This is a genomic window from Rhizobium sp. NZLR1b, assembly GCF_019685155.1.
In the GTDB taxonomy this organism is placed as follows: Bacteria; Pseudomonadota; Alphaproteobacteria; order Rhizobiales; family Rhizobiaceae; genus Rhizobium.
This window is the reverse complement of sequence record NZ_JABDWC010000002.1, coordinates 113,847-170,463: the sequence shown is the minus strand read 5'-3', so window position 1 is coordinate 170,463 and position 56,617 is coordinate 113,847. Positions and strand designations below refer to the sequence as shown.

Sequence of the window (56,617 nt, the reverse complement as noted above, 5' to 3'; positions counted from 1 at the left end):
GGCAATTCCGAGCTGACCGCCGGCGAGCTGCGCTCGCGTGGCTACTATCTCGGCTCCAACGTTTCCTACAACGTCAAGAAGCTGGTCGACCTCGGCTTCATCAACCACCAGCGCTCGCGCATCGACCGTCGCTCGGTCCGCATCAGCCTGACCGAAACCGGCCAGGACATCGCCGAAACGGTCGGCAAGCTCTACGAACGCCACATCACCTCGATCGACAAGGTCGGCGGCATCGGCACCGACGAATTCACCCAGATGAACAAGCTGCTCCAGCGTCTGGACCGCTTCTGGAACGACAGCATCATGTATCGCCTCTAAGACCCTTGACCTCCTTCAGGGTTGCAGAAAACCGGACGTGTCCCTGCGCGTCCGGTTTTGCCGTTTGCTGTCGAGTGGCATCTTTGCAACGCAAAGGCGGGCAAGCATTATCGCGGTATTCAAGCCGTCTTTTAGCCGTTATTAACCGGCACGGTTTAGCGCGTCATGGTTCGTTGTGTCGTATTTCCGGTAGCCGGGTCATCCGTCTTTCGGCCCGATAACACGAATTGGCCATATTGGTGTGGCAGCGGAAGGCTTAACAACCGGCGCTTTCAATGGACCGATCAGGACGCTCAGGCTGTCGCATCGCAATCTTGTGATGGGGCAAGCGGAAAGTTTTGATGTGCCGGGACAACAAATGCACGGAGATCTGCGTTAAAGCGCAGTGATATCTCAAAGAGCCGCGGCTTCTCTTTATCGCCGCATTCAGTGGTTGGGACTATGTCGAAGAAAAACGGAATTGAAGCTCTCTCGCGCCGCGCTTTCCTTGCGTCCGCGGCAACAGTTGGCGCCAGCGCGATTGCCGCACCGGCCTTCGCGCAATCGGCGCTCGATACGCTGATCAATGCACCGCGCCGCGGCAACTGGGACGACCAGTTTGACGCCAAGGCGGCTTCGCGTACGGCAAGCGCCGTCGTTTCCAATACCCCGATCCTTGGGCCCCAATCGGTCGCCAGCGCCCAGCAGGCGATCACGCAGTATCAGCAGATCGCGGCTGCCGGCGGCTGGCCTGAAGTCAATCCCGGCGACCAGCGCCTGCTGCTCGGCGTCAGCCATCCCGCAGTCCAGGCGCTACGCCAGCGTCTGGCGATAACCGGCGACTTGCCGCGCGAGGCCGGAATGTCGAGCGCCTTCGATTCCTACGTCGACGGCGCCGTCAAGCGCTTTCAGGCACGCCACGGCCTGCCGTCCGACGGTGTCCTCGGCGAATTCACGCTGAAGGCGCTGAACATCCCGGCCGACGTTCGCCTGCAGCAGCTGAACACCAATATCATCCGCCTGCAGACGTTTCCCGAGGACCTCGGCCGCCGCCACGTGATGGTCAACATTCCGGCTGCCTATGTCGAGGCCGTTGAAGACGGCAGTGTCGCAACGCGCCACACCGCGGTTGTCGGCCGCTTGAGCCGCCCGACTCATCTCGTCAACTCGAAGATCTACGAGGTCATCCTCAATCCTTATTGGACCGCGCCGCGCTCGATTGTCGAGAAGGACATCATGCCGCTGATGCGCAAGGATCCGACCTATCTCGAAAAGAACGCCATCCGCCTGATCGACGGCAAGGGCAATGAAGTCGCCCCCGAGACCGTCGACTGGAACGGCGAGGCGCCGAACCTGATGTTCCGTCAGGACCCCGGCAAGATCAACGCCATGGCGTCGACCAAGATCAACTTCTATAACAAGAACGGCGAGTACATGCATGACACGCCGCAGCAGGGCCTGTTCAACAAGCTGATGCGCTTCGAATCGTCGGGCTGTGTCCGCGTCCAGAACGTGCGCGACCTGACGAACTGGCTGCTGCGAGAGACCCCCGGCTGGAACCGTCAGCAGATGGAGCAGGTGATCGCAACCGGCGTCAACACGCCGATCAAACTCGGCACCGAAGTTCCTGTCTATTTCGTCTACATCTCGGCCTGGGGCATGCCGGACGGCGTCGTCCAGTTCCGCGACGACATCTACCAGATGGACGGCAATGCCGAGCTGGCGCTCGATACGACGGCCGGCATGGAACAGCCGGTCCAGTAGGCGGCGGCCTCTGCATCGCATCTTCAAACCGCGCCTTCCCGGCGCGGTTTTTTATGCCGGGGCGGGCGCTCGGTAACGTGACCGCTCGTCTTCGGCGCGGCGCGGCCGCAAAAGAGCGGAAGCGCGCGGTTTGCTCAGCAAATGTCGTTCTTCGTATTGCCCTTGCCACAGCGGAAGGCTAATACCTCAGCGCATTCCAGTTGAGGAGCCCGCCCATGACCAATGCTTCCACCGAGTCCTTCTTCAACCGCTCGCTTGCGGACGTCGATCCCGAGATTTTCGGTGCGATCGGAAAGGAACTCGGTCGCCAACGGCACGAGATCGAACTGATCGCTTCCGAGAACATCGTCTCCCGCGCCGTGCTGGAAGCTCAGGGCTCCATCATGACCAACAAATATGCCGAGGGTTATCCCGGCAAGCGTTATTACGGCGGCTGCCAGTTCGTCGATATCGCCGAGGAGCTGGCGATCGAACGCGCCAAGACGCTGTTCGGCGTCAATTTCGCCAACGTCCAGCCGAATTCCGGCTCGCAGATGAACCAGGCCGTGTTCCTGGCGCTGCTGCAGCCCGGCGATACGTTTATGGGCCTCGACCTGAATTCGGGCGGCCACCTCACGCATGGTTCGCCGGTCAACATGTCCGGCAAGTGGTTTAACGTCGTCTCCTATGGCGTGCGTGAAGGCGACAACCTGCTCGACATGGATGAAGTCGAGCGCAAGGCCAAGGAAACCAAGCCGAAGCTGATCATTGCCGGTGGCACTGCCTATTCCCGTATCTGGGACTGGAAGCGGTTCCGCGAAATCGCCGACTCGGTCGGCGCTTACCTGATGGTCGACATGGCCCATATTGCCGGCCTCGTTGCTGGCGGCCAGCATCCGTCGCCATTCCCGCATTGCCATGTTGCGACGACGACGACCCACAAGTCGCTGCGCGGCCCGCGCGGCGGTGTCATCCTCACCAATGACGAGGATCTGGCGAAGAAATTCAATTCGGCCGTTTTCCCCGGTCTGCAGGGTGGACCGCTGATGCACATCATTGCCGCCAAGGCCGTCGCCTTCGGCGAGGCGCTGCAGCCTGAGTTCAAGGATTACGCCGCCCAGGTCGTCAAGAACGCCAAGGCTCTTGCCGAATCGCTGATGGCGGGCGGCCTCGACGTCGTCTCCGGCGGCACAGACAACCATCTGATGCTGGTCGACCTGCGCAAGAAGAACGCCACCGGCAAACGCGCTGAGGCAGCTCTCGGCCGCGCTTACGTCACGTGCAACAAGAACGGCATTCCCTTCGATCCGGAAAAGCCCTTCGTCACCTCGGGCGTACGTCTCGGCGCGCCGGCCGGTACGACGCGCGGCTTCAAGGAAGCCGAATTCCGCGAAATCGGCAATCTGATCGTCGAGGTTCTCGACGGCCTGAAAGTCGCCAATTCCGATGAAGGCAATGCCGCCGTCGAAGCCGCCGTGCGTGGTAAGGTGGTCAACCTCACAGACCGCTTTCCAATGTACGACTACATGGGATAAGGAGTAGCGATGCGCTGCCCCTATTGCGGTTCGGAAGATACTCAGGTCAAGGATTCGCGCCCGGCGGAGGACAACACGTCCATCCGCCGGCGGCGTATCTGTCCGGATTGCGGCGGCCGTTTCACCACCTTCGAGCGTGTGCAGCTGCGCGAGCTGATGGTCATCAAGAAGACCGGCCGCAAGGTGCCCTTCGACCGCGACAAGCTGGTGCGCTCCTTCGAAGTTGCGCTGCGCAAACGCCCGGTCGAGCGTGACCGCATCGAGCGCGCCGTTTCCGGCATCGTTCGCCGGCTGGAAAGCTCCGGCGAGACCGAAATCTCCTCCGAGCAGATCGGCTTGCAGGTGCTCGAAGCGATGAAGAGCCTCGATGATGTCGGCTTCGTGCGCTACGCCTCGGTCTATCGGGATTTCTCGCTCGCCGAGGATTTCGAAAAGGTGATTTCCGAAATCAACGCCAAGATCGCCCGCGACCCGCTGGATAGGTGAGCCATGAGCGTCACGCCGCATGACGAGAATTTCATGGCGGCGGCGATTCGCCTGTCGCGCCGGCATCTCGGCCGCACCGCCACCAATCCCTCCGTCGGCTGCCTGATCGTCAGGGACGGCGTCATCGTCGGTCGTGCGGTCACCGCTGTGGGCGGCCGCCCGCATGCCGAGACGCAGGCGCTCGCCGAGGCCGGCGCGCTTGCCCGCGGCGCCACCGCCTATGTGACGCTCGAGCCCTGTTCGCATCACGGCAAGACGCCGCCCTGCGCCGAGGCGCTGATTGCCTATGGCGTTGCCCGCGTCGTGATCAGCGTCACCGATCCCGATCCGCGCGTCTCCGGCCGCGGCATCGCCATACTGGGCAATGCCGGCATCGAGGTGGATTCCGGCGTGCTGGAGGCGGAAGGCCGGCGTTCGCTCGCCGGTTATCTCACCCGCCAGACGAAGAATCGGCCCTATGTGACTCTCAAGCTTGCCGTTTCTGCCGACGGCATGATCGGCCGTCAAGGGGCGGGCCAAGTGGCGATCACCGGCCCAGAAGCCCGCGCTGAGGTGCAGGCGCTGCGCGCCGAAACCGACGCGATCCTCGTCGGCATCGGCACCGCGCTATCAGACGATCCGCTGCTGACGGTGCGGACGCCAGGTCTTGAAGCGCAGTCACCCATCCGCATTGTGCTCGATCCGTCGCTGGCATTGCCGCTGACGAGCAAGCTGGTCACGACGGCGCGGCAAGTGCCGGTGATCTTGGTCGCGAGTGAGGATGTTTCGCCATTGACGGCGGATGCCGAGGGGTTACCCCCCTCTGTCCTGCCGGACATCTCCCCCACAAGGGGAGAGATCGGCAAGGAGCGAGACCCGAATTCCCCGGCTTCTGTTAGCAACGGATCGTCTTCGCCGGATGTGGAGCTGGGAGCGAGCGCCCAGCCAATCTCCCCCCTTGTGGGGGAGATGCCCGGCAGGGCGGAGGGGGGTAACGCACCCGCCGCCGCTACGGACTTGGACTCCCGACGCACCGCACTCGAAGCCGCCGGTGTCGAGATCGTCTACTGCAATCCCTATCGCCCGGAAGTCCTGTTGCCGGCCTTGGCAACACGCGGGATTTCCTCGCTCCTGGTCGAGGGCGGCGCCAAGACCGCGCGGCTTTTCCTCGAGGCGGGCCTCGTCGATCGCATCCAGCTTTACCGGGCGCCTTTCGTCATCGGCGAAGGCGGTATTGAATCGCCGCTTGATGCAACCGACATACCATCGGGTTTTGCCCATACGGGCACGCTGATGTTCGGCGAAGATCACCTGGACGAATACGAAAGAGGGCTTTGATGTTTACCGGAATAGTCACCGATGTCGGCACGGTCGAATCCGTTTCCCCGCTGAAGGAAGGTATCCGGCTGCGGGTCGCGACCGCCTATGACCCGACGACAATCGATATGGGCGCCTCGATCTCGCATGCCGGCATTTGCCTGACCGTCACCGCACTTCCTGACGAAGGCAGCAACGGCCGCTGGTTCGAGGTTGAGGCCTGGGAAGAGGCGTTGCGGCTGACGACGATCGGCACCTGGCGGGAAGGCAGCCGCATCAATCTCGAACGGTCGCTGAAGATCGGCGATGAACTCGGCGGCCACATCGTTTCCGGCCATATCGACGGCAAGGCGGAAATCCTCTCTGTGACATCGGAGGGCGACGCCACACGCTACCGTCTGCGAGCGCCGGAGCATCTGGCCAAATTCGTCGCCCCCAAGGGGTCGATCGCCCTCGACGGCACCTCGCTGACGGTCAATGCGGTCGACGGCACGGATTTCGACGTGCTGCTCATCCGCCACACGCTCGAGGTCACCACCTGGGGCGAGCGTAAGGCCGGCGATTTCGTCAATTTCGAAGTCGACACCATGGCGCGTTACGCCGCCCGGCTGGCTGAATTCCCGAGCGCCTGAATCGAAAACCTGTACCGGTTTCCAGGGCGCGCGCCGGTCAAATAGCTCACCAATCCGGGGACAGCTTCGTCAGATACTGGCCGTAGGCGCTCTTGCCGAGCTTCTCCGCGAGCTTGGCGAGGTCGCCCTGCGAGATGTAACCCATGCGCCAGGCGACTTCCTCGGGGCAGGCGATCTTGAAGCCCTGGCGTTTCTCCAGCGTGCTGACGAAACCTGCGGCATCGTGCAGGCTGTCCGGCGTGCCGGTGTCGAGCCAGGCATAGCCCCGGCCCATCAGCTCCACGAAAAGCTGGCCGCGCTCAAGATAGGTGCGGTTGACATCGGTAATTTCCAATTCGCCGCGCGGTGACGGCTTCAGGTTGGCGGCGATATCGACCACCTGCTGGTCGTAGAAATAGAGGCCGGTCACCGCCCAGTTCGATTTTGGCTCTTTCGGTTTTTCCTCGATCGACAGCGCATTCATCTTTTCGTCAAAGCCGACAACGCCATAGCGTTCCGGATCGGTGACGTGATAGGCGAACACCGTCGCTCCTTCCCGCCGGCTCGTGCCGGACTTCATGATTTCCGGCAGTCCGTGCCCGTAGAAGATGTTATCGCCGAGAACGAGTGCCGAGCTGTCGCCGTGCAAGAAGTCGGCGCCGATGATGAAGGCCTGGGCGAGGCCGTCCGGACTCGGCTGTACGGCATAGGTCAGCGAAATTCCCCATTGCGAGCCGTCGCCGAGAAGGCGCTTGAAGGCTTCGACGTCGTGAGGCGTGGTGATGATCAGCAGCTCCCTGATGCCCGCGAGCATGAGCGTCGTCAGCGGATAGTAGATCATCGGCTTGTCGTAGACCGGCATCAACTGTTTCGAGACCGCCTGCGTGATCGGATGCAGACGCGTGCCTGTGCCGCCGGCGAGAATAATGCCCTTCATGCCCATCTCCTTAAAGACCTTTATTCAAAAGGTCTTGCATGACAATCGTCATAGACTGCTTCCACTCCGGGAGCCGGATTCCATATGTCCTGGCGAGCTTGTCGCCGTTGAGACGTGAATTGGCGGGACGCTTCGCCGGTGTCGGATAGTCCGCCGTTGGGATGCGCTCGACGCCGATGTTTCTGCCGCCGGATTTAGAAAGCTCCGTGAATATCTCTTCGGCGAAATCAGCCCAGCTTGCTTCGCCGCTGCCGGTCAGGTGAAAGGTGCCGCGGAGCGATGGCGCAGGGTCCGCTACGATACGGGTTGCTATCGCAAGAATCGCGTCGGCGATGTCGAGTGCCGAGGTCGGGCATCCCGTCTGATCGGCGACAACACGGAGATGATCGCGCGTCTCGGAAAGTCGCAGCATCGTTTTCAGGAAATTGGTGCCAAAGGGCGAATAGACCCAGGCGGTGCGCAAGATGACGTGGTTCGGGTTCGCCGCCGCGACGGCCGTCTCGCCCGCAAGCTTCGAACGTCCGTAGACGGAGATCGGCGCCGTCGTATCCTCTTCAGAATACGCGGAGGCCTTGTCGCCGCTGAAGACATAGTCGGTCGAAATGTGGATGATCGGGACCCTGATCCGCGCGGCAGCCTCGGCAACCGCCCCGGCGCCCGCCGCGTTGACGGAAAAAGCAAGCTCAGCTTCGCTCTCGGCCTTGTCGACCGCCGTATAGGCGGCGGCCGAGACGATCACATCCGGGCGCAGAGCCGGAAAGGCGGCTGCGATGCTTTCGGGATTCGCGAGGTCCATTTCCGGGCGCCCGACCGCGCTGATTTCGACGCCCGTTTCGGCGCCACGTCTGAGCAGCGACTGAACGACCTGGCCCCGTTTGCCGGTGACGGCGATGCGCATCGCTATCCTTCCTTGAAAACGCCGAGGCGTTCGCCGGAGTAGACGTTTTCGCGCAGCGGCCTCCACCACCATTCGTTTTCCAGGTACCAGTGCACGGTCTTCTCGATGCCGGTTTCGAAGGTCTCTTGCGCTTTCCAGCCGAGTTCGCCTTCGAGTTTCGAGGCATCGATCGCATAGCGTGCGTCGTGTCCGGGGCGATCCGTGACGTTGGTGATCAGACGTGCATGCGGTGCCTTGTCACTGTAGACGCCGTCGAGAATAGCGCAGATGCGATGAACGACATCGATGTTCCTGCGCTCATTGCGGCCGCCCACATTGTATTTTTCGCCGGGGCGCCCTCTGGATGCAATGGTGAAGAGCGCGCGGGCGTGGTCTTCGACATAGAGCCAGTCGCGGACATTTGCGCCGTTGCCGTAAACCGGAAGAGGCTTGCCCTCCAGCGCGTTCAGGATCGTCAGCGGAATGAGCTTTTCCGGGAAATGGAACGGGCCGTAGTTGTTGGAGCAATTGGAGACGACGACGGGCAGGCCGTAGGTGCGGTGCCAGGCGATCGCCAGATGGTCGCTCGCGGCCTTGGAGGCGGAATAGGGCGAGGACGGATCGTAAGGCGTCGTCTCCTCGAACAGGCCCTCATCGCCGAGCGAGCCGTAGACCTCGTCCGTCGAGACGTGCAGAAAGCGGAAGGCACTCTTGCGGCGGGCGTCAAGCCCATCCCAATAGTGCCGTGCGACATCCAGCAGGCTGAATGTGCCGACGATGTTGGTCTGAATGAAATCGGCCGCGCCAGAGATCGAGCGGTCGACATGGCTCTCTGCCGCGAGATGCGTGACGGTATCAGGGCGGAAGGACTCGAATGCTTCCTGCATCCCGGCGCGGTCGCAGATGTCGGCGCGCAGGAATTGATAGTTCGGCGCCGATTCGACGGATGTCAGCGATGCCAGATTGCCGGCATAGGTCAGCGTGTCGACATTCATTACCTCGGCGCCGATCTCGCTGACGAGATGGCGCACCAATGCCGATCCGATGAAGCCCGCTCCGCCCGTGACCAGTATGCGCATCGTCGATCAATCCTGGGGTTGCTGTGCTGAATAGGAAAAATGGCCTGGCAGATCGGCGAGCCGCGGCAGCGTCTTGTCCTTGTCGGACGACACCATGTCTCTCTCATCGAAGGGCCAGCGAATGCCGATCACCGGATCGTTCCACGCGATGCCCCGATCATGCTGCGGGCTGTAGGGTGCGGTTACCTTGTAGCTGATGACGCTGTTCGGCTCGATCGTTGCGAATCCGTGTGCGAAACCGGCCGGTATCCAGAGCTGCTTGCCGGTCTCCGGCGAGAGCTCCTGAGAGAGCCATTTGCCGAAGCTCGGTGATCCCTCGCGAATATCGACGACGACATCCATGATCCGGCCGGCAAGGCAGCGCACCAGCTTGCCCTGTGCGAAGGGCGGGATCTGGAAATGCAGCCCCCGGACGGTGCCGGCCTGCGCCGAAAGCGATTCATTGTCCTGGATGAACGTGACGTCGGCCACATTTTCCCGGAACCAGGCATCCTTGAATACCTCGGAGAAGTAGCCGCGGTGATCGCCGAAGCGTGGCGGCGTAATTGCGACGATGCCCTCGATGGCCGCGGCCTCAATGCGCATGACGTACCTTTTCTGCGGCCTTCATCAGGCGCCAGCCTTCATGACGCTCATCAGCATGTCCGCCTGCGAGCGGCTCCGCATGGCCGCAAGGCCTGTCGCGGCAATGGCATCGCGCTCGTCGGCATCTGCGATCAGCTTGTAGCAGCGCTTGATCATGTCGTCATAGGGCTCAATTGCCAAGCCGCCGATGAAGGGTTGGAGGTCTGGATCGTTGATGTCGCCTTCCGTCAGCACGCAAACGCGATTGGCGAGCAGATAGGAAATGCGGACGATCTCGAAGACGCCGCTCGCATAATGATGGATGTTTATGACGATCTTGGCGCGGGCAATCGCCGCATCGCGTTCCGCACCATAGATGTTGAAGAGATGCGCGACCTTGAGCCCGCCGTCCTTCAGCGTCGTCAGGATATGGTGGCGGCGTTCGTTTATCGAGCCGTAGAAGAGCACTTCGATATCTTTGACGGGGGCGTGCTGTATCTGGCTGAGGCAGCGGCTATAACCGATTTCGAGGACACCGGCGTGATCAATGCCCTTGGCGGCGAGATTTTCCCGGTTGCGCGGGCTGTAGTCGAGAACCGGAAGCGATTTCAGGATCGAGGTGTAGCGCGAATTGATCCAGATGCTTTCTTCGGACACCTGCTCTAGATTGATGACGACGCTGTCCTTCGGCAGATGGCTGACGATTTCGGGGGCGAGAAGATTGCCGCCGTAGATGATCGGCGCACGGCCGGCCAATGCGTCCATGTCGCGGACGATCGGTGCCGAGCCGCCGAGTTCTTCGAAGGCGCCTTGCAAGCCGAGTGCGACTTCATCGAAGGCGTGGCTGTGATTGTAGTTTTCGGGCGTCACGATCCAGATGCAATGACGGTCCTTGTGTGCCTGCCACCCGCCGGCAAAGGGCTGCAATGCGTTGTGGAGCGGCTGCTCGATTTTCGGCGCGGCTGGGATAGCGGGCCTGTCCGTCCGTACCTGCAGCTGCTGCACCGGAGAGGCGCCTGAAGCCTGCGGAGCATGGGCGCGCATCAATTCGCGGTCGCCGATGAATTGGCCGCGCGGCATCCAGCCGGGCGGATCATCAGCCCCCCAAATCAGATGCGGCTGCTTGATGAGCGGCTGGCGGCCTTGCTGCCACGTGGTCAGGAGAGCCTCGTCACGGCTCCGTAGAAAGGCTTCCTTGGCGGCGAAGAGGCCATGCAGCAACCGGCCGAGGCGGACACCGAACTTCCATTCGAAATCGGCAACGGTCGGTACGAAGGCGGCGATCTTCAATCCGGAGGCGATGGCCTGCTGGACATAAAGCCCGAGCAGACGCTCGATCACGAAGGGGCGCATCGTCGCGTTGGCATCGCGTGAATAGTGAGCCGTGCCGGCATAGGCGGTGCCCGCGGCCGTGCCAGCGCACGCCTGGTTTTCCAGCGACTCGAGAATGCGTTCGCAAAAGGCGATATACCCGGACCAGAATTTCCGATTGCCGCAGAAATAGTTGCAGAACATGAAGGCAGTCTTGTCCTGCGGCGGCGCGATCGGATAGCCGAGCTCCTGGATATGCAGAAAGATCGGCTCCATGCCGGGGTGACCGCCAAGCAGCGAATGTTCCCAGACATTGCTGTAGATCGCCGCGTGGCCGATCAGCGGATTGTAAAGATAGGCATCCGCACCCTCTGCCCTGGCCTTTTCCGCCTCGGTGACAAAGGACGGGAAGCTCGTCACCGACTTCATCTCGAATTTGCTGGAGAGCAGCCCCCAGAACACGTCGTCGCCGAGGCCGATCGCCTCGTGATGCTGATGCAGGGTGAGGAAGAGCTCATATTCGCGGGTCGTAGCGTGCGTATTGAACGAGATGTCGAGCGGCATGGCAGCGGCATCGAGCTGACTGCGCTGCGAAGGATCGAGATAAGGCTGATAGATAATCACGGATCCCGTGCCGGCAGCCTTCTCCGTGAGAAGCGCCAGATCAGGAAGACCGGCCGGTAGAGCGGAAATGGGCTGATTGATCGTCAAGGTTTTGTCCTTCGCGAATGGTTACCGTCTGCATAGGCAATCCGCAGAACGGCAATTCGAGCCTGTTTGGTGCCTACTATTTGAGTTGAAGCTTGCGCCACACTGTTCGCAGAACTTTCGCTGATCAGCCTGGAGGGGTGTGGGAACTCGACGATCCGCAGTCAATTTCTCTAGCCAGATTTATTGGCTCAGCCGCTCCTGCTGCCAGTGCCGCAAAGAGTTGCGATGTTACGTTTGGAATTGGGCCGCTCGGTTTATACGCCGCTTTTATAGACCCCATCATTCGATACGGTAGCGATATCCCCGAACAAGGACCCAGGTAGGCTATTGCCATAGAGTTCGGCTATCCGTTTGATGAGAAGATAGCTTCCCAGACGCTCCTGGCAAAATGAGATCGCACGTTTCTGCACGGGATCTTCGGCTTGAAACGGTTGATATCGTTTCGCAAATTCAAAAGACGGCGCGACAAGGCGCACAAAAGTTTCCAGCCACCAGTCCGTCGGATACGTGCCGAGTTCAATGCCTCCTGGAACGAAAGTGCTGGCATTAAAAAAATGCAAAGCTTCGGCTTGCGTTAAACTGTTTGCTTCGATTGAGAGCGCCGTATATCTCATAAAGTCAACAATACTGTGAAAGCGTGCATAGTGTTGAGATATGTTATGGAGATTTAACGGCCGAGGTAGAAAGAAACTTTCTGAAAAAAGCGCCGGATTCTCCGGTCTTGTGATGTCTGCCTCTTCTGACGTCGTTGTATTCATCCCGGGATATTCGGGATTCGGTGTTCCTATTTTTAGTCGCGTTAGAAATTTACGATACTGCCAGATAGTAATGTTACGAGGTTTTACTGATTCTTCCGAAACGACTTTTGCAATGACTATCGTTCCAAGCGATCCCGACAATTTCGCGTGAAGCTCCTCCGGCTCACTGAAAAAATCATAACCGGCAATGACGTCCATACCCTTGTTTTCCAGAGGAAGTTTAGAATTGAGCCATATGATTTTCGAGCCCGCGGGAGGAGGGTAGCTCGGCAAATCCTTATGGCAAACAATGTAAATGGTCATATTTGTAATTAGCCTCTTATGGATGGGGCGTAAGGGGGCGAAGGTATCTGCCTCTGTGGCGACCCTAAAGCGCGTTCCTTGCGCGTAGCCGGTGCGAAGGACCCATTCGGGGATGAAGTCGGGTGCCGCAAGCTGAGGTCGTCGACATCCTTTTGCTTGAGCTTGCTGTTGCCGTTGGCGATATCGGCAAGTGTCAGCAAGCCCACAATGGCGCGCGCTGCGCTGCCCGTTTGGCGGAATTCCCTAACGCGAAAACTGAATGATCTCGCCGTTATACTGCGTGCGCGTAGTCTCGCGAAAACCGAGTTTGGCTGCGACCCTCAACGAGGCCTGGTTTTCCGGGCTGACGATGCAGCTCATCGGTTTTCCCGGGAAATAACTCTCCGCCCAGCCGATCAGGGCGGTCAGCGCCTCGGTGGCATAACCGCGGCCGTGCGCCGAGGGCATCAGAGCCCAGCCGACCTCCATCGTTCCCTCGATCGACGGCGTCATCTCCCGGCGGGATTCCATGAAACCGGCCTCGCCGATGAACCGGCCGCTCGCCTTTTCGATGATTGCAAGGAAGCCGAAGCCCATATGGTGCCACATGCCGGCAAGGCGCAGCATGCGGCTCCAGCTCTGCTCTCGCGTCGACGGTACACCGCTGATGAAGCGGACGACGTCTTCGTCCGCCCATAGCACTGCATGCATCTCGAAATCGGCGAGGCGGTGAGGGCGGAGCGTCAGCCGTTCCGTTTCGAGGGTCGGAATGTCGGTCATATCGGGTCCTTCACGCGCCGGGTTCGCCATCCCAATAGTCGAGATCGCCCTCCGGCCGTCCGATATGGCGGAAGCGCCCGGGGTTGCTATCGTCGCTGTTGGTCTTGGCCCTGTTGGTTTTGGCCAGAAACTTTCCGGAATCGGGATATTCGACGATTTCGGTCTTCGCCACCGTCGAAATGCCGAGATAAACGAGCGGTACAGTGCCGGTATTGATGATCTGGTGCGCCGTCTCCGGCCCACCGGCCGGCGCGCCGAGCACGTCTCCCCCCTTGATCGCATGGCGCTCGTCGCCGAAGCGGTATTCGCCGGCGCCTGCTATCACATAGAAAAGCTCGTCTTCGACGTGGTGATTGTGGAAGGGGCAGCCCGATTTGCCCGGCGGCACTTCGTTGTAGCTGACACCGAGACCGGCCAAGCCGAGAAGCGTGCCGAACGAAGTATCGGCGCTTTCATAGAACTCGCCCTGTTTCCAGTGGTCGAGTTTGAGATCGGCGGTATTGATCACCGCGTTCGGTTCCGTCGCCATGATGTCCTCCTGTTGCAGGGAGAGAAGCCATCATCGCGGCTAATAATTCAATGCTTATTTGGGCCTATCTGGGAAATCCCCGGCATGGGCGGAGAGGAGACCGCCGCCCATGCTTTGAGCGCCGCGCACCGATGGGACACGATGCTCTGAAGCGTCAGCGGACGTAGAAGGTCAAGCTTCCGTCGGCTGCCTGTTCGGCATTGACGATGTTACGGACATCGACGCCTTCATTGTTAAGCCGATGGGCAAGCGACCCGTTGGCGTCGATCGAGGCCTGGATGCCGTGAACGGCCTGGCCGGAACGTTCCGGCGCCGAGCGCGGACCGGTCGTTTCGTCGTCGAGGTTACGCCAGTTATGGACCTGCTCGACGTTGAAATCGTTGCCGTGGAAGCTCCTGAGTGTCTGCTCGATACCCTGGGCAGTGTTCATCCCAAGGCTTTCGGCCCGGCTGACGCCGGCAAATCCGAGGGAGGAGAGGGCGGCGGCGATAGTGATGGTGACAACGCGGTTCATGATAGTATCCTTTTCATCTGCTTTGACGGTCGACTGTCGTTGCAGGGGATCGTCTGCGTCACGACATGGAATTGGCGTTGTCCCTTTCGCGATTCAATGGGTTAAGTCACTGAAAATCCATTAAGAATTGTTCATTAATACGGCCTTTGAATTGCCGTCTTCCAGGCATCCGGAAAAGCTGATTTCAAAGGCTTGCCCGCTGACGCAGCCGTGGCGCGGCTATCCCTTTGCTGATATTTCAATTTTGGCGTTGCGGCATCGGGCGAAAGTGCTTGCCATTCCTGCGAAGGCATGTTTTGACCGCGGCCTGCCGAGTGGAAAACGCCCCGCAAAACGAAGGTGAACCATGCCGAGAGAGACCGCTCCCCATATTTTGATCGTTGAGGCCCGCTTCTACGACGACATGGCCGACGCCTTGCTCGAAGGCGCCACCTTCGCATTGGAACAGGCCGGCGCCACCTTTGAGGTCGTCACGGTTCCCGGCGCACTGGAAATTCCAGCGGCGATTGCCATGTCGCTCGATGGAGACGACAATGGTGGAACGCATTATGATGGCTATGTCGCGCTTGGCATGGTCATCCGCGGCGAGACCTATCACTTCGATATCGTATCGAATGAATCCTCGCGGGCTTTGATGGATCTTGCGGTCAGCGAGTCCCTTGCCATCGGCAACGGCATTCTGACCGTCGAAAACGACGAACAGGCATGGGCGCGTGCGCGCCGCTCGGATAAAGACAAGGGCGGATTTGCCGCTCGCGCAGCTCTGACCATGATCGAGCTGAAGCAGAAATTGGGTGCATAACGAATGAACGACGACAAGACGGAACGGCCGGTCAAGACTGCAAACCAGCGGGGCGCTGCCCGACTTGCTGCCGTTCAGGCGCTTTATCAAATGGATGTCGGCGGCACTGGTGTCCTGGAGATCGTCGCCGAATACGAGGCGCACCGTCTTGGCCAGGAACTCGACGGCGCGACCTATCTGAAGGCCGACGCCGCTTGGTTCCGTTCGATCGTCTCCGGCGTCGTGCGCGATCAGACCCATCTTGATCCGCTGATTGCTGCGGCCCTGCAGGATGATTGGGCTTTGTCGCGTCTCGACAGCACCGTGCGCGCCATCCTGCGCGCCGGCGTCTTCGAGATCACCGACCGCAAGGACGTCCCGGTGGCGGTCATCGTCACCGAATATGTCGAGATCGCCCAGGCCTTCTTCGATGACGACGAGCCGAAGCTCGTCAACGCCGTGCTCGACCGCATCGCGAAGCAGGTCCGCGGCGAGGCGAAGAAATAACTCCTTAGCCGCCAAACAATCTCCCGCCTCTTTCTTTGAACTGCAACGGTTTTTCGCCTGTTGCGGTCTTGACGCCACGTAATCGACCAAGCAATCTCCGCACCGCTTAGCTGTGGCATTTCTGTGGAGAGGAAAGGCGATTCGGCGGCGTTTTTGCCGGAGAAGGAGTGATCTCCGGCCTATGGGAGGAAAGAGCGAAATGACCATTCTTTTATGCGTAATTGCATGCGGTCTGCTCTCGGTGGTCTATGCCGCCTGGGCAACTCGGTCGGTGCTTGCCGCCGATCAGGGCAACAGCCGCATGCAGGAGATCGCGGGCTATATCCGCGAGGGCGCTCAAGCCTATTTGACGCGCCAGTACAGAACCATTGCCCTTGTTGGCGTTGTCGTTTTCATCGCAGCCTGGCTGCTTCTTTCCGCCACGGCCGCCATCGGCTTCCTGATCGGCGCTGTGCTTTCCGGGGCTGCCGGCTTCATCGGCATGCACGTCTCCGTCCGCGCCAATGTGCGCACCGCCCAGGCTGCTTCCGCGAGCCTTTCCGCCGGCCTCGACATCGCCTTCAAGTCTGGTGCGATCACCGGCATGCTGGTGGCTGGCCTGGCACTGCTCGGCGTCTCCATCTACTATACCATTTTGACCTTCGGCCTCGGCCATGAGAGCGGCTCGCGCGAAGTCGTCGATGCGCTGGTGGCGCTGGGCTTCGGTGCTTCGCTGATCTCGATCTTCGCCCGTCTCGGTGGTGGCATCTTCACCAAAGGCGCCGATGTCGGCGGCGACCTTGTCGGCAAGGTGGAAGCCGGCATTCCCGAAGACGATCCGCGCAACCCGGCAACGATTGCCGACAATGTCGGCGACAACGTCGGCGACTGCGCCGGGATGGCCGCCGACCTTTTCGAGACCTATGCGGTTTCCGTCGTCGCCACCATGGTCCTCGCTTCGATCTTCTTTGCCGGAGCGCCGATCCTCCAGTCTGCGATGATCTATCCGCTGGCGATCTGCGGTGCCTGCATCATCACCTCGATCATCGGCACCTTCTTCGTCAAGCTCGGCTCGAACGGCTCGATCATGGGCGCTCTTTACAAGGGCCTCATCGTCACCGGCCTGCTGTCGATCGTCGGTCTCGGCGCCGCCACCTCGCTGACGGTCGGCTGGGGCTCGCTCGGCACGGTCGGCGGCGTCGACATTTCAGGCGCGCACCTCTTCTTCTGCGGCATCGTCGGCCTCGTCGTCACCGCGCTGATCGTGGTGATCACCGAATATTATACCGGCACCGGCAAGCGTCCGGTCGTCTCGATCGCCCAGGCCTCGGTCACCGGTCACGGCACCAATGTCATCCAGGGCCTGGCCGTCTCGCTGGAATCGACGGCACTGCCGGCGATCGTCATCGTCGGCGGCATTCTCGCCACCTACCAGCTCGGCGGCCTTTTCGGCACCGGCATTGCGGTCACGGCGATGCTGGGTATTGCCGGGATGATCGTCGCCCTCGACGCATTCGGACCGGTGACGGACAATGCCGGCGGTATCGCCGAAATGTCGCATCTGCCGCCGGAAGTGCGTAAATCCACGGATGCGCTCGATGCTGTCGGCAATACGACCAAAGCCGTCACCAAGGGTTATGCCATCGGTTCCGCCGGCCTCGGCGCACTGGTTCTTTTCGCAGCCTACTCCTACGACCTCAAATATTTTGCGGCGAATGGCGACAAGTTCCCTTATTTCGCCGGCATAGGCGAAATTTCCTTCGATCTTTCCAACCCCTATGTCGTGGCGGGATTGATCTTCGGCGGTCTCATTCCCTACCTCTTCGGCGGCATCGCAATGACCGCCGTCGGCCGTGCGGCCGGTGCGATCGTCGAGGAAGTTCGCCGTCAGTTCAAGGAAAAACCGGGCATCATGGAGGGCACGGAAAAGCCGGATTACGGCAGGGCCGTCGACCTTCTGACCAAGGCCGCCATCCGCGAGATGATCGTGCCGTCGCTGTTGCCGGTGCTGGCGCCGATCGTCGTCTATTTCGGCGTTCTTCTCATCTCCGGCTCCAAAGCCTCGGCCTTTGCTGCGCTGGGCGCATCGCTGCTTGGCGTCATTATCAACGGCCTCTTCGTCGCCATTTCGATGACATCGGGTGGCGGCGCCTGGGACAATGCCAAGAAGAGCTTCGAGGATGGTTTCGTCGACAAGGACGGCGTGCGTCACATGAAGGGCTCGGATGCGCACAAGGCCTCGGTCACTGGCGATACCGTCGGCGATCCCTACAAGGACACCGCCGGCCCCGCCGTCAACCCGGCGATCAAGATCACCAACATCGTTGCGCTGCTGCTGCTCGCCGTTCTCGCCGGTTGAGCCATCGTGTGCAGGCACCGCGGTTCGCCGCGGCGCCTGACACGGAGAAGAACGCTGTAACGCCTTGAATTATGAAGTAAAAAACCCGCCGGAGCTGCTCCGGCGGGTTTTCGTATGAGGTGTATTCGATCAGCGCAGGCTGCTTGGGTTCTGCGGCGTACCGCCGGCGCCACCGCCGAACAGGCTGCGGGCAGCGCTCGCGGCACTGCCGCCGGAGAGCATCTGCTGCAGGAAGGTGAGTTCCTTGCCGCCGGTCGGCGTGACGCGCCCGACCGTGTCGAACACCTTGCCGTCCTGCAGGGTATAGTTGGCGCGGCGACTGACGACGCCGTCCTTGTCGAAATAGACCGCCAGAACGCTCTGATCGACGACTTTCAGTTTCTGGAAGGCGACCGCACGCGTGCGTCGCTGCGAAATGTAATAGAAGACTTCACCGTCGAAGGTCGCCGTCGTCGACGGGGTGCCGAGCGAAAGCAGCACCTGCTCGCGGCTCGAGCCCTCCGGAACGAGGTTCAGCGACTGCTGGTCGGCGACATATCCGCCATTGAGCACGGTGCTGGTCTGGCAACCGGAAAGAGCGGTGGTGGAGGCGATTATGAAGGCAATGGCCGCACTGCTGAAGAATTTCACGTCAGACTTGAAATACCGTTTCTTCAACGACATCTACTCCCTTGAGTATCGATAGCAGCCATTTTGGGCCTTGCACGCTTTACCTCCTGCAAAACCATTGTGGCCATTCCGGGTCAAATGTCCCGAATTCGCTTCGCTGACGCATCGAAGGCGTCGTCCCGAAACTGGCCATGATCGGCATTGCAATTCGCGCCTGCTTCGGTAAACCAGCTTTCGAAATCATGCAACAAGGCCAGAGGCCAGCCGGCGTGAAGAATGAGGCATTTCCGGAAAAAACAATGATCTTCGGGCTCTTCCGTAAGAAAAACAACAATCAAGCAATCGTCTACAGGCAATATGCGGCGCTGACGGCGGCCGCGCGCATGCCTGAGATTTATCAGCGGCTCAATGTGCCGGACACGGTCATGGGCCGTTTCGAGATGCTGTCGATCGTCATGATTCTATTTTTTCGCCGCACGCGTGCTTCCGGCACCAGCGGCCAGGAGATCGCCCAGGAGATCGTCGACGCTTTCTTCCAGGATATCGACTATTCGATCCGTGAACTCGGCATCGGCGACAACAGCGTGCCGAAGCGGATGAAGAAGCTCGCCGGCATGTTTTATGGCCGCCTCGAAGCCTATTCGAAGGCGATGGACACGGGCGATGCCGAAGCGCTCTCTGGGGCACTCACGCGCAATATCTACCCGGAAAGCTCGGCACCGGCCGATATGTCCGGCCTCGCCGGGTGGATGATCGCCGCGGAAGCGCATTTGTCCGCCATTGCCGAAGAGGAGATCGCCACCGGTTCGGCAGCGCTCCCACCGGTCGCCACCCCACCGGTCACTTGGCCACCGGTCGATTGAAGGAGGAAACGATGAAGAACAATCGGGACGATGTTCCCTTCTCCTATCACGTCAAGGTCGGCCATATCTCGGCCAACCCCGTCGAGGTCCACGTCGAGGCAGACGCCAAGGAACTGAAGGGGCTTGCCGAGACCTGGAACATTGTCTCGGTCGACAATCTCAGCGCCGACCTGCAGATCGCCCGCTGGAAACGCGACGGCGTGCGCATCAAGGGCCGCGTAAAGGCGAAGCTCGTCCAGTCCTGCGTCATTACGCTGGAACCGGTCGAATCCGCCATCGACGAGAGCTTCGAGCAGATCTTCGTGCCGGACGGCTCCAAGCTTGCCCGCCAGGCCGGTAATGACGCCGGCGAGATGTTGCTCGATCCGGACGGCCCTGATCTGCCCGAGACCTTTGTCGGCGATACGATCGATGCCGGCGAGTTGGTTGTCGAATTTGCCGCTCTGGCGATCGATCCCTATCCGCGCAAGAAGGACATCGAATTCGACGGCCATATCGAGGATGGCGGCGAAGACGACAAAAAGCCCTCGGCTTTCGCTGCCCTCAAGGATTGGAAAAAGGACTGAAGCGTCTCTGGCATTTGACATAATTCAGTTGTAAGCGACGCCAAAACCGGTATTTTGGCCGAAATTTCGCCATCGGCGAAAAGAAGGATCAGGGACGCGTGATCAGAATATCTCTCGACCTCATGGGTGGCGACTTTGGTCCCCAGGTTGTCATTCCCGGCGCCGCCAAGGCGTTGGATCGGCATCCGGATATTTCCTTCGTTTTCTACGGTCTCAAGGAACAGTGCGATCCGGTTCTCGCCAAGTTTCCGAAGCTTAGGGAAAAATCGCTCTTTCACGATTGCGAGCTTGCCGTCAGCATGGAGGAGAAGCCGAGCCAGGCGCTTCGCCGCGGCCGCTACATCTCCACCATGTGGCGCTCGATCGAGGCGGTGAAGACGGGGGAGGCCGATGTTGCGGTCTCGGCCGGCAATACCGGGGCGCTGATGGCGATGGCGAAGTTCTGTCTGCGCACGATGGCCAATATCGAGCGCCCTGCGATCGCCGCGATCTGGCCGACGCTTAAAGGGGAGAGCATCGTGCTCGACGTCGGTGCGACGATCGGCGCCGATGCCCAGCAACTGATGGATTTTGCTCTGATGGGCGGCGCCATGGCGCGGGCGCTGTTCGAGGTCGAACGTCCTACGGTCGGCCTTCTGAACGTCGGCGTCGAGGAAATGAAAGGCCAGGAAGAGGTCAAGGAAGCCGGTCGGCTGTTGCGCGAGGCAAACATCGATTCGCTTGAATATTCCGGCTTTGTCGAGGGCAACGACCTTGGCAAGGGCACGGTCGACGTCGTCGTCACCGAAGGGTTTTCCGGCAATATCGCTCTGAAGACCGCTGAAGGCACCGCCAAGCAGATCGGTGAATATCTGCGTGCCGCCATGTCGCGCACGCTGCTCGCCCGCATTGGCTACCTCTTCGCCAAAAGCGCCTTCGACATGCTCCGCGAGAAGCTCGATCCGAGCAAGGTCAATGGCGGCGTGTTTCTCGGCCTGAACGGCATCGTCATCAAGAGCCATGGCGGGGCGAATGCCGAAGGCATCGCCGCGGCCATCGAAGTCGGCTACGACATGGCCAAGAACGGCCTCAATCAGAAAATAGAAAACGATCTTAAGAAATATCATGCCAAGCGGCTGCCCCCCATGGGCCCGGAAGCTGCATGAGCAATGGGGTTCAATCGACTATGATCCGTTCAGTGGTTCGCGGGTTCGGAGCCGCACTTCCGAAGCGCGTGATGACCAATGGTGACATGGAGGCGATCGTCGACACGTCAGACGAATGGATCGTCCAGCGCACCGGCATCCGCCAGCGTTATCTCGCTGGCGATGACGAGACGACGGCGTCGCTCGGCGAGGCCGCGGCGCGCGCAGCCCTTGCCAATGGCGGCCTGACGCCTGATGATATCGATCTCATCATCTGTGCCACCTCGACGCCGGATAACACCTTTCCGGCAACCTCGGTCAATATCCAGAACCGCCTCGGCATGAGCCACGGCTTCGCTTTCGACGTCCAGGCCGTCTGCACTGGTTTCGTCTATGCGGTGACGACGGCGGACGCCTATATCCGTGGCGGGCTTGCAAAGCGCGTTCTCGTCATCGGCGCCGAGACTTTTTCGCGCATTCTCGACTGGAACGACCGCACCACCTGCGTGCTTTTCGGCGACGGCGCCGGCGCGATCGTGCTCGAAGCGACCGAGGGCGAGGGGACTGTTGCCGATCGCGGCGTGCTGACCGCGCATCTGCGCTCGGACGGCTCGCACAAGGAAAAACTCTATGTCGATGGCGGACCGTCGACGACGGGCACCGTCGGCAAGCTGCGCATGGAAGGCCGCGAGGTCTTCAAATACGCCGTCGGCATGATCACCGATGTCATTCAGGCGGCTTTCGATTCGACCGGCACGACAGCCGATGACCTCGATTGGCTGGTGCCGCACCAAGCCAATCGGCGCATCATCGACGGTTCGGCCAAGAAGCTGAATATCGATGCGGCGAAGGTCGTCATCACAGTCGATCTGCACGGCAATACCTCGGCGGCCTCGATCCCGCTTGCACTTGCGACCGCTGCTGGCGATGGCCGCATCAAGAAGGGCGACCTGGTGATGCTCGAAGCGATGGGCGGCGGCTTCACCTGGGGCGCCGTTCTGCTGCGCTGGTAGGCACGAATCCTAAAAAACTGGCGGCGAACAAGAGCTTGACCGTAAGGCGCAAGACAAATACTCTTCATGCGATTTCACAAAATATTTGTAGTGGGCGGGGAAACCATGACCGGAAAAACAGTGACGCGAGCAGACCTGGCGGAATCCGTTTTCCGAAAGGTCGGGCTTTCCCGGACCGAATCTGCGGAACTTGTGGAAACCGTCATCGACGAAGTTTGCAACGCCATCGTGCGTGGTGAAACCGTCAAGCTTTCCTCCTTCGCCACCTTCCAGGTGCGCGACAAGAACGAGCGGATCGGCCGCAACCCGAAGACTGGCGAAGAGGTTCCGATTTCCCCGCGTCGGGTCATGACCTTCAAGGCGTCGAACGTGCTGAAGACGCGCATCCTCAAGGCGCATGTGTCTCGCAAGGTCAAGCTGAAGCCGCAGAATCCGGCCTCTTGATCATCTGCTTCCCGTTTCTAAACAGCATTTTTTCTCTCCGCACTGTCCTGCGTTGTGCGCAACGTCGACACATGACTTGAATTGTCGGCGCCAAACCGTTGAAATATGATGAGTCGCCGTAGGATCGAGCCGCGAGGTCGCGTAGCAGCATGACGTTGGACAAGAGCCCCGATGCCTTTCGCACCATCAGCGAAGTCGCAGACGATCTTGATCTGCCGCAGCATGTGCTGCGCTTCTGGGAGACGCGTTTTCCCCAGATAAAGCCGATGAAGCGCGGCGGTGGCCGTCGTTACTACCGGCCCGAGGATGTGGATCTCCTCAAGGGCATCCGGCATTTGCTCTATGATCATGGCTATACGATCAAGGGCGTGCAGAAGCTTTTGAAGACCAACGGCAACAAGTTCGTCATATCCGTCGGCCACGGCGATCTTGCCAGCGTCGAGGCGCTTGCGTCGGGCGTCCAGGAGGCTATTGCCGGTGAACCGCGCGTCGGCATGGCCGATGAAGACCAGATTGTCGGCCGTGCCAAGGCGCCGATTACCCGCCGCTTCTTCAACTTTGTGGCCGGCGACGACGAGCAGGAAGTCTCGATTGGCAAGTCGAGCGTCGGCAAGGAAGACCGGGCATTGCTGCAGGAAGCGCTCTACGACCTGCTGGAATGCAAACGCCTGCTCGATCAGGTGCGCTGACCAGAAAACAACTCTTTGCATTTATGCATCGTTAACCCGGAACCGCAGCCCACGTCCGGGCGACATGCATTAGGCTTCGGTAAGCCGCTTCATCGCCTGTTCGAGTTCGCTGAGCTGGAAGGGTTTTTGCAGTACGGGCAATGTGCTTGGGCTGCTGCCAGCAGGGGCGGCGCCATATCCCGTCGCGTAGATATAGGGTTTGCCGCGTTCGTCGAGCAGTTTTGCAACCGGCAGCGAACTCTGCCCTGCAAGCGAGACATCCAGAATTGCAGCGTCGAACTCCGTCTCCCTGGCTGTTGTCAGCGCCCGTTCCAGATCGGGCGCACTGGCGCAAACCCGGTAGCCGAGATCGGCGAGCATGTCCTCAAGTAACATTGCAATCAGCGCGTCGTCTTCGACGATGAATATGTCTTTCATGTTCCCATCCACCCATTCCCCTTGCTGGGCATGGAAATATGTGGACCCCTTGCACCGCTCGTCAAGGTGTCGTGGCCGGCAGTGCGAGAATCAACATATTGCCGGGTGAAATTCGATGTGTAAAAGCTGGGATGCCGTTTGCGCAACGGCTCCTGCATAATTCCTTAAATCCGAATCGATTCAAAGATAAAATCATGCGGAAAATGAAAGAGTTACAGCCTCCTTTGCGCATCTGAAAGACGCGCGGCGCTGTAAGAAGGGATCTGGAATGGATTTGCTGAGTGCCACGGATTGGCTGCGTCATAGGCCGGGTTATACATATCCGCTGGCCGTTGCCTTCGTTGGCCTGACTTTTCTTCTGAGGCTTGCCGCCAGCGACTATCTCTCCGGCTTCCCCTTCTTGAGCTTCCTCCCGGCGATATTGCTGGCGAGTTTTATAGGCGGCGCAGGGCCGGGCCTTGTCGCGGCCATACTTGCCGCTTTCATCGTTCAGCAGTTTTTCGTCGAGCCGCACAATATCTTCTGGCCGGTCAGCGCCGGCCAATGGGTTGGTCTCTCAACCTATCTCGTCAATGCCGCGATCATCATCGGCCTAATGGAGACGATCATTATCGCGCATGGCCGGCAGAGCCGCCTCCGCAGTGAGCTCAACAGTTTCAACACGCGCCTCGAACACACGGTGGTCCAGCGCACCGCCGAGCTCCGGCACGAGATGGAAGAAAACGCAGCCGCTCAGGCGCAGGTGCGCCAGCTGCAGAAGATGGAGACGATCGGTCAGCTGACAGGCGGGGTCGCCCACGATTTCAACAACATGCTGGCGATCATCATCGGCAACCTCGATCTTGCCCAGCGGCGCCTCACCGGAAGCGAGGACCCCCGCATGCTGCATTCGATCCAGAATGCCAAAGACGGCGCCCAGAGGGCCGCGGTACTGACCGCCCGTCTTCTCGCTTTCTCGCGCCAGCAGCCGCTCGCCCCTGAGGTGATCGACCTCAACAAACTGGTCGGCGGCATGTCGGAGCTGCTGCGCCGTACACTCGGCGAGAAGATCCGGATCGAGACCGTGCTTGCCGGCGGCCTCTGGCCGAGTTTTGCCGATCTGAGTCAGCTTGAGAACGCTATTCTGAACCTTGCCGTCAACGCCCGCGACGCCATGCCTGGCGGCGGACATCTGACGATCGAGACCGCCAATACCGAACTCGATGAGCGATATTCCCGGATGCATTCGGAGGTCGAGGCCGGCCAATATGTGATGATCAGCATGACCGACACCGGCACTGGCATGTCGCCTGATGTAATCGAGCGGGCGTTCGATCCGTTCTACACCACCAAGGGACCCGGCAAGGGCACCGGTCTCGGCCTCAGCCAAGTTTACGGCTACATCAAGCAGAGTGGCGGCCACATCAAGATCTATTCAGAGATCGACAGGGGCACGACGGTGAAGATCTATCTTCCGCGTCGTGTCGGGGCGACCGAAGCTCGGTTGACTGCGGCCGGCGCCCAGCCTATCCCCCAGGGCAGCGTCAACGATACGATCCTGGTGGTGGAGGATGATGAGAACGTCCGCACCATGACCGCCGAAAGCCTGCATGAACTCGGTTACACCGTGTTGCAGGCGGCAAGCGGGATGGAAGCGCTTCTCGTTCTGGAAGAAAATCGGGAAGTCGACCTGGTCTTTACCGATATCGTCATGCCGCAAATGACCGGACGCCAGCTGGCCGATATCGTCCAGAAAAAATGGCCGGCGATCCGGATACTCTACACAACGGGCTATACCCGCAATGCCATCGTTCATAACGGGGTGCTCGATCACGGCGTCTCCTTGCTCGCCAAGCCCTTCAGCCTGGAGCAACTCGCCCACAAGATCCGCGAACTCCTGAATGCGCCGGCAAGGACGGAAGGCGAGCGGACGTGAAGCCGCCAGAGTATGATGCCGAAAGTTAGGCCCACCGGGCCTAAAATCATCCTGTTCTAGGCAACCGCACCACTATTGCCGATCGCTTTATTCCAGCACCTGGATCACACGGTGCGTCTTCGGCTCGACGATGACACGCCGCTCATTGACGACCGTATAGCCGTAGCCGTCCATATCCGGCACGGTGTGCACTTCCACGGTATCGGGCAGCGTCGCACCGACGGCGATATCGCCTTCATAGACGACGGATGGCGTGTTTTGCTCCATCACATAGGTGCGCACCTCGCCCGGCAACACGACGGAGCCGGTCGCTGCGGGATCGGTGACGATGACGGTGCTCTGCGCGAAGGCGGCGGAGCCGATGGTCAGCATGGCGGCCGCAGCCAGCATGATCTTGCGCATGGAATGTTCTCCTTGTTCAACCTGAGACATCAACGCAACGCCGCCCATGCGGCATAGTTCCCGTGTTGCCTTCGCGAGTGGGGAAGCAGGCGCAATCTCGGCAATTCAGTTGTTGCTAAATAAATTTATGCACCATACGGTTGAGCTGTTCGAATCACGTTCAATGCGAGTTCGTTCAGCGGCACCTGCGGCGGGTTCTTTACTCTTCGTTAACCATGTTGGCGATTTATACCCTGTGAACGGCCGGTTGGTCGTTGATTCGAAGGTCCGTCGCGTTTCGGCTTGCGAATGGATATCTGGAAAGACGATTGCGGCGGCTCGAGACATGCGTTTGCGGAAGACGATATCGCTGGTGGCTGTGGCGGGCATGATGGCCGGCTGCACGTCGACGGGCGGTGTGCGCCAGCCCTCCGGACCGGAGACCGTGGCGCCTGAAAAGGCGCTGGTCCTGCCACCGCCGGGCGGCCCGTCGATCGTCAGCGTCGTCGAGCGTAAGCGTGGCAATGGCGTCGAGCAGACGATCTCGCTGTTTACCTCATCCTCCGTGCCAGGCCAGAACTTCCTGAATGTCCAGTTTTTTGGCGCGTCCGGGGCCAATCCCGGCACCGGCAATGCCGGCTACAGCATGATCAACGAGAGCGGCATTAGCCGCGAGGTGGCGCGTTCGGCCCCCGGTGTGCCGATGGCGACGTCGGCGACCTTCCTGCAGAACGCCTATGGACCCTTCGGTTATGCCTCCGGCCGCAGCCGTGGCGGCGACAGCTGCATCTTTGCCTGGCAGCAGATCCGCTCGAGTGCGGCCGCCAATACTCAGGCGCGCAATTTCGGCATGATCCAGCTGCGCCTGCGTCTCTGCGATGCGAACGCCAGCGAACGTCAGCTGCTCGGCATCGTCTATGGCTATACCATATCGGGCACTTTCGACGGGGTGATCTGGAACCCTTACGGCAATCCGCCGCCGGCCGATGTTGCGCTCGGACGCACCGGCGCGCCGATTTATCCTGACGAGGGCGGCTATCGCGCCAGCCCGATACCGATCGGCTATGAGCCGGCGCCTGCCATTGTCAGCCGGCCGCGGGCAGTTCCGGCCCGCAGCGCTTTGCCACCGGCGCAAGGCGCCGCACCGATGCCGGCGCCCATCGGCCCGCGCGTGCCGCTGCCGGGTGAGGCGCCTCAGGCGAGGATAACGCCGGATGCGGCAGCCGCGCCGGACGAACAAGCTGGACAAACTGCAAGGGCGATCGGCGTCACCGTGCCGTCGCCAGACTGTATAGGCGACGCGGCCATGACGGCCGCCTGCCGGAGATAATCAGCATGCCCGGCGCGCCCGACGGTGCGCCGGTTGAGCAATTTCGAAGGAACGTCGATGCGCAAAGCCCGCAGTGTCATCATCTGGGCCGTGGTTTCGCTCTGCATGATCGTGCTGATCACGCTGCCGGTCAACTTGCAGACCCAGCTGATCACCAGCATCACCGTCGTGACCGTCATGGCGCTGATCAAGATTTTGAAGGGTGAGGGGACGTGGCGCCTGGTGGCGCTCGCCTTCGGCACGTCGATCGTGCTGCGCTATGTCTACTGGCGCACCACCAATACGCTGCCGCCTCTGAACCAGCCCGAGAACTTCATTCCCGGCCTGCTGCTCTATCTTGCCGAAATGTACAGCGTTGCCATGCTGGCGCTCAGCCTGTTCATCGTCGCGACGCCGCTGCCGTCACGCCCCTCGCGTGCCGCCAATCCCGGGCGTTTGCCGCATGTCGATGTCTTTGTGCCATCCTACAACGAGGATGCTGGGCTTCTCGGAAACACGCTGGCTGCCGCCAAGGCCATGGATTATCCGGCCGAGAAGCTGCATGTCTGGCTGCTCGACGATGGCGGCACCCTGCAGAAGCGCAATTCCGGCAAGCTGCTCGAAGCCCAGGCCGCCGCCGCCCGCCATATCGAGCTGAAGAAGCTCTGCGAGGACCTCGACGTCAGCTATCTCACGCGCGACCGAAACGAGCACGCCAAGGCCGGCAATCTCAACAACGGCATGAAACACTCGACCGGCGAACTCATCGCCGTCTTCGATGCCGACCACGCGCCCGCCCGCGATTTCCTGCTCGAGACCGTCGGCTATTTCGAGGACGACCCGAAGCTCTTCCTTGTCCAGACCCCGCACTTCTTCATCAATCCCGATCCGCTGGAACGCAACCTGCGCACCTTCGACAAGATGCCGAGCGAGAACGAAATGTTCTACGGCATCATCCAGCGCGGCCTCGATAAATGGAACGCCGCCTTCTTCTGCGGCTCGGCCGCGGTCCTGAGCCGCAGGGCGCTCGACTCCCAGAACGGCTTTTCCGGCATCAGCATCACTGAAGATTGCGAGACGGCACTGGCGCTCCACGGCGCTGGCTGGAACAGCATCTATGTCGACAAGCCGCTGATCGCCGGCCTGCAGCCGGCCACTTTCGCGAGCTTCATCGGCCAGCGCAGCCGCTGGGCGCAGGGCATGATGCAGATCCTGCGCTTCCGCTTTCCGCTGCTGAAGCGAGGCCTGTCGATCCCGCAGCGCCTCTGCTACATGTCCTCCACGCTTTTTTGGCTCTTCCCGTTCCCGCGGACGATCTTCCTGTTTGCGCCGCTCTTCTATCTGTTCTTCGATCTGGAAATCTTCACCGCCTCCGGCGGCGAGTTCCTTGCCTATACGCTGGCCTATATGCTCGTGAATCTGATGATGCAGAACTACCTTTACGGGTCGTTCCGCTGGCCATGGATTTCGGAACTCTACGAATATGTCCAGACCGTGCATCTGCTGCCGGCAGTCATCTCCGTCATGCTCAATCCGAGGAAGCCGACCTTCAAGGTTACTGCCAAGGACGAATCGATCGCCGTCAGCCGCCTGTCGGAGATCAGCCGTCCGTTTTTCGTCATCTTTGCGGTGCAGATCGTCGCGCTCATCATTACCATCTACAGGATTTACGCCGAGCCCTATAAGGCCGACGTCACGCTGGTCGTCGGCGGCTGGAATCTCATCAACCTGATCATGGCCGGCTGCGCGCTCGGTGTTGTGTCGGAGCGCGGCGAGCGCGCCCTATCCCGCCGCGTCCGCGTCAACCGGCGCTGCGAATTCGGCGCCAACGGCAAGTGGTATACGGCCTCGATCGAGGACGTCTCCGTTCACGGCGCAAGGCTTCATATCTTCAACAAGAATCTCGACGACATGCTCGTCGGTGCCGTCGGCGAAATCCGCTTCCGGCCCTATAGCGGCGCGGATCTGGAGACTCTGCCGCTCATCGTTCGCAATATCGAGCCGTCGGGTGACATCAGCAATGTCGGCTGCCAGTACGTGCCGAAAAGCGCCCTCGATCATCGCCTGATCGCCGACCTGATGTTTGCCAATTCCGGCCAGTGGACCGAGTTTCAGGCCTCGCGCCGCCGCAATCCGGGCCTGATCCGCGGCACTATCTGGTTTCTCGGCCTGTCGTTCTACCAGACGAGCCGCGGCCTCGTTTACTTCTTCCGCAGCATGCGGCCGGAGCGGGAAGCCCAGCAGCAGGCGGCAAAGGTCAACGCCGGATGAGAATGATCGTCGCCGCCTCGCTTTTGCTGCTGAATGCCTCCGCCTTCGCCCAGGCGCAGACGGCACCCTTCGACATGTCCGGCGAGCGGCCGCCCGGTGCCGCCGTTACCCCGAGATTGACATCGCCGACCCCGCCGGCAGCGACCCAGCCGGCAACGGCCGTGCCCGCAGCGGCCGCGCCGGTTCCCGTCACGCCACCGGTGTCCGTACCACCGGCACCCGCAACCCAGGCTGCTCCTGCTCCTGTGCCTGCACCCGTCCCCCCGGCGATCGCCGTTCCGCCGCAGCCGACGGTGCCGGCGCCCCAGCCGGCCGCGGCGGCAAATGCCGCTCTGCCTCCGCGCTCCGGCGATGTCCGCCGCTATGTCGTGCCCTTTTCGAAACTGGGCCTCGGCGGCGAATATGACCGGCGGTCATGGACCGTCTATCTGACGCCGGAACAGGCGGCCGCCAAGGCGAGCTTCACCTTCGCCTACCAGAATTCGATCGTCGTTGCCCCTGAGGCCTCGGCGCTGACCGTCTATCTCAATAACCGCCCGATCGGCCAGCAGCGCATCGGCTCGGCGGACGGTTCGTTGAAAGTGACTTTCGAGGTTCCGCCCGGTCTGCTGCAGCCGGGCGCCAATCTCGTCACCTTCGAAGCCGCTCAGCGCCACCGCACCGATTGCAGCATCCAGTCCACCTATGAATTGTGGTCGAATGTCGATCCGGCCGGAACCTATCTGAGCTTTGCCGGCAGCGATGCCGCAGAGTCGGCGAGCGCCGACGCGATCCGCGCCATCGGTGTCGACGGCGCCGGCAAGACCGAGTTCGATATCGTCGTCCCGGCGCTGGAGCAGCCGGGAAGCACCAAGCCGCTGCTACGGCTGGCGCAGGGCCTCTCGGTGCTGAGCAGCATGCCGAACCAGATCTTTGCCTTCAGCACCGCTTCGCTTCCGGCCGGTGGACCGGGTAAGCTCAGCGTGCTCGTCGGCACCGCGGCGGAACTGCGGCCGCTCTTTCCCGGCCTGCCGCCCGGCGCCGAAAGCGCTGCACTCGCCGCCTTCGTCACCGATCCGCACAGCGGCTCGCCGGTGCTTCTGATCAGCGGCCCCTCCTGGCAGGCGGTTTCCTCGGCGATCGATATCATCGTTTCGCCGACGGACAGGTCTGCAGATGTTCGCCGCGACGTGCTGACCACCGAGCGCTGGAGCGCGCCGAACGCGCCGCTGGTTTTTTCCGACACGAGCATCGCTCTGTCTCAGCTCGGTGTGAAGACCACCGAATTCTCCGGCCGGCGGTTGCGGACCAGCTTCAATATCGCCGTGCCGGCTGACTTTTATGCCAATGCCTATGGCGAGGCGAAGGTGCTGCTCGACGCCGCCTATACCGATAACGTGCTGCCCGGCAGCCACATCGATATCTACGTCAATGACAACATCGCCTCCACCGTGCCGATCACCACGACCACCGGCGGCATTCTGCGTCATCTGCCGATCCGCGTGACGATGCGGCACTTCAAGCCCGGTCTCAATTCAGTGGCGATCGAGGCGATCCTGATGACCAAGGACGATGCGGCTTGCGCACCGGGCGCCACCGCCGCTGCCAATCCGCGCTTTGCCCTGTTCGATACCTCCGAGCTGCACATTCCGGATTTTGCCCGCGTCGGTCAGCGGCCGAATCTGGCCGCCATGGCCGGCACCGCCTATCCCTATGGCCGGGCTACCGAGCCGACGCCGCTGTTCATCGACCGCATCGATGCCGACACGCTTTCGGCCGCCGCAACCCTGCTTGGCCAGATGGCGATCACTGCCGGCCATCCGATCGCTGTCGAAAGCGTCGCCTCGCCGAATACGATCGGCGATCGCGATGCCATCTTCATCGGCTCCATCTCGCAAATGCCGGCAACCGCGCTGTCGCAGGCCAATATCTCCACCGCCAGCCAAGCCTCCTGGCGTCCCGTGACGGACGCGCAGACGGGCGCCGTCGATACCGGCACGGCTTTCGAGGAGTGGAATTCCAAGGTCAGCGGCGGTCTCCTGCACAACCGTATCACGGCCTTTCGTGAGTGGCTGTCGCGTAATTTCGACATCTCCCGCAATTCGCTGCAGTTTGTGCCCGGCGCCGAGGAAATCTTTACGCCGCCAAACGTCGCGACGCTGCTGGTTGCCCAGGGCTCCAGCCCCGCGGGAACGGGCTCATGGACCGTGGTGGCGGCGCCGTCGGCGAAGGATTTGCGTGAAGGGCTCGAGGTTCTGACCGCGCAGCTGAACTGGCCGCAGATATCAGGCCACATCACCACCTATTCGAGCAAGACGGGCAAGATCGAGACGCTGCCTGTCACCCGTTTCGATTTCGTGCCGTCGATGCCCTGGTCGATCGCCAACTACCGCCTGATCGCCGCCAACTGGCTATCGACGAATATCCTCTCCTACGCCTTCCTGCTGGTCATCTTCCTGCTGTTGATCGGCCTTACGACGTCGAGAATGCTCAAAAGACTGGGCCGGTCGAAATGAGAGGGTGGCGCGCGCTCCTGCTGGCAGCAACGGTCGCGCTCGCACCGAGCCCGTCCGTCGTCGCGCAGCAGGCGATGATCAATGCCGGCGCATGGTCGGCCTACAAGGCGAAGTTTCTCGATCCGACCGGCCGCATCGTCGATAACGGCAATGGCAATATCAGCCACAGCGAAGGCCAGGGCTACGGCCTGCTGCTCGCTTACCTCTCGGCAAGCCCCGCCGATTTCGAGCAGATCTGGTATTTTACCCGCACCGAGCTGCTGCTGCGCGACGACGGGCTGGCGGTTTGGAAATGGGATCCGAGCGTCAAGCCGCACGTGACCGACACCAACAATGCCACGGACGGCGACATGTTGATCGCCTATGCGCTGGCGCTGGCCGGCACGGCATGGAAGCGTGAAGACTATATCCTCGCCGCCTCCCGTATGGCGCAGGCGCTGCTTGCCGAAACCGTCGCCAGCTCGGAGGGTCGCACCTTGCTGATGCCCGGGACCGAAGGTTTTACCGGCAGCGACCGTGACGACGGCCCCGTCGTCAACCCGTCCTACTGGATTTATGAGGCCATCCCGGTGATGGCCGCGCTCGCTCCGTCGGATGCCTGGAAAAAACTGTCGGACGACGGCGTGGAGCTGTTGAAGACGATGCAGTTCGGCCCGCGCAAGCTTCCCGCCGAATGGGTGAGCCTGCACGATAAGCCGCGGCCGGCAGAGGGGTTCGACGCCGAATTCGGCTATAATGCCATCCGCATCCCGCTCTATCTCGCGCGTGGCGGCATCCCCGACAAGGCGCTGCTCATCCGCTTGCAAAAGGGGATGTCGCAAGACGGCGTTCCCGCCACCATCGATCTGACCACCGGCCGGCCGAAGACTGTGTTGCCGGACCCCGGTTATCGAATTGTTAACGATGTTGTGGCCTGTGTTGTCGATGGGACCAAGCTGCCGGGTTCGGCGCTGCAGTTTGCGCCCGCACTCTATTATCCGTCCACCCTTCAACTTCTCGGGCTGGCCTATATCGGGGAGAAGCATCCGGAGTGTCTGTGAAGTCTTCTCTCGTGGCGGTCTCAGCGGCAGTGATGGTGGCGACCGTCGTCACCGGACTGAAGGACCGTGCCGCTCTGCAGGAAAGGTTCGGCCTTGGTTCTGCCGGCAGGCCGGCGCCGGAGCTGATGATGATGGGCCGCATCAAGCCGACCGAGGTTGCCGGCAATTCCGAATTCAACGCGCAGCTCGTCGCCGACAAGATCGAGGCGATCACGTCTTCGCCGCCATTGGCATCGGATATGCCCGATCCGAATGCCGTCGCGCAGCAGCCTGCAGCACCGCAGCCTGCGGCGTCCCAACCTGCCACGCCTCAACCTGCTACGCCTCAGCCGGCCGCTCAGCTCGCGCCGGTCGCGCCCGCCATCGTGTCCGCGCCGCCGGCGGCGCAGCAGGCCGCCGCGCCGTCGCCGCCTGCCGTCGATGAAAGTGCGCTTCGTTATTTCGCCAGCCGCGGCGACAAGGTGCGCCTGCAGGCCGAGATCTCCCGACTTCAGGCACTCTACCCGACCTGGGTTCCGCCGGCCGATCCGCTCGCCGTGCCGCAGAATGGCGACAAACAGCTCGAGGCCATGTGGCAGCTTTATTCCGATGGCCGTTACGCCGAGCTGCGCAAGGCGGTCGCCGACCGTCAGGCCACCGATGCCGGATGGCAGCCGCCGGCCGATCTGCTCGACCGGCTCGACGTGGCCGAGGGCCGCGCCCGCCTCGTCAACGCTTCCGACCTCAAGCAATATGCGACGGTGGTCGATATCGCTGCGGCAACCCCGAGCCTGCTCACCTGCAGCGAGGTCGACGTCCTCTGGCGTGTCGCCGAAGCCTTCGTCCAGACGGAGAGGGTGCAGCGCGGCCAGGACGCCTATACTTACATCCTGAAGAGCTGCGCCAATCCGGCCGAACGGCTGGCGACCGTCGAAAAGGCCTCGACATTGCTTGCCTACCAGCCAATGCAGGCGCTGCTCGCGCTCGAAAGCCCTGCGAACGACGGCAGCAGGGAGTTCGACGCGATCCGCGACAATCTCGCCCGACGCTTCATGGCCGAAGGCAATGACGATCCGAAGCTCGCCATCACGCCCGATTACGTCGCCCGTGTCGAAAAGCTCGCCGGAACTGAGGGGCTTGCGTCGGATGCGCTGCTGCTCGGCTGGCACCAGCTTCGCCGCAACAATGATGCCGATGCAGAGAAGTGGTTCCGCGCCGCCCGTGCCAAGGAGGATACGGCCGCCGCTTCGCAAGGGCTGGCGCTGGCGCTGATCGCCCGCAAGGCGCCTCAGGAGGCCGAGGATGTGATGTTCCGCTGGCGCGCCGATTCCGATGATGCGACAGCAACCTATCTGGCCGCCACCGCCAACCTGATCGCGTTGCAGCCGCCGGCCGATCTCGCCGAAGATGTGCTGCATCGCATCGCCGCCGAGGTCATTGCCCGGAAATATGTGCCGACGGCGCAGCAGTTCGGCTGGTATGCCCGCTCGCTCAACCAGTTCCAGACCGCCGCACGCTGGTTCGAAACCGCGCTTGCCTGGAAACCCGATGACGAGCCATCCGCCTATGGCCTCGTCGTCACCCGCGACCAGCTGAACGACCGCAAGGGCGTGCTCGACATCCAGCATGCCTGGGCCGGCCGGTCGACCCGGATCACCAATCTCGAAGACACCTCGTCGCTGACCCCGAACGGCGGCACGCAGCCCGGGCAGGCAAAGCTTGCCCCGCAGCAGCCGGTTCAGCCGACGCAGCGCCCGGCTGCAGCCGAGCCGCTTTCGGCCGAGCGGCCGGCGGCACAGCAGCCCGGGCCGGAGGTCGCCGTTCGCACGGCGAGGCCGGCGATGCAGACGGTGACCGTTGAGCGCGGTGCGCGCCAGCCACGCGGCTGCTCGACGACTGTAGATGCAGGGCAGCTCAGCCCGGCAAACGCGCTGTCGCGCGGCTGGTGCCTGATGGATATCGACCGACCGATGGAGGCGATCTCCGCCTTCGAGATCGCACTGCAGAGCCCGATCCGCAAGGACCGTGAAGACGCAGCCTATGGCCAGAGCCTTGCCTATCTGCGTGCCGGCCTCTCCAGCAATGCCGCCGTTGCTGCCACCAAGGCGCCGCAGAACCGCCAGCGCGCCGCCGAGCTTCAGGTGGCGATCCTCGCCGACCGTGCGCTTTCGGCCTTCGACGCCGGGCGTTATCGCGAAACCCTCATCTATCTCGATCAGCGCGCCCAGCTGCAGCAGGAGCGCATCGACCTGATGGTCTTGCGCGGCTACAGCTATTTCAATTTGAAAATGTACGGCGACGCGACGCGTATCTTCGAAGCCGCCGCCGCGACCGGCAACCGCGACGCCACCCGTGGTCTGGCCGACGTTCGCAGCGTCACCCATCCCGAAGTCAACGACTGACGTTGACGCCGCCACCGCTCTCCGCTACTCGCCTGCTTGGGGGCCGCCCCCGGCCTCCCGCGCCCCAAGGAAACGCCCGTGCCCGCTCTCCGTGACATCCTCGACAGGTCATATGACGCCTTCCTCTTCGATATGGACGGAACGCTGCTGAATTCGATCGCCGTCGTCGAACGGGTCTGGAGCGACTGGGCAAGACGCCACGGCTTCGAACCGGAGGTTTTGCTGAAGACGATTCACGGCATCCGCGCCTCCGACGTTATCCGGGGGCTCGGCCTCCCAGGCGTCGATCCGGCCCATGAGGCGGACCTGCTGCTCGCCGAGGAGATGGAAGATGTCTCGGGCATCGTCGAGATCCCCGGCGCCATCCGCTTCCTCTCCGCCATCGCCAATGGAAAATGGGCAATCGTCACCTCGGCGCCGATCGAGCTCGCCAGGCGGCGAATGGCGGCCGCCGGCATCCCGATGCCGAGGGTCATCGTCAGCGGCAAGGAGGTCAAATCCGGCAAGCCCAGCCCCGAAGGTTATCTGCTTGGCGCCAGCCGCCTCGGCGTCGATCCCGCGAGATGCCTGGTCTTCGAAGATGCCGTCGCCGGCATTCTCGCCGGCGAGGCCGCCGGCGCCGATGTCACCGTCATCACGCAAACCCACGCCACGCCCTTCGAAACACCACATTTTTCGATCGCCAACTACCAGGCATGGCAGCCCCGCCAAACCGCCGAAGGCCGGCTGACGCTCACCGCGATCTGACCATTCCGACAAACCGCCTCCTTTTTGTTGGGGGCAAGGTTTTTCCGCTTGCATTGCACGCGCTGAAAAACTAAACGAAACAAGCCGTTTCGGCAGGTCGGGGCGTAGCGCAGCCCGGTAGCGCACTTGACTGGGGGTCAAGGGGTCGCAGGTTCAAGTCCTGTCGCCCCGACCATTTATCCCCTTGAAATCCCAGTCACAATGTCAATTTTCGTTGCCTTGCTAGAGGCGGAAACGGGACGTAGCGTTGGCAAGTATGCTGAAACGGGAACCGGAAATCCCGAAAAAGTCCCCAACGAAAATTTTATCTGTTCATGCTATTTGCCCGCCCGTGCGCCGCCCCTGCAGGGGCGGGGGCTTGCGATTGGCCCTCAGTGCGGTTTCTGAGCGATCGCAATCATCGATTTCGCCAGGAGCGGAATCCTCCCGACATATTCGAAATCGACGTCTTCGAAACCTGTTTCATGCAGGAGGGTGCTCAGCGTTTCCGGAGACCAGAATTTGATATGGCCGTGATTCTTGAGAGGCATGAAATGGTCATCCATCTTGCCGCTCACGGCCAAGGCCAGATTTTTCCAGTAACCATGAAACGGCGTCGACATGACCGCGATGCCGCCCGGCTTCACCAGATCGTACATGGTGGCCGAGAAAGTCTTGGGATCATAAACGTGCTCCACGACCTCAAGGCTTATCACCGCATCGAAGGTCCCATACCGGCTGGAAAGATCTTCGTAACCGGAGCCAATTTCCAGCGGAAGATCGGGGTGGGCCGTTCTCGCTTTGGCAATTCCGTCCTCGGATGGATCGACACCGATGACATCATAACCCTTTCCCGCAAGCACGGCTGCAGCACCGCCGGCACCACAGCCGAGGTCGAAGACCGACGTTTCGTTTGCCTGCTGGAAACTGTTCTCGAGAACATCGACAACGGCTGGCAAAATGTAAGAATGGGCGGTCGCCGGCTTGGCGTGTACATAGGTCGTCGCGTCTAGTTCGATAGACATTTTAACTCCTGAAGATGTGAGCCCGCCAACACAATAATACGCAACGCAATCGTACGGCGGACTTTGACGGCAGTGTGGTGTCGTTGTGGTATTAACGTGATTAGCGCCGAAGGCGCTCCTGGCAGCTGGTGCCGCCGGTCGATTTGCGGTGCCGATCATGACGCAGATCCCCAGCTGTTGATCGGCCGTTAGACCAAGGTCGCCTTCGTCTCAGGGACGGTTGATCGACAGGGTAGCAAAGAGATGCAGAGAACGTGCCGCAATTCAGCTTGTCCCATCGCAGGTCAAAAACAATCGCTAATTCGACGGCGGCCTTGTAGCTATTTAAAGTAAACAATGCAGGAAATACCCTTAACGGCTGTGATTCTAAATAAATAATTCGGTTTCTTTAGGGATAACTCAGTTAGATGGGGCTTGAAGTTTGCATTTTGCTAAGATTATACACAAGTTAAATTCGAATTATCCAATTTGAATTTAAAAAAGACGAAAGCTCTTCGCATTCGTGCAAATACGTGTAGATTAACAGCGTCCCTGTCACAACGAGCCTGATGCGAGCGCATGGCGGATATGAAACAGAATTTAACTTGCAGGCAAGCCCTCGCCAGTGCGTTCCAGGCCCTGACAGACGAGGCCGTGAAAGCCGGCTGGTCGGAGGGCGATGTCGCACTTGCGCTTGCGGAAATTGCCGAGGAGCGTGTGATCGAGGTAACCGCCAAGGTGATCATGGAAGGCTCCATTCACCCCCAGTTCGCCGCCGCTGGCCGCCACACCGGCTAATCTCACAACAACAATCCCGCCGTCTTCGCCGCAGTGATGAAGGAAGCCTGTGCTGTGCGCGGGCTGCGCAGCCCGTCGAGTGCATCCAGGCAATGCTGGCGCGCAATGCGATAATGGCGCCCACGCTTACTTGGCCATTGTTTGAGATATTCGACGGCTTCCCAGACGGTGGAAACGATCAGGCTGCTATCTGGGGCAAAAATTTGTTCCCTGATTTTGTTCCGTGGAAATTTGCGTAGTTGCTAAAGTTCAAGCCGTCGCGCATAATCATTTTGCTGGTTGCGGAGGGCGGCCGGCAATGCAAGCGTGAATGCGTTTGCCCTCGGAGGAAATGCGGCGTGATGTTGCGATCATCAATCCATCCGCATGATTTACCGTTGTTTTCGGAAGATCTCGATCTGCTGTCGCAAGTGCTCGACAAGGTCTGCGAGGACCGCGGTCTTGTCAGGACGACGCCCGAAGCCGAGCGGATCGGTGCGGTCATCATTCAGCTCTACAGGCAGGGCGTCAAGGACGGCGGCAAGCTCGCCGATCTGGCCAAGACCTATCTCTGACGCTCAGTTCTGCTCGATCGAGACACCGTTCTTGCCGATGCTCATCTCGATCCCCTGCGGCTTGCTCTCCTCACGGTAGATATAAGCGCCGAGGCCGATAACGGCGACGACGAGAACGCCGATGATGACGTAGAGACCATTGCTGCGGTTCAACTGACTGCCCCTCAATATCCTTTAGGACAGCGGAAACGGCCGAACGCCTATTTGGTTCCATTAATGCAGATCGCCGGGAAGTGTGCAGCGGTTCCCGGATAACGACATGCATAAAAACAAGGAGCTAAAGCGCGTCGTATGAATCAAGTTAACTGCGACGCGCTTTAGAATAGCGATTTTAAGCCGCGTCGGCCTAATTCTGAAGGCCCATTCTAAATTGAAGAGTTAGAACACGATGCTGTCCGAAAACCGCGCAGTTTTCGGCACCATGCGCTAATCGTCATTGGCGGCGTTGAGGTTCTCCGGCCGGATACCGTCGTCGCTGGACGTACGTGCGCGCAATCGAATGCCGGGGCCGCCTTCATCCTGGTTGCCGCTGGACAGGAAGATGATGCCCTGCGCCTCGAGCGTGCTGCGAACATCAAACAGCGCGTGCGGCTCGCCCGCAAATTCGCCATTTTCCAGCGCCGCTACGGTCTCGATCGGCAAGCCACTTGCGGCGGCGAGCTCTTCGATACTCATTCCGATCATCGCCCGCGCGCCACGTATCTGTGTTGCTGTTATCATACCGCAAAATCTAGCGCATTCACCGTAGTTCTCAAGTGGCGCGAGCCGATCATGCGTCCTTCAATTTTACACCAAATAGATCGTCGTGCATGCGCTCGACCGCGACCCCCATTCCTCCCATCAGCGCGGCGCGGTTCCCAAAGCGGCTGATTTCGATGCGCGGCGGATAAGGCGTGCAACGCGGCAGGAAACCCCGGATCGCATTTACAAGTTCGGGTCTTGCACCGATGCTGCCGCCGGTGATCACCAGTTCAGGATCAAGCGTTGCTCCGATGGCCGCAATGGCGACTGCGACCAGCCTTGCCGTCTCTTCAATTGCCGCCACGGCGCTTGTCTCTCCCGCATTGAAGGCGGCGAAGAGGTCGGCCACGGTGGATGCGTTGCGCCCGCCGAAACCCGTGTAGCGACGAAGCATCGCGACACTGCCGACCGCGCTCTCAAATGTTCCAAGCGTAAACCCGCCAGGATCGAAAGCGTCTCCGCCGATCGGGAGATAGGCGATTTCGCCGGCCGCGCCACGCGCGCCGCGCAGCAGAGCACCATTGGCGATAATGCCCATGCCGACGCCGGTTCCGAGAGCGATGAAAGCAAAATTGCCGGTCTCGACACCGTGTCCCCGCCATCGCTCCCCTTGCGCCGCCAGGTTGACATCGTTTTCGACGATCACCGGCACGCCCATCCTATCGCTGAAGACCTGCCACAGATTCATGGCGTCGATGCCGGGAATGTTCGGTGCCACATTGATATGGCCGGTGGCGGGATCGAGCACGCCGGGACTGCCCAGAACGACGAGACGGAGCTTGTCGGCGGTCGTTCCGACAGCAAGCGCCAGTTCAACGATCACATCGCTGAACTGATTGACGAGATGCATTCCGCCCCGTGGGTCGGTGGCCACTTTGGTTTCGGCGACGACGTTGCCCAACAGATCGCAGATCGCCGCAGCAATCTTGGTGCCACCGAGATCGATGGAGACAGCCAGTCCTGCTCGTGCATTGATTTCATAGATGATCGCATTCCGGCCGGGTCGACCGTCGGTCTGTCCGATCGGTTTCAGCCAACCATCATCTTCAAGGTCGCGCACGACATCGGAAATCGTCTGTTTTGACAAGCCGGTCAGCTTGGCAATATCGGCGCGGGAGATCGACCCGCTGGCCAACACGGTGCGGATCACGGCATTGGTTGAAATTTTTCGTGCGATTGGAGTCTGTACGACAGAAGAGGTCATTGCTATCCGGCCAGCTCGTTGCAATTAGTTCGGAGCACATACTTAATTAGCACGATATTGGCTTTCCAATATCGCGAAAGGCGAGATCTGAAGCTCTATCTGATCATCTCTACCGGTTTTCAGTACACTACAGCTCTCTCTTTGTCTACGTCCTTGACAAACGGAAGGCTACCTGTAGGCTGGGATCAATTGCGGGGATTGCCAATGATAAAGCCCTCGACTGATGGACAGCTTTTCGCCGAAGAGGGCGTTTTATTGCCTGTAATGGCGCCACGCCTTCAGGCGGATGTTCATCCGGATGGATACGCTGATCTTGCTCTCTGGGGCGCCGGCAGTCTGGGGCGTGTGAGATTTTCTGCCGTCGGGGGGCCTTATACCTATGCCCCGAACCGAATGGTCTGCGAACATGGCGGCGTATTCGTCGCGCAGTCGCTGCCGGTGATGTTGATCAGAGGCGTGCGTCTCCAGGGTGTATATCCGGCGCGCCGTTGCGCCTGGTGGCATGAGCCGGATGAACAAGGCGCAAGCGCGAGGCTCACTCGGACCGATCATCGGCGAATTTTCGAAATGGGCTGGGGTGTGCTCATCGTGGACGCTCTCGGCTCGGATCTTCGGATTGCCGTCGGCGCATCGAGAGGCGAAGCCGAGAAAGCTCTCAGCCTCACCAGCCAGGCCATCATTACGGAAGCCGCTGAATATGTTGCACGTTGTGATCTGACGCCCGACGCCGACGCGCTGATGCGCAGCATGGTCAGCCAGGGGATACATGCCGCCCTTTCCAGCATCAGACGTGATGAACACGGCGCCTTCGCTGGTCTTGCCGCAGGGCAGGCCTATAGTGCTCCGGCGCGGACCTATTACCGCGATGGCTATTGGACGATGCAGCCTCTTCTGACGCTTGCGCCGGAGGCGGTGCGCGACGAGATCCGGCTGCTCGCCAAGGGGGTCCAGCCGGATGGAGAAGCTCCAAGCGGCGTAATCTTGACCGGGCCTGCGCAGTCAGAGGCTTGGCAGCGCTTTGTCGCCGACAGCAAGGCCAATCCCAAAACCCACAAGAGGGCGGTTCCGGAGTACCACAACCGTCCGCAAGATTGGTGGAGCGACCACTTCGACAGCCCGCTCTTCTTTATTCTTTTCATTGACGACTATTTCAGCGCAACGAAAGATACAGCCGAGGTGCAACGGCACTGGCCGATCGTCAAGGCAATCGTGGAGCGTTATCTCAGCATGGCCGGTCCTGGCAGCGTTCTGCCGCTGAAGCCGCGCAACGACCGAGACTGGGCGGACAACGTCTATCGTGAGGGTCTGGTCTCTTACGATCTGGGTCTTTTCGTAGGCGCCATGGACGCGGTGGCAAGGCTTGGAGACAGTCTCGATCCGACGCTTGCCGAACGCGCACGCAAGACCGTAAATCTTGCCCGCGAAGAAATCGAAGCCAAGCTCTATGTGCCGACAACGGGAGGATATGTCGACTATGGAACGCCTGGCGCTTTTGTCGAGGATCATCTGGCTCTCGACAGCCTGACCTTGTCGCGATTTGCTGCGATTTCCGGGCAGAAGGCGGTTGGCTTGCTGAGAGCATTTGAAACGAGACTCGAAACGCGCAACAATCAGGAGCAGCCCTATGGCAGCTGGGGTGTGATGTGCGCCTATCCGCCATTCAAACGGCCAAGCGATCTGCGATCCAAGACGGCTTTTCCCTACCGCTACCATAACGGCTCGGACTGGCCGTATTGGGATGGCGCCTATGCCGAAGAACGCCTTCGCCACGGACTTGGCGGTGCGCGCTATGCACTGACACGCTGGTGGGAAACCTGCCTCGAGAATGGCTGGATCGGTGCGGTGGAATATTTCTCCCCGCCTTACGGGCGCGGCTCCCTGCTTCAGGGCTGGAGTGCCATGCCGGCGGCAGTTGTTTTAAAATACGGGCTTGACGCCGCAAATGCGGAGCCAATCTCATGAGCATGACGGCTCGCTCGGTTCTAAAGCAATTCCAGCAAAAGCGTGCAGCGGTTTTGCGGGGAAAAGCGCGACCCGGTTTGGCCAGGGAATTGCGTGAAAATAACGAGCTAGAGCATTTTCGTGATTCGAAGAAAAACGGAAATGCTCTAGTCGGATCCCTCATCGATCCGCATGGCGAAGGCGACGGAACCGTCCCGTTCGAGTTCGGAAAAACCAAGATGACGGTAGAAACCTCTGGCGCGTTCGTTGTTTGGATCGACCCCGAGATGCACAGCCTTTACCCCGTGATTGCGAAGCGCCTGAAGCTCGGTGCTGATCATCCTGCGCCCCCAGCCGCCTGCCTGAAGTCCGGGAAGAATGTTGATGTGAAGATGCGCGGGATAATCGTTTTGAAGCCACGTCGTTCCGCTTCGCGGATTTTGAATTCGCTCGATCACATCGGCGTCGCGCGGATGGCTGGGTGTCAGTCCGGCGATCTCTCGGCGGACGAACGGCCACCAGTGTGTCGCCAAGTCTTTGTCGAACCCGCCGGTATCGGCCGCTCCGACGACATAGCCGACCGGCCGGTCGCCCTGAACGAGAACAAAGGCAAGGTCTCTGGCAAACTTGAGATAGGGTACCGACCAGATGTAACCGGGCAGATGCGGGTCGCTATAAAGCGCGCTGGCATCCTCGCCGCCATTGGCGGTTTTCAGGCAGATGTCGAAAAGAGCTTCGACATCCGCTTCAATCGCCGGGCGGATGAAGCAGTTGCTGTCCATACCTTTGCCACCTCCTGCGTGGCGCTTTGTCATTGTAGGTCGCGAGAGAGACTCATGCATTGACGATTACCTCAGATTCGCAGGCCCGGCAAAGGTCTGGAAGGAAACGTTCGGCCGGTGCCAGGCGCAAGGCTCGGATGGGGAGTGGAGAATAAACCAAGTGAGGTGGAGCAGATGAATAGAACCGTGAAATCGATCAGCATACTGCCGGCATACCGATTGAAAGCAGCCGTCGCGCTTGCAGGCGCGGCGCTTATGAGTTTCGGCCTTTCCGCGGCCCGCGCCGACGATCTGGCTGTGTGGGATGACCAAACCTTCGAAGGCCAGAGCGCGGTTATCGAGCAACTGAATAAGGAGTTCGAAGCCGCCCATCCCGGTGTAACGATCAAACGCACCGCCCGCACCTTCGATGACATGAAGCTGACGCTGAAGCTTGCGGTTTCGGCAGGGGATGGCCCTGTCATCACCAAGGTCAACCAGGGCGCCGGCGACATGGGCGCGATGATCAAGGAAGGTTTGCTCCTGCCGGTTGACGAGTACATCAAGACATATGGCTGGGATAAGCGGCAGTCGGATTCCGTGCTTGCTCGAGACCGCTGGGATGGGCCAAAATTCGGGGTCGGCAAGACCTACGGCATATCGGGTCTCGGCGAGATCGTTGGCCTCTACTACAACAAGAAGATCCTCGACGACGCAGGCGTTAAACTGCCGCAGTCCTTCGAGGAGCTTTTGGCTGATCTTGATAAGCTGAAGGAAAAAGGCGTCGCGCCCTTCATGATGGGCTCGGCAAAGCAGCATCTCGCCCTGCACATGATCGGTGCCATCGATCAAGCGCATATCGACGCGGCCAATCGCGGCGAACTTGATGACCTGATTTACGGCAAGGGCGGTTCCTGGAACACCAAGGGCAATATCGAATCCGCCAAACTCGTGCAGAGTTGGGCACAGGGAGGCTATTTCTATCCTGGTTTCGAGGGCATCTCGGGTGACGACGCCGTCCAGCTCTTCATTTCCGGGCAGGGCGCGTTCCTGATCTCCGGGACCTGGTATTTCGGCGACATGCAAAACAATCCGGATATCGGCTTCATGGCCATTCCCGCTCCGAAGGGCATTTCCAAGCCCATGAGTGTCGGAGGCGTGGATCTTGCCTGGGCGATAACGAGCCTTGCCAAAGACAAGACAAAGCAGGACTTGGCCGGCGAGTATATCGACTACATGGTTTCGGAAAAGGCCGCTGAAAGCTGGGCCAATGCCGGCTACCTTCCCGCAACATCGCTCCCGGCGGATGCAAAGCCCAAGCTCACGCCGCTCCTGACCTCTGGCATCGAGATGTGGAAAACACTCAATGCCAACGATGCACTCGGCCATTACCCCGATTGGTCAAGCCCGACGATGCTGAAGACGATAGACGACAACACGCCACTTCTCTTGTCCGGCAAGATCACGCCCGAAGCCTTTGTCGATGCCATGGACAAGGATTATCAGGCGTACTTGAAGGATAAGAAATAAGGAGCACGGACGCTGGTCGTGATCGCCAGCTCGGTGGTCACGACCGCCAGCTCGGCGGTCCAACCGGCGTCCCGTTCGCCACGTTAAAATGAGCGCTGCGAGTTCACGCCTTGCTGCGCGATGACCAGAGCTTTGGCTTCATGGAGTACTGGATGAAACGCTCCGCACTTGATGGAACGCAACATACCAATTTCATCTATTTATTGCCTGGATTGCTGCTTTACGCGGCGTTTGTCTTTGGACCGATTGTCGCGGCTTTGGGATTGAGCCTGACCAGTTGGGACGGCTTGAGCATGCCGAGGTGGGTTGGCCTCGGTAATTATGCCGATCTCTTTTCCGACAGCCGTTTTTACATCGCCTTGCGTAACAACGCCGAGCTCATGATCTTCTACTGTGTTCTGCCGCTCGTGCTCGGCATAACGCTTGCTGCCTGCGTCTGGAATCTGAAGCAGCGCGAACAACTCGCGCTCAGAACGTTCCTGTTTCTGCCCTATATCATGCCGACTGCCGTGTTGGGCATCATCTGGGCATGGCTCTACAATCCTGCATTCGGCCCGTTCAATCAGTTTCTCAGAGCGATAGGACTGGGCAGGTTCGCATTACCGTGGCTCGGAGATTTCAATTTTGTGCTTCCCGCGGTCGGGATCGTTGCCACATGGTATTTCTTTGGTTTCTGCATGGTCATCTTCCTCACCGGAATTCAGCGCATCGACCCGTCGCTGTTCGATGCTGCCAAGGTCGATGGCGCTTCGGCGCGAAAGACATTTTTCTGGATAACGCTGCCGCTTCTCATGCCTGAGATAAGGGTGGTTTTGCTTCTGACGGTGATAGCATCGATCAAAAGCTTCGACTTGATTTTTACAATGACCCGCGGCGGACCGGCAAACGCGACCCTCGTGCCGAATATCTACATGTATCAGCTCGGCTTCGAGCTCAATCGGTTCGGCGCTGCGGCGGCCATCGCCATTGTCGGCGCGTTGCTGACATTCGCAATCAACTATGCAATTCACCGGCTGGTCGGCTCTAGAAGCAAAGGAGTGGCTTGATGAGCCGTTCGTCCAACATCCCCGCCGCGCTCTTCCTTCGCCTTCTCCTCTGGCTTCTTGCTTTCGTAACGATCACGCCGTTCCTGCTTCTGCTGCTGACGTCGATAAAGAGCAAGGCTGACGTTCTCAGGGGTGCTTTCGCATTGCCGGCCTACCCGCATTTCGAAAATTATGTCGATGCCTGGAATGCCGGACATTTCAACATCTACTTCTGGAATTCGATCATCGTTGTCATACCCGTCGTTGCAGTAAGCGTCTTTCTAGGCCTGCTGACCGGTTTTGCCTTTGCCTACCTGTCATTCCCGCTCCGGCGCACGCTGTTCGCGATCCTGACGCTCGGCATGATGGTGCCGGCCGAGGCCTTCATCATCCCGCTTTACTATGAAATGCGATACCTTGGGCTGATCAATACCTATGCGGCGCTTATTATCCCGCAGATCGCCATGTCGATACCGTTCTCAACGATCTTCCTCGCCAGTGCGATGCAGCAATTGCCGGAGGAAGTTCTCGAAGCGGCGGTCCTCGACGGCGCCGGACGCTTTCATATCCTTCGCAAGATCGTTATCCCGCTGATGATACCGGCAATGTCGACACTGGCGCTGTTCCTGTTCATCTGGACCTGGAACGAGTTTCTCATTCCGTTCATTCTGGTCAACGACGACGCCTATCGGACGCTGCCCCTCGGCATGCTGTTTTTCCAAGGGCGTTACACTGTCAACACGCCAGTTCTGACCGCCGGCGCGGTGATCGTGATTTTCCCGCTCATCCTGACGTATCTGGTTTTCCAGCGGCGGTTTATCGCCGGCTTGACGGCGGGCGCGACGAAATAGACTGCGACATTATCGGAGCTATGGCCTCCGGCCACGCCTGTGGCGCACTTCTAGTGCCGCACAGCCCCAGACAGTGCCGAGCAGCAGATAGACATGGCGCCAGTGGTCGATATCGATGACGTTGCCGATCGTCGCATGGCCGAGAACCGAGATCCAGGCGATCATCAGGAAGGGTTGCCACGGGCGGTCGAGCAGCAGGTATCGGAAGCCGAGCGCAAGCGTCCAGATGAGCATGCCGACATAGCTAACGAAGCCGAGCCAGCCATAGGTGGTGAGCGATTTCAGCCAGATATTGTGCTCGTCCTCGGGAAACATTGTGCCGAACACCAGCGGGCCGATGCCGAGCGGGCGCTCCATCATCATGGTGAAGCCGATCCGGTGGCGCTCGAAACGGCCGAGATGCTCGCCGTCATATTGCTGCACTAGCTGGGCGCGCGCCGAAAACAGTTCGGCGACCTTCGGAATCTGCAGCGCCACCAGCAGCGAAGCGACCAACATGATGATCGCCGCCAGCGACAGCACCAGCACCCTGAGGCGAAAGGCGCCGCTGCGCTCCTTGAGCAGCATGATGAAGATCAGCAGCCCCACGCCGAGCGCGAACAGACCCCAGGCGGCGCGGGAAAAGGACAGGAAGATGCCGAGCGCAAGTACGAGCAAGGCGGCAGCCTTCAGCGGTGATTTCTTCAGGTCGCCCACCAGAATGCCGTGGACGAGATAGAGTGATGGCGGCACCAGGAAGGGGCCGAAGACGTTCGGGTCCTGGAAGGCGCCCTTGGCGCGGTCATAGAGTGTGAAGATTTCCGCGCCTGGAAAGGCATGGAAATAGCCGAGTATGCCGAGCGCTGAGGTGGCGACGGCGGCGAAGGTCCAGGCGTTGAAGATCAGCGGCAGCCGCTTGTGGCTATCCTCGATAATCGCTGCGTAGAAGACCGCCGTCAGCGCCAGGAAGGTCGACACCGCAATATACATCGGCCCTGTCGCCAGATCCTTCATCTGCGTCAGCGACAGCATGCCGCCGATATTGAAGGTGAGCAGCAGGGCAAGCAGCGGCGCCACGCCGCGCGAAATCCTGAGGCCCAGGATGAACCAGAGGCCGATCAACCCCGCCATCCAGAGTTCGTAGGGTGCCGGCTCGTCGATCACGAAACCGGAAAGGAAGACGCCGAAGGCGACGAAGGCCGAGCCGATCAGGCGCAGCGTCATCCGCTGCGGCTGGGCGACACGCGGATATGTCGCCTCGATCGCGGTCAATAGGCGTTTTCCGTATTGAGCAGCCGGATCGGCGTCAGGAACAGGATCTTGAGATCGAACCAGAGCGACCAGTTCTCGATGTAATAGAGGTCGTATGCGGTGCGGAACTTGATCTTCTCGTCATTGTCCACCTCACCGCGCCAGCCATTGATCTGGGCCCAGCCGGTGACGCCGGGCTTGACGCGGTGGCGGGCGAAATAACCCTCGACGACATCGCCGAAGGCGCGGTCGCGGGCTTGGGCGAGAACCGCATGCGGGCGCGGCCCGACCAGCGAAAGCTCGCCCCTCAAGACATTGAAAAACTGTGGCAATTCGTCGATCGAGGTCTTGCGGATGAAGCGGCCGACGCGGGTGACACGCGGATCGCCCTTGGTGACCGCGGCCTTTCCCGTAGGGTCGGCCATGTTGGTGTACATCGAGCGAAATTTGAAGACGTTGATGATTTCGTTGTTGAATCCGTGGCGCTTCTGCATGAAGAAAACCGGGCCTTCGGAGGTTGCCTTGATGGCAATCGCCGTCGCTACCATCAGCGGCCAGAGCAGCGCCAGCGCGACGACGGTGAAGAAGATGTCGAAGCCGCGCTTGGCGACGGAATCCCAGTCGCGGATCGGCATCTTGAAAATGTCGAGCATCGGCACCGAGCCGACATGCGAATAGGCGCGCGGCCGGAAACGCAGCCGGTTGGCATGCGCGGCAAGGCGGATATCGACCGGCAGAACCCAGAGCTTCTTCAAAAGGTCGTAGATACGCGCCTCGGCCGAAAGCGGCAGAGCGATGATCAGCATGTCGATGCGCGTCAGCCGCACGAATTCGACGAGTTCGGCCACGGTGCCGAGCTTCGGATAGCCTGCGACCATGATCGGCGAGCGCTTTTCGCCGCGATCGTCGAAGATGCCGCAGATGCGGATGTCGTTGTCATCCTGCTGTTCGAGGATGCGGATCAGGTCCTTGGCCGGCTCACCGCCACCGACGATGACGGCGCGGCGCTCCATGATGCCGTTGCGCGCCCAGTTGCGGATGCCGTAGGTGACGAGGAAACGCTCGGCGGCAAGGAAGAGCGCGCCGGCTGCAAACCAGGGTATAAAGGCGTCGACGACCATCGCCCATGTGCTGCCGCGAACCAGAGCGAACAGGCCGACGGTCAGGAGAAGCGCGATCGTCCACGAAGCCAGAATGCGCGGGATCAGCCGCAGCTTGGCCCGAAGCGCTGGGATGGTGTAGGTGTCGGCAAGCTGGAGGCCGATGACGGTCAAGGCCGAAGCGATCGCCGCCATGCCCGCCCGCATCCAGGAGGAATCATGGCCGTCGCCGGGCCAGAAAGTGTGAACGATCAGGGCGATCGCGAAGAGCGCCAGGAATTCCAGCAGCCGCAATTGCCCGATGATGATGACAGGCGAATTGGTTCCATCGCGGAACTGTTCGGCGATCTGCCGGGCATAGGGGTTGATTTCGGTCGGGCCGGAAGGTTTTTCCTGACCCGCGTCGCCGCGCACCTCGATGTCGGAGACCTGCTTGCGCAGTGCTTCCACGTCGAATTGATCGCCTTTTTCCAGCTTGTTCATGGGGCTTTTTCGCTCGTTGTCACCAAGCGAAATACCAGAAAGCCCCTAAGAAATATTTACGAGGCGGCGGGCATTGCTTGACGGTCGGCGGCACCGACGAGTTCATGGTACAATTTCAGGACATCGCGTGCCATGACGGCGGAGGAAAACACCGCCTTCACCGCCTCGGGCTTCGGCATCGTCCTGGCGTGCCAGTCGGGTGTGCTCAGCGTTTCCGCCATGACGCGCGCGAGATCGTCGGAATTCCCGGCCTCCACAAGGGCTGCGCTGTCGGCGCCGAGCACCTCGGGAATGCCGCCGACACGGCTTGCGATGATCGTCTTGCCGGCGCCGAGCCCTTCGAGCACGATATAGGGCATGGCTTCGGCGCGCGAGGGAACGACAAGGTTCTGCGCCATGGAGAAGGCTTCGTGGACCCGCATCGCCGGTAGCATGCCGATGCGTTTGCCGAGGCCGCGCTCGACCATCATCTCGCGGTAGCGATCGCGATCCGGCCCGTCGCCGATCATCAGTGCCGACAGCGGCCTGCCGAGCAGCCGTTCGGTCTTGGCGAAGGCATCGACAAACAGATCGGGACCCTTGAGGTCCCGGAGCATTCCCACATAGATGAAATGCACCGCATCCGAGCGGGTCGGGATCGGCTCGAAATCGCGCTCGGCGATACCGTTATAGATCAGTCTCGTCTTCGTCCGCGGCTTACCCACTTTGCGCGCATAGGTGTCGCGCTCGTATTCGCAGATGAAGACCAGCGCATCGGTGAAATATTCCTGCAGGCGCTCCATACTGAGGACGAACTGTCCACTGAACGAGGAACGCGAATAATGCAGGCTTCCACCATGCGCGGTGTAGAGGCGGGCTACGCGATACCTGTTCACCCGCAACGCTGAGCCGGCAAGTCGCGCGAGCACGCCGCCCTTGGCGCCGTGTCCGTGCAGCACATCCGGCCGCAAACTTTTGATTTTCTTGTATGTATCCCACATCGTCGCAATATCTGACGGACTGATCGAGCGCCGGATCGGCACGCGTGTCAGGCCGAGCGAGAGATAGGGACGGATATCGTCGAACAGGCTGTCCTCGTATTCGCCGCCAGTCGAGCTGTCACAGAGGATGCCGATTTCATGACCGGCCTTGCTGTGCTCCTCGACGAGGTCGCGGACATGTCGGAAAATCCCGCCGACCGGCGACCTGAAGCAATGGAGGATGCGGAGCGGCTGCTGTTCTGCCATCATTCAGAAGAGCCGTTCGCGAACATAGATCGTGTCGCCGGCGATAATCGGCCCCGATATGTTGATGCGGCCGGTCAGCACTCGTCCGTTGATCTTGCGGGTGACGTCGACCATGCTCTGGTTGGCGCGGCCGGTAAAGCCGCCAGCGACCGCGATAGCATTCTGCACCGTCATGCCGGGGACATAGGCATACTGGCCGGGTTGGCCGACTTCGCCCATGAGAAAGATCGAACGGTAGCGATCGACATCGATGGTGACGTCGGGATCGCGAAGATAGCCCTGTTGCAGTTTCTGAGCGATTTGCCCCGAGAGCTGCTGCAGAGTTCGGCCGCGGGCAGGGACCTGGCCGATGAGGGGGAAGGCAATATAGCCGGCCTGATCCACCGTATAGGTGTTGGTCAGGCTCTGCTGGTCGAAGACGGTAACGCGCAACCGATCGCCGCTGTCCAGCGTATAGGGCTGGATAGTCGCCTCGTTGAAGGCCTTCGGAGCCGGCTTGTACGTCGTGCAGCCGCCCAATGCTGCCGTCATGGCTGCAAGGCTCAGGGCCAAAAGGATCTTGGGCTGGACGACAGACATCCGTTTGTGCTCACAGAAAATGAACTCGGTAGAGCCGTTATCGATCCGTTAGGGTTAATGCCCGGTAAAGGCCGCTTGCAATTTCCTGGTTTCTTTCATCGCTCCTTAGAACAGGATGATCTTAGGCCGGATCGGCCTCAGATCTGAATCCTGTTCTAAATTAAAAGTCAGAGCATGATGTCGCCCAAAACCGCTCACACTTTTCGGCATCATGCTCCGCTCATTACTCCGCAAGATTGCCATTAACCGTTGAGTTACCATGGTCGTTTACGCTTGCGGCACCTTTGTTGTGGAGTAAGAGCATGTCCGGCGTAGCGCGTGATCAGGATGTGGACATCGACCTCGGCCAGTTGGTCCGCGCCGTCTGGGCGCGCCGTCTGCGGATTCTGGCGATTACCCTCGTGGGGGCGGGCGTCGCCTTTACAGGCGCCAAGATCATGTCGCCACAATTTCGCAGCGAAACGCGCATTCTGATCGAACCCCGCGCGCCGGCCTTCGCCAGCACCCAGCAGGCCAACGACGCCAGCGCCGGTCCGCTGATGGATGAGCTGAATATCGCCAGCCAGGTGCAGCTGCTGCAATCGGCCGATCTTCTCAAGAAGGTCATCAACGACCTGAAGCTCTATAACCTGCCGGAATTCGACGATGCAGCCGACGGCTCGGCGATGAGCAGCATCCTGGTGAAGCTGCATCTGAAGAAGAACCCGCTGGAGAATCCGCCGGAAGAGCGAGTGATCGATGCCTTCGTCGAACGCCTGCAGGTCTACCAGGTGCCGGGTTCACGCGTCATCGGCATCAGTTTTACTTCGAAGGACCCGAAGCTCGCCGCCGCCATTCCGAACGCCATGGCCAATGTCTATCTTTCGACGCAGAGCGGCGCCAAGCTCGATTCCAATTCCGAAGCGACGCGCTGGCTGGAGCCGGAGATCGAAGGCCTGCGTGGCAAGGTCAGCGAAGCCGAGAAGAAGGTCGCTGAATATCGCACCTCCCACGGGCTGCTGCAGACCAACGGCACGACCACCTTTCCGGCCCAGCAGCTGAACGATATCTCTGCTGAGCTGACCCGTGTGCGCGGCGACAAGGCCAATGCCGAGGCGAGGGCGCAGGCGGTGCGCAATGCGCTGTCTTCGGGCGAGGCCTCCGACACGCTGCCGGACATCATGTCGTCCCAGGCGATCCAGCGGCTGAAAGCGACGGAATCCGGCCTGCAGTCGCAGATTTCAGACCTGCAGACCAGCCTTCTCAACAATCATCCGCGGCTGAAAAGCCTGCGTGCCCAGCTCTCCGATATCCGGGCTCAGATCCGCCAGGAGACCCAGAAGATTCTGGCGAGCATCGACAACGAATCCAAGGTCGCAGATCTGAGAGCGAGCGAGCTTGAGCGGCAGTCGGATACGGTGCAGGCCAATAGCGCTCGCGCCGGTGAAGACGAGGTCGGTCTTAATGCGCTGGAGCGCGAGGCGACCGCCCAGCGGCAGCTGCTCGAAACCTATCTGGTGCGCTACCGCGAGGCTGCCTCGCGCGCCGACAGCAATTCGAGCCCAGCCGATGCCCGTATCGTTTCCAAAGCCATCGAGCCGGTCGATCCCTATTTCCCGAAGGTGGTGCCGATCGTCGTCGTCGCGACCGTTGCGACATTGATCTTGAGCGCCATCGTCACCATGCTGGCCGAACTTTTCAGCGGCCGGGCGCTGCGTGCCGTCGATGCGTCCCGTGAGGCGATCGAGGCCGAAACGCTCGTCGAGGACAGGGATACCCCGCAGGCCGCTCCCGTTATCGCTGTCGTCAGAAAGCCCGTCCGGCCGAGCATGCTCGCCGTGGTCGCCGACGAAGATCCGGTCGAGGACGTCAAGGCTGCCGAGGCGGCGCCGGAGGACGAGAACGAATTCTCAATCGCCTCGGTTGCGGATTATCTCGCAGGCAGCCGGGCGCCGCTGGCAATCGCAATATCTCCGACTGGTGACAATGGCTCGGCGGCAACGGTTTTGCTGACCCGCATGCTCGCCGACGCCGGCCGCCGCGTCATCCTGATCGATATGACCGGTTCCGGTTATCCCACAGAATTGATGGCCGAGGACCAGGCCGCTCTTGGCGTCACCGATCTGCTATGCGGCGAGGCCGCTTTTGGCGACACGATCCACGGCGACCACCTTTCCGATGCCCATCTCATTCCCCAGGGCCAGAGTGACGTTCGCCGCGCCATGCGCGGTGTGGACCGGCTGTCGCTGCTGCTCGATGCGCTTGCCGCCGCCTACGACCTCGTGGTGGTCGAATGCGGTTCGGCCGATGTCGCCGGCGTCTCGCGGCTGACGCGCAGCCGCGACGTCGAGATCATTCTCTCCCTGCCGGAAGTCGAGGAGACGATCTTCGTTGCCCTGATGACGGAATTCCAGGCTGCGGGCTACGAGCGCGTCGTGTTGATGTCGGGTGGTGAAGCGGCGGAGCAGAGGCTCGGCCAGGCCGCCTAACGCATGCCGCGCAAAAGTGTGCCGCGGTTTTGCGGCAACGACATGCGTAAGACAAAGACCGCTTAGCCGAGCCGTGCTCGGATGCTCTGCGTGAACTTATAGAGCTTCGGGCGGGCCTTGATATGGGCCTTGCCGCGGGTGACGATCCGGTGCGCGGCGCCGGCGAGAACGCCGAACTGCGAGACCGGCAGCACCACGTCGTAATGCGCGGTCTCCACAGGCGCCCAGGAACGCTTGTAAGTCTGGTCGCCAAGGCCGAAATCGAACAGCGCCACGCCCTTGCCATGCAATCCCGAAATGGTCTGCCAATAGAGGAATTCGCCGGGGCTCGTATCCGGAACGAGCTCTTCGTCGATTGCGCCGAACTGGCAGATGATGTGGTCGCCCTTGCGCGAAATCCCTGAAATTGCGGCGACCCGGCCCTCATTCTCACTCTTGAGCCGCAGCACATGCATCTGCAGCCCGAAATACCGCCGGTCGTCATCCCGCTTGTCGATGAGGCCGTGCAAAAAGGCCCGCGTTTCCTTGTCGGCGAAGACGTCGGGCAGGCCGAGGCTGGCGAAGCGGGCGCTCTTCAGGCGGAAAAAGATATCGAGCAGACGGTGCTGTTCTTCCGAAGTCTCGGGGACAACGTATTCGACGCCGCCGGCCGCCTCGAGACGTTTCGATTGAACACGGAATTTCTTGCGTCGGTTCTTGGCGTTGAGCTGCTTCAGCGTGTCCTCGAAAGCGGGAAAGAACGGCAGCTGATAGGCATGATTCTGGTTCTGCACCATCGGCAGCCCCGCAAGCGGGGTCGGTCGTCCGCGCCATTCCAGCGGAATGTTCTGCAGCAGCAGCAGATCGGCCCGACCCTTGAGCGCCTGCTGCAGCTGACCGGCGAACTTGCCGGGATCGATGGTCCCGCCGGCCTCTGCAAAGCTCTCGGAGAACAGGCCGGTATTGATATTGCTGTGATCGGCGGCGATGAACTTCGCGGTCGCAAGCCCCCGAGACTTGATGATTTCGACCGGCAGAATGAATGCCGTCTGACCCGCATAGGTGCCTTTGAGGATCGCCAGCGGCCGCTGAAAGGCGCTCACCCAGGCGGCGCACCAATCATAGCTCTGATGGAGTGACTGGAGATTGTCGCGCTCCAGCGCTCGCCAGTCGTCCTCCAACGGCTGCATTGCGTCGAAGACTTCGATATCGACTTCGGCCATGGCGAGTTTCATGCTCAGCTGACGCAGGCGCGAAATGGCCGTTTGGGCCAGCGCCACGTCCTCCGACGGCTGTTCATGAACATCGAGCTTTTGCGTCTGCACGGGTGGTTTTCTCCGGTCAAGAATGCTGAACGGGAAGGTAGGTATGCCAGACGTATATTTGGTTTAACTGCACGCGTCGGGCGAGGTTTTCCGCCGATCACGGTTATTCGGCCGTTAATGGCCTATTGCTGCGGCGGTCCGGCCATCCATTTGATGATCACCATTGCCGGCAATACCCAGAGCAGGCCGGTGAGCAGGAAATAGAGCAGGTGTCCCCACCAGGGCGCGTTGCCGAGCGCTGCCACCGCGATCGTGTTCGCCACCAGCGCATAGACCAGCACGAGCACGACGATGAGGATCGTGCCGATGAATTTGCGGAGGCGAATGGGCATCGTTTATCTCTCGGCATGGACAGGGCGAGCCGGCGCGACGGCATGCCGCAAAGGTTCGGGGCTTGTTTTGCATGAGCCGGTGGGGCAAATCAACTGCCGGATAGAAGGAGACATCATGGCTGTCGCAAACCCGACCACGGAACAGGCGATCCTGAGCGAAGTGCGCAAGCAGGACCGCGACCGCCGCGCCTTGCGTTTCTGGCTTGGTTTCGTGCTTTTGGCGCTCTTCTGTCTCGTGCTCGTCGGTGGCGCCACGCGGCTAACCAATTCCGGCCTGTCGATCACCGAGTGGAAGCCGATCCACGGCGTCATCCCGCCGCTGTCGGCTGCCGAATGGGAGGAGGAATTTCGCCTCTACCAGCGCATTCCTGAGTTTCAGCAGTTGAACAGCTCGATGACCGTCGACGAGTTCAAGGGCATTTTCTGGTGGGAATGGGCGCACCGGCTGATCGCCCGTGGCATCGGCGTGATCTTCGCGCTGCCGCTCATCTTTTTCTGGCTGACGGGGCGGATTGAAAAGCGCCTGCGCTGGCCGCTCGTCGGCATTCTGGCGCTTGGTGGCCTACAGGGTTTTATCGGCTGGTGGATGGTGTCGTCTGGCCTGTCTGTCCGCACCGACGTCAGCCAGTACAGGCTAGCGACGCATCTCGTCATGGCCTGCTTGATCTTTGCCGGCTGCATGTGGATCATGCGCGGGCTTTCCAGGCATTCCAGCGATCCGGCGCCGGCGCGAAGCTCGCGCGGTTTTGCCGCCGCGATCGCCGTTTTCGCACTGTTCCAGATCTATCTCGGCGCGCTGGTGGCAGGGCTCGACGCCGGTTTTTCCTACAATACCTGGCCGCTGATGGATGGCGCCGTCATCCCGTCGGATCTGCTGATCCAGCAGCCCTTCTGGATCAACGCCTTCGAGAACCCGAAGACGGTGCAATTCATCCACCGCATCGGCGCCTATACGCTCTTCGCATTGACCTTGATCAACATGGTGATCGCGCTGCGCGCCGCACCATGGACCACCCATGCCCGCCGCGCCGTCGTGCTCTTCGCGCTGGTGACCCTGCAGGCCGCAGTCGGCATCGCCACGCTGCTGATGCAGGTGCCGCTTCACTGGGGCCTGCTGCATCAGGCCGGCGCCCTGGTGGTTTTCGGTTTCGCCGTCGCCAACTGGCGCGGCTTTTACGGCGAATATCCGCATGGGACGATGATCACAGAGCGCGATTGAATCATCCTGTTCTAACGCAGCACCCCATCGAGCAACGGCATGCCGATGATCGCGGCGGCGGCGATCAGGATATAGCAGGCGATGCGGA

The 56,617-nt window shown here is 60.6% G+C and carries 54 protein-coding genes, 1 tRNA gene and 1 pseudogene (2 of these 56 only partly in view); 31 read left to right on the top strand and 25 right to left on the bottom strand.

Annotation, left to right across the window (positions count from 1 at the left end; genetic code table 11):
- From ldtR to HJB84_RS03050, 6 genes are all read left to right on the top strand, one after another.
- Window positions 1-318, top strand: partial view of a transcriptional regulator LdtR gene (gene ldtR / locus HJB84_RS03075; RefSeq protein WP_007626316.1) — the 3' portion only. It extends 198 nt beyond the left edge of the window; the window shows 318 of its 516 coding nt (coding positions 199-516); its start codon lies off the left edge, out of view; it ends in the stop codon at window positions 316-318.
- 441 nt (window positions 319-759) lie between these two features.
- A complete protein-coding gene (locus tag HJB84_RS03070) occupies window positions 760-2,061 on the top strand; it encodes a murein L,D-transpeptidase (protein ID WP_221115248.1) in 1,302 nt (433 codons plus the stop codon).
- 215 nt (window positions 2,062-2,276) lie between these two features.
- Window positions 2,277-3,575 carry a serine hydroxymethyltransferase gene (gene glyA, locus HJB84_RS03065; RefSeq protein WP_207583722.1) on the top strand — a complete coding sequence of 433 codons (1,299 nt, stop codon included), beginning with the start codon at window positions 2,277-2,279 and terminating at the stop codon, window positions 3,573-3,575.
- Between the two features lie 9 nt (window positions 3,576-3,584).
- Window positions 3,585-4,061: a transcriptional regulator NrdR gene (gene nrdR, locus HJB84_RS03060; protein ID WP_003547190.1), complete on the top strand. Its 477-nt coding sequence runs from the start codon at window positions 3,585-3,587 to the stop codon at window positions 4,059-4,061.
- A 3-nt stretch (window positions 4,062-4,064) separates the two neighbouring features.
- Window positions 4,065-5,378 carry a bifunctional diaminohydroxyphosphoribosylaminopyrimidine deaminase/5-amino-6-(5-phosphoribosylamino)uracil reductase RibD gene (ribD, locus tag HJB84_RS03055; protein ID WP_221115247.1) on the top strand — a complete coding sequence of 438 codons (1,314 nt, stop codon included), beginning with the start codon at window positions 4,065-4,067 and terminating at the stop codon, window positions 5,376-5,378.
- Complete coding sequence (locus tag HJB84_RS03050) at window positions 5,378-5,989, top strand: riboflavin synthase (protein ID WP_221115246.1); 612 nt, start codon at window positions 5,378-5,380, stop codon at window positions 5,987-5,989. Before ribD ends, HJB84_RS03050 begins: the two co-directional genes overlap by 1 nt.
- Before the next feature lie 46 nt (window positions 5,990-6,035).
- Here HJB84_RS03050 and rfbA read toward each other — a convergent pair whose 3' ends face one another.
- From rfbA to HJB84_RS03005, 9 genes and pseudogenes are all read right to left on the bottom strand, one after another.
- Entirely contained in the window at window positions 6,036-6,905 is an 870-nt protein-coding gene (gene rfbA, locus HJB84_RS03045; protein ID WP_207583725.1) for a glucose-1-phosphate thymidylyltransferase RfbA, read from the bottom strand.
- A gap of 10 nt (window positions 6,906-6,915) precedes the next feature.
- Entirely contained in the window at window positions 6,916-7,803 is an 888-nt protein-coding gene (rfbD, locus tag HJB84_RS03040; RefSeq protein ID WP_207583726.1) for a dTDP-4-dehydrorhamnose reductase, read from the bottom strand.
- A 2-nt stretch (window positions 7,804-7,805) separates the two neighbouring features.
- Window positions 7,806-8,861 carry a dTDP-glucose 4,6-dehydratase gene (gene rfbB, locus HJB84_RS03035; protein WP_221115245.1) on the bottom strand — a complete coding sequence of 352 codons (1,056 nt, stop codon included), beginning with the start codon at window positions 8,859-8,861 and terminating at the stop codon, window positions 7,806-7,808.
- Between the two features lie 6 nt (window positions 8,862-8,867).
- On the bottom strand, window positions 8,868-9,446 hold the full coding sequence (gene rfbC, locus HJB84_RS03030) for a dTDP-4-dehydrorhamnose 3,5-epimerase (protein ID WP_207583728.1): 579 nt from the start codon (window positions 9,444-9,446) through the stop codon (window positions 8,868-8,870).
- Window positions 9,436-11,447: pseudogene (locus HJB84_RS03025) on the bottom strand (glycosyltransferase family 1 protein). The gene rfbC and the pseudogene HJB84_RS03025 overlap by 11 nt, the downstream one beginning before the upstream one ends.
- A 254-nt stretch (window positions 11,448-11,701) precedes the next feature.
- Window positions 11,702-12,508 (bottom strand): hypothetical protein, encoded by an 807-nt coding sequence (locus HJB84_RS03020; RefSeq protein WP_221115243.1) that lies wholly within the window; start codon window positions 12,506-12,508, stop codon window positions 11,702-11,704.
- Window positions 12,509-12,751: 243 nt separating this feature from the next.
- On the bottom strand, window positions 12,752-13,267 hold the full coding sequence (locus HJB84_RS03015) for a GNAT family N-acetyltransferase (protein ID WP_207583731.1): 516 nt from the start codon (window positions 13,265-13,267) through the stop codon (window positions 12,752-12,754).
- Window positions 13,268-13,277: 10 nt separating this feature from the next.
- Window positions 13,278-13,796, bottom strand: coding sequence for a cupin domain-containing protein (locus HJB84_RS03010; protein ID WP_207583732.1), 519 nt, complete (start codon window positions 13,794-13,796; stop codon window positions 13,278-13,280).
- Between the two features lie 154 nt (window positions 13,797-13,950).
- Window positions 13,951-14,310, bottom strand: coding sequence for a hypothetical protein (locus HJB84_RS03005; RefSeq protein WP_207583733.1), 360 nt, complete (start codon window positions 14,308-14,310; stop codon window positions 13,951-13,953).
- Window positions 14,311-14,656: 346 nt separating this feature from the next.
- Between HJB84_RS03005 and ribH the strand changes: the two genes are divergently transcribed.
- From ribH to HJB84_RS02990, 3 genes are all read left to right on the top strand, one after another.
- On the top strand, window positions 14,657-15,112 hold the full coding sequence (ribH, locus tag HJB84_RS03000) for a 6,7-dimethyl-8-ribityllumazine synthase (protein WP_003574043.1): 456 nt from the start codon (window positions 14,657-14,659) through the stop codon (window positions 15,110-15,112).
- A gap of 3 nt (window positions 15,113-15,115) precedes the next feature.
- Window positions 15,116-15,598 (top strand): transcription antitermination factor NusB, encoded by a 483-nt coding sequence (gene nusB / locus HJB84_RS02995; protein WP_207583734.1) that lies wholly within the window; start codon window positions 15,116-15,118, stop codon window positions 15,596-15,598.
- 199 nt (window positions 15,599-15,797) lie between these two features.
- Window positions 15,798-17,936 carry a sodium-translocating pyrophosphatase gene (locus HJB84_RS02990; RefSeq protein WP_207583735.1) on the top strand — a complete coding sequence of 713 codons (2,139 nt, stop codon included), beginning with the start codon at window positions 15,798-15,800 and terminating at the stop codon, window positions 17,934-17,936.
- Window positions 17,937-18,065: 129 nt separating this feature from the next.
- On the opposite strand, the gene HJB84_RS02985 is transcribed toward HJB84_RS02990, so the two are convergent.
- The gene (locus HJB84_RS02985) at window positions 18,066-18,599 is read right to left on the bottom strand and encodes an outer membrane protein assembly factor BamE (protein ID WP_207583736.1); all 534 of its coding nucleotides are present in this window, start codon (window positions 18,597-18,599) and stop codon (window positions 18,066-18,068) included.
- Between the two features lie 137 nt (window positions 18,600-18,736).
- Here HJB84_RS02985 and HJB84_RS02980 point away from each other — a divergent pair, with 137 nt between their 5' ends.
- The 6 genes from HJB84_RS02980 (at window position 18,737) to HJB84_RS02955 (ending at window position 23,244) form a co-directional block, all read left to right on the top strand.
- Window positions 18,737-19,408 carry a ubiquinol-cytochrome C chaperone family protein gene (locus HJB84_RS02980; protein ID WP_207583737.1) on the top strand — a complete coding sequence of 224 codons (672 nt, stop codon included), beginning with the start codon at window positions 18,737-18,739 and terminating at the stop codon, window positions 19,406-19,408.
- An 11-nt stretch (window positions 19,409-19,419) separates the two neighbouring features.
- Window positions 19,420-19,974, top strand: a complete 555-nt coding sequence (locus HJB84_RS02975) for a DUF177 domain-containing protein (protein WP_207583738.1) — start codon at window positions 19,420-19,422, stop codon at window positions 19,972-19,974.
- A 98-nt stretch (window positions 19,975-20,072) separates the two neighbouring features.
- Window positions 20,073-21,119 carry a phosphate acyltransferase PlsX gene (gene plsX / locus HJB84_RS02970; protein WP_164008837.1) on the top strand — a complete coding sequence of 349 codons (1,047 nt, stop codon included), beginning with the start codon at window positions 20,073-20,075 and terminating at the stop codon, window positions 21,117-21,119.
- Window positions 21,120-21,139: 20 nt separating this feature from the next.
- Entirely contained in the window at window positions 21,140-22,111 is a 972-nt protein-coding gene (locus tag HJB84_RS02965) for a beta-ketoacyl-ACP synthase III (protein WP_207584282.1), read from the top strand.
- Window positions 22,112-22,216: 105 nt separating this feature from the next.
- Window positions 22,217-22,555 (top strand): integration host factor subunit alpha, encoded by a 339-nt coding sequence (locus HJB84_RS02960; RefSeq protein ID WP_003574027.1) that lies wholly within the window; start codon window positions 22,217-22,219, stop codon window positions 22,553-22,555.
- Window positions 22,556-22,704: 149 nt separating this feature from the next.
- Window positions 22,705-23,244 carry a MerR family transcriptional regulator gene (locus tag HJB84_RS02955; protein WP_207583739.1) on the top strand — a complete coding sequence of 180 codons (540 nt, stop codon included), beginning with the start codon at window positions 22,705-22,707 and terminating at the stop codon, window positions 23,242-23,244.
- 69 nt (window positions 23,245-23,313) lie between these two features.
- Here HJB84_RS02955 and HJB84_RS02950 read toward each other — a convergent pair whose 3' ends face one another.
- Window positions 23,314-23,661: a response regulator gene (locus HJB84_RS02950; protein ID WP_207583740.1), complete on the bottom strand. Its 348-nt coding sequence runs from the start codon at window positions 23,659-23,661 to the stop codon at window positions 23,314-23,316.
- A 268-nt stretch (window positions 23,662-23,929) separates the two neighbouring features.
- Between HJB84_RS02950 and HJB84_RS02945 the strand changes: the two genes are divergently transcribed.
- Window positions 23,930-25,576, top strand: a complete 1,647-nt coding sequence (locus tag HJB84_RS02945; RefSeq protein ID WP_221115242.1) for an ATP-binding protein — start codon at window positions 23,930-23,932, stop codon at window positions 25,574-25,576.
- Between the two features lie 87 nt (window positions 25,577-25,663).
- Here the strand turns inward: HJB84_RS02945 and HJB84_RS02940 are convergent, their stop codons facing one another.
- Window positions 25,664-25,978 carry a DUF1236 domain-containing protein gene (locus HJB84_RS02940; protein ID WP_207583742.1) on the bottom strand — a complete coding sequence of 105 codons (315 nt, stop codon included), beginning with the start codon at window positions 25,976-25,978 and terminating at the stop codon, window positions 25,664-25,666.
- Between the two features lie 325 nt (window positions 25,979-26,303).
- Between HJB84_RS02940 and bcsN the strand changes: the two genes are divergently transcribed.
- The 7 genes from bcsN to HJB84_RS02905 all read left to right on the top strand — a co-directional run bounded on the left by bcsN (window position 26,304) and on the right by HJB84_RS02905 (window position 36,375).
- A complete protein-coding gene (gene bcsN, locus HJB84_RS02935; RefSeq protein ID WP_221115241.1) occupies window positions 26,304-27,287 on the top strand; it encodes a cellulose biosynthesis protein BcsN in 984 nt (327 codons plus the stop codon).
- 57 nt (window positions 27,288-27,344) lie between these two features.
- Window positions 27,345-29,537 (top strand): UDP-forming cellulose synthase catalytic subunit, encoded by a 2,193-nt coding sequence (gene bcsA / locus HJB84_RS02930; protein ID WP_207583744.1) that lies wholly within the window; start codon window positions 27,345-27,347, stop codon window positions 29,535-29,537.
- Window positions 29,534-32,032, top strand: a complete 2,499-nt coding sequence (locus tag HJB84_RS02925) for a cellulose biosynthesis cyclic di-GMP-binding regulatory protein BcsB (RefSeq protein ID WP_221115240.1) — start codon at window positions 29,534-29,536, stop codon at window positions 32,030-32,032. The genes bcsA and HJB84_RS02925 overlap by 4 nt, the downstream gene beginning before the upstream one ends.
- Window positions 32,029-33,072, top strand: a complete 1,044-nt coding sequence (locus HJB84_RS02920) for a glycosyl hydrolase family 8 (RefSeq protein ID WP_207583746.1) — start codon at window positions 32,029-32,031, stop codon at window positions 33,070-33,072. The genes HJB84_RS02925 and HJB84_RS02920 overlap by 4 nt, the downstream gene beginning before the upstream one ends.
- Window positions 33,069-35,453, top strand: coding sequence for a cellulose synthase (locus HJB84_RS02915; protein WP_221115239.1), 2,385 nt, complete (start codon window positions 33,069-33,071; stop codon window positions 35,451-35,453). The genes HJB84_RS02920 and HJB84_RS02915 overlap by 4 nt, the downstream gene beginning before the upstream one ends.
- Window positions 35,454-35,531: 78 nt before the next feature.
- Complete coding sequence (locus HJB84_RS02910; RefSeq protein WP_221115238.1) at window positions 35,532-36,200, top strand: HAD family hydrolase; 669 nt, start codon at window positions 35,532-35,534, stop codon at window positions 36,198-36,200.
- A gap of 98 nt (window positions 36,201-36,298) precedes the next feature.
- Window positions 36,299-36,375: transfer RNA gene (locus HJB84_RS02905), tRNA-Pro, on the top strand.
- A gap of 196 nt (window positions 36,376-36,571) precedes the next feature.
- On the opposite strand, the gene HJB84_RS02900 is transcribed toward HJB84_RS02905, so the two are convergent.
- Window positions 36,572-37,204: a bifunctional 2-polyprenyl-6-hydroxyphenol methylase/3-demethylubiquinol 3-O-methyltransferase UbiG gene (locus tag HJB84_RS02900; protein WP_207584283.1), complete on the bottom strand. Its 633-nt coding sequence runs from the start codon at window positions 37,202-37,204 to the stop codon at window positions 36,572-36,574.
- A gap of 558 nt (window positions 37,205-37,762) precedes the next feature.
- On the opposite strand from HJB84_RS02900, the gene HJB84_RS02895 reads away from it, so the two are divergent.
- A complete protein-coding gene (locus HJB84_RS02895) occupies window positions 37,763-37,981 on the top strand; it encodes a hypothetical protein (protein WP_207583749.1) in 219 nt (72 codons plus the stop codon).
- 2 nt (window positions 37,982-37,983) lie between these two features.
- Here HJB84_RS02895 and HJB84_RS02890 read toward each other — a convergent pair whose 3' ends face one another.
- Window positions 37,984-38,196, bottom strand: a complete 213-nt coding sequence (locus HJB84_RS02890) for a DUF982 domain-containing protein (protein ID WP_221115366.1) — start codon at window positions 38,194-38,196, stop codon at window positions 37,984-37,986.
- 126 nt (window positions 38,197-38,322) lie between these two features.
- Between HJB84_RS02890 and HJB84_RS02885 the strand changes: the two genes are divergently transcribed.
- Complete coding sequence (locus tag HJB84_RS02885) at window positions 38,323-38,535, top strand: hypothetical protein (protein WP_207583750.1); 213 nt, start codon at window positions 38,323-38,325, stop codon at window positions 38,533-38,535.
- 3 nt (window positions 38,536-38,538) lie between these two features.
- On the opposite strand, the gene HJB84_RS02880 is transcribed toward HJB84_RS02885, so the two are convergent.
- The 3 genes from HJB84_RS02880 to HJB84_RS02870 all read right to left on the bottom strand — a co-directional run bounded on the left by HJB84_RS02880 (window position 38,539) and on the right by HJB84_RS02870 (window position 40,486).
- Window positions 38,539-38,688 carry a hypothetical protein gene (locus HJB84_RS02880; protein WP_207583751.1) on the bottom strand — a complete coding sequence of 50 codons (150 nt, stop codon included), beginning with the start codon at window positions 38,686-38,688 and terminating at the stop codon, window positions 38,539-38,541.
- A 273-nt stretch (window positions 38,689-38,961) separates the two neighbouring features.
- Window positions 38,962-39,255 carry a RodZ family helix-turn-helix domain-containing protein gene (locus tag HJB84_RS02875; RefSeq protein ID WP_207583752.1) on the bottom strand — a complete coding sequence of 98 codons (294 nt, stop codon included), beginning with the start codon at window positions 39,253-39,255 and terminating at the stop codon, window positions 38,962-38,964.
- A gap of 49 nt (window positions 39,256-39,304) precedes the next feature.
- A complete protein-coding gene (locus tag HJB84_RS02870; protein ID WP_207584285.1) occupies window positions 39,305-40,486 on the bottom strand; it encodes an ROK family transcriptional regulator in 1,182 nt (393 codons plus the stop codon).
- Window positions 40,487-40,684: 198 nt separating this feature from the next.
- On the opposite strand from HJB84_RS02870, the gene HJB84_RS02865 reads away from it, so the two are divergent.
- On the top strand, window positions 40,685-42,442 hold the full coding sequence (locus tag HJB84_RS02865; RefSeq protein ID WP_207583753.1) for a glycogen debranching protein: 1,758 nt from the start codon (window positions 40,685-40,687) through the stop codon (window positions 42,440-42,442).
- A gap of 146 nt (window positions 42,443-42,588) precedes the next feature.
- Here HJB84_RS02865 and HJB84_RS02860 read toward each other — a convergent pair whose 3' ends face one another.
- A complete protein-coding gene (locus HJB84_RS02860) occupies window positions 42,589-43,203 on the bottom strand; it encodes a GNAT family N-acetyltransferase (protein WP_207583754.1) in 615 nt (204 codons plus the stop codon).
- Between the two features lie 174 nt (window positions 43,204-43,377).
- Here HJB84_RS02860 and HJB84_RS02855 point away from each other — a divergent pair, with 174 nt between their 5' ends.
- From HJB84_RS02855 to HJB84_RS02845, 3 genes are all read left to right on the top strand, one after another.
- Window positions 43,378-44,712 (top strand): extracellular solute-binding protein, encoded by a 1,335-nt coding sequence (locus tag HJB84_RS02855; RefSeq protein ID WP_207583755.1) that lies wholly within the window; start codon window positions 43,378-43,380, stop codon window positions 44,710-44,712.
- A 152-nt stretch (window positions 44,713-44,864) separates the two neighbouring features.
- Complete coding sequence (locus HJB84_RS02850; protein ID WP_164008873.1) at window positions 44,865-45,758, top strand: carbohydrate ABC transporter permease; 894 nt, start codon at window positions 44,865-44,867, stop codon at window positions 45,756-45,758.
- Window positions 45,758-46,588: a carbohydrate ABC transporter permease gene (locus HJB84_RS02845; protein WP_207583756.1), complete on the top strand. Its 831-nt coding sequence runs from the start codon at window positions 45,758-45,760 to the stop codon at window positions 46,586-46,588. The genes HJB84_RS02850 and HJB84_RS02845 overlap by 1 nt, the downstream gene beginning before the upstream one ends.
- Before the next feature lie 18 nt (window positions 46,589-46,606).
- Here HJB84_RS02845 and HJB84_RS02840 read toward each other — a convergent pair whose 3' ends face one another.
- The 4 genes from HJB84_RS02840 to HJB84_RS02825 are packed head-to-tail and all read right to left on the bottom strand — an operon-like array spanning window position 46,607 to window position 51,206.
- The gene (locus tag HJB84_RS02840) at window positions 46,607-47,839 is read right to left on the bottom strand and encodes an O-antigen ligase (protein WP_221115237.1); all 1,233 of its coding nucleotides are present in this window, start codon (window positions 47,837-47,839) and stop codon (window positions 46,607-46,609) included.
- Window positions 47,836-49,401 carry an undecaprenyl-phosphate glucose phosphotransferase gene (locus HJB84_RS02835; protein ID WP_207583758.1) on the bottom strand — a complete coding sequence of 522 codons (1,566 nt, stop codon included), beginning with the start codon at window positions 49,399-49,401 and terminating at the stop codon, window positions 47,836-47,838. Before HJB84_RS02835 ends, HJB84_RS02840 begins: the two co-directional genes overlap by 4 nt.
- A gap of 56 nt (window positions 49,402-49,457) precedes the next feature.
- On the bottom strand, window positions 49,458-50,627 hold the full coding sequence (locus HJB84_RS02830) for a glycosyltransferase family 4 protein (protein ID WP_221115365.1): 1,170 nt from the start codon (window positions 50,625-50,627) through the stop codon (window positions 49,458-49,460).
- 3 nt (window positions 50,628-50,630) lie between these two features.
- A complete protein-coding gene (locus tag HJB84_RS02825; RefSeq protein ID WP_207583759.1) occupies window positions 50,631-51,206 on the bottom strand; it encodes a polysaccharide biosynthesis/export family protein in 576 nt (191 codons plus the stop codon).
- Window positions 51,207-51,508: 302 nt separating this feature from the next.
- Between HJB84_RS02825 and HJB84_RS02820 the strand changes: the two genes are divergently transcribed.
- Complete coding sequence (locus HJB84_RS02820; protein ID WP_207583760.1) at window positions 51,509-53,674, top strand: GumC family protein; 2,166 nt, start codon at window positions 51,509-51,511, stop codon at window positions 53,672-53,674.
- A 62-nt stretch (window positions 53,675-53,736) separates the two neighbouring features.
- Here HJB84_RS02820 and HJB84_RS02815 read toward each other — a convergent pair whose 3' ends face one another.
- Complete coding sequence (locus HJB84_RS02815; protein ID WP_207583761.1) at window positions 53,737-54,978, bottom strand: GNAT family N-acetyltransferase; 1,242 nt, start codon at window positions 54,976-54,978, stop codon at window positions 53,737-53,739.
- A 122-nt stretch (window positions 54,979-55,100) separates the two neighbouring features.
- A complete protein-coding gene (locus HJB84_RS02810) occupies window positions 55,101-55,310 on the bottom strand; it encodes a DUF2842 domain-containing protein (protein WP_207583762.1) in 210 nt (69 codons plus the stop codon).
- 115 nt (window positions 55,311-55,425) lie between these two features.
- Between HJB84_RS02810 and HJB84_RS02805 the strand changes: the two genes are divergently transcribed.
- Window positions 55,426-56,529: a COX15/CtaA family protein gene (locus HJB84_RS02805; protein WP_207583763.1), complete on the top strand. Its 1,104-nt coding sequence runs from the start codon at window positions 55,426-55,428 to the stop codon at window positions 56,527-56,529.
- An 11-nt stretch (window positions 56,530-56,540) separates the two neighbouring features.
- Here the strand turns inward: HJB84_RS02805 and HJB84_RS02800 are convergent, their stop codons facing one another.
- Window positions 56,541-56,617, bottom strand: the 3' end of a protein-coding gene (locus HJB84_RS02800; protein WP_221115236.1) for a sulfite exporter TauE/SafE family protein. Its footprint extends 715 nt past the window's final position; 77 of the gene's 792 nt are visible here — the last part of the coding sequence; the start codon falls outside the window, past its right edge; it ends in the stop codon at window positions 56,541-56,543.

Coding starts and splice junctions, on each gene's coding strand:
- HJB84_RS02810 (WP_207583762.1), bottom strand. CDS start 55,310: ATGCCCATTCGCCTCCGCAAATTCATCGGCACGATCCTCATCGTCGTG.
- HJB84_RS02805 (WP_207583763.1), top strand. CDS start 55,426: ATGGCTGTCGCAAACCCGACCACGGAACAGGCGATCCTGAGCGAAGTG.
- bcsA (WP_207583744.1), top strand. CDS start 27,345: ATGCGCAAAGCCCGCAGTGTCATCATCTGGGCCGTGGTTTCGCTCTGC.
- HJB84_RS02875 (WP_207583752.1), bottom strand. CDS start 39,255: ATGATAACAGCAACACAGATACGTGGCGCGCGGGCGATGATCGGAATG.
- HJB84_RS02960 (WP_003574027.1), top strand. CDS start 22,217: ATGACCGGAAAAACAGTGACGCGAGCAGACCTGGCGGAATCCGTTTTC.
- nrdR (WP_003547190.1), top strand. CDS start 3,585: ATGCGCTGCCCCTATTGCGGTTCGGAAGATACTCAGGTCAAGGATTCG.
- HJB84_RS02855 (WP_207583755.1), top strand. CDS start 43,378: ATGAATAGAACCGTGAAATCGATCAGCATACTGCCGGCATACCGATTG.
- HJB84_RS02835 (WP_207583758.1), bottom strand. CDS start 49,401: ATGAACAAGCTGGAAAAAGGCGATCAATTCGACGTGGAAGCACTGCGC.
- glyA (WP_207583722.1), top strand. CDS start 2,277: ATGACCAATGCTTCCACCGAGTCCTTCTTCAACCGCTCGCTTGCGGAC.
- HJB84_RS02950 (WP_207583740.1), bottom strand. CDS start 23,661: ATGAAAGACATATTCATCGTCGAAGACGACGCGCTGATTGCAATGTTA.
- rfbC (WP_207583728.1), bottom strand. CDS start 9,446: ATGCGCATTGAGGCCGCGGCCATCGAGGGCATCGTCGCAATTACGCCG.
- rfbD (WP_207583726.1), bottom strand. CDS start 7,803: ATGCGCATCGCCGTCACCGGCAAACGGGGCCAGGTCGTTCAGTCGCTG.
- HJB84_RS02895 (WP_207583749.1), top strand. CDS start 37,763: ATGGCGGATATGAAACAGAATTTAACTTGCAGGCAAGCCCTCGCCAGT.
- HJB84_RS02920 (WP_207583746.1), top strand. CDS start 32,029: ATGAGAGGGTGGCGCGCGCTCCTGCTGGCAGCAACGGTCGCGCTCGCA.
- HJB84_RS03070 (WP_221115248.1), top strand. CDS start 760: ATGTCGAAGAAAAACGGAATTGAAGCTCTCTCGCGCCGCGCTTTCCTT.
- HJB84_RS03010 (WP_207583732.1), bottom strand. CDS start 13,796: ATGGCGACGGAACCGAACGCGGTGATCAATACCGCCGATCTCAAACTC.
- HJB84_RS03015 (WP_207583731.1), bottom strand. CDS start 13,267: ATGACCGACATTCCGACCCTCGAAACGGAACGGCTGACGCTCCGCCCT.
- HJB84_RS02850 (WP_164008873.1), top strand. CDS start 44,865: ATGAAACGCTCCGCACTTGATGGAACGCAACATACCAATTTCATCTAT.
- HJB84_RS03005 (WP_207583733.1), bottom strand. CDS start 14,310: ATGAACCGCGTTGTCACCATCACTATCGCCGCCGCCCTCTCCTCCCTC.
- HJB84_RS02955 (WP_207583739.1), top strand. CDS start 22,705: ATGACGTTGGACAAGAGCCCCGATGCCTTTCGCACCATCAGCGAAGTC.
- HJB84_RS02845 (WP_207583756.1), top strand. CDS start 45,758: ATGAGCCGTTCGTCCAACATCCCCGCCGCGCTCTTCCTTCGCCTTCTC.
- rfbB (WP_221115245.1), bottom strand. CDS start 8,861: ATGCGCATACTGGTCACGGGCGGAGCGGGCTTCATCGGATCGGCATTG.
- HJB84_RS02945 (WP_221115242.1), top strand. CDS start 23,930: ATGGATTTGCTGAGTGCCACGGATTGGCTGCGTCATAGGCCGGGTTAT.
- HJB84_RS02975 (WP_207583738.1), top strand. CDS start 19,420: ATGAAGAACAATCGGGACGATGTTCCCTTCTCCTATCACGTCAAGGTC.
- HJB84_RS03020 (WP_221115243.1), bottom strand. CDS start 12,508: ATGACCATTTACATTGTTTGCCATAAGGATTTGCCGAGCTACCCTCCT.
- HJB84_RS02860 (WP_207583754.1), bottom strand. CDS start 43,203: ATGGACAGCAACTGCTTCATCCGCCCGGCGATTGAAGCGGATGTCGAA.
- ribD (WP_221115247.1), top strand. CDS start 4,065: ATGAGCGTCACGCCGCATGACGAGAATTTCATGGCGGCGGCGATTCGC.
- nusB (WP_207583734.1), top strand. CDS start 15,116: ATGAACGACGACAAGACGGAACGGCCGGTCAAGACTGCAAACCAGCGG.
- HJB84_RS02965 (WP_207584282.1), top strand. CDS start 21,140: ATGATCCGTTCAGTGGTTCGCGGGTTCGGAGCCGCACTTCCGAAGCGC.
- HJB84_RS02985 (WP_207583736.1), bottom strand. CDS start 18,599: ATGTCGTTGAAGAAACGGTATTTCAAGTCTGACGTGAAATTCTTCAGC.
- HJB84_RS02900 (WP_207584283.1), bottom strand. CDS start 37,204: ATGTCTATCGAACTAGACGCGACGACCTATGTACACGCCAAGCCGGCG.
- rfbA (WP_207583725.1), bottom strand. CDS start 6,905: ATGAAGGGCATTATTCTCGCCGGCGGCACAGGCACGCGTCTGCATCCG.
- HJB84_RS03050 (WP_221115246.1), top strand. CDS start 5,378: ATGTTTACCGGAATAGTCACCGATGTCGGCACGGTCGAATCCGTTTCC.
- HJB84_RS02820 (WP_207583760.1), top strand. CDS start 51,509: ATGTCCGGCGTAGCGCGTGATCAGGATGTGGACATCGACCTCGGCCAG.
- HJB84_RS02830 (WP_221115365.1), bottom strand. CDS start 50,627: ATGGCAGAACAGCAGCCGCTCCGCATCCTCCATTGCTTCAGGTCGCCG.
- HJB84_RS02825 (WP_207583759.1), bottom strand. CDS start 51,206: ATGTCTGTCGTCCAGCCCAAGATCCTTTTGGCCCTGAGCCTTGCAGCC.
- HJB84_RS02990 (WP_207583735.1), top strand. CDS start 15,798: ATGACCATTCTTTTATGCGTAATTGCATGCGGTCTGCTCTCGGTGGTC.
- HJB84_RS02940 (WP_207583742.1), bottom strand. CDS start 25,978: ATGCGCAAGATCATGCTGGCTGCGGCCGCCATGCTGACCATCGGCTCC.
- ribH (WP_003574043.1), top strand. CDS start 14,657: ATGCCGAGAGAGACCGCTCCCCATATTTTGATCGTTGAGGCCCGCTTC.
- HJB84_RS02925 (WP_221115240.1), top strand. CDS start 29,534: ATGAGAATGATCGTCGCCGCCTCGCTTTTGCTGCTGAATGCCTCCGCC.
- HJB84_RS02980 (WP_207583737.1), top strand. CDS start 18,737: ATGATCGGCATTGCAATTCGCGCCTGCTTCGGTAAACCAGCTTTCGAA.
- bcsN (WP_221115241.1), top strand. CDS start 26,304: ATGCGTTTGCGGAAGACGATATCGCTGGTGGCTGTGGCGGGCATGATG.
- HJB84_RS02885 (WP_207583750.1), top strand. CDS start 38,323: ATGTTGCGATCATCAATCCATCCGCATGATTTACCGTTGTTTTCGGAA.
- HJB84_RS02865 (WP_207583753.1), top strand. CDS start 40,685: ATGATAAAGCCCTCGACTGATGGACAGCTTTTCGCCGAAGAGGGCGTT.